Source organism: Salinactinospora qingdaonensis (assembly GCF_039539445.1).
Taxonomy (GTDB): Bacteria; Actinomycetota; Actinomycetes; order Streptosporangiales; family Streptosporangiaceae; genus Salinactinospora; species Salinactinospora qingdaonensis.
Map to the genome: position 1 here is coordinate 1 of NZ_BAABDD010000027.1, position 57,671 is coordinate 57,671.

Annotated in this window: 45 protein-coding genes and 1 pseudogene (1 of these 46 running past the window's edge); 17 read left to right on the plus strand and 29 right to left on the minus strand. The window is 68.1% G+C overall.

From position 1 onward, the window contains the following. Positions 1 to 761: 761 nt before the first annotated feature. Complete coding sequence (locus ABD848_RS20080) at positions 762 to 1,697, plus strand: oxidoreductase (protein ID WP_344974915.1); 936 nt, start codon at positions 762 to 764, stop codon at positions 1,695 to 1,697. 529 nt (positions 1,698 to 2,226) lie between these two features. Here ABD848_RS20080 and ABD848_RS20085 read toward each other — a convergent pair. Continuing rightward, entirely contained in the window at positions 2,227 to 3,444 is a 1,218-nt protein-coding gene (locus ABD848_RS20085; RefSeq protein ID WP_344974917.1) for an ROK family transcriptional regulator, read from the minus strand. A 268-nt stretch (positions 3,445 to 3,712) separates the two neighbouring features. Here ABD848_RS20085 and ABD848_RS20090 point away from each other — a divergent pair, with 268 nt between their 5' ends. The 5 genes from ABD848_RS20090 to ABD848_RS20110 all read left to right on the plus strand — a co-directional run bounded on the left by ABD848_RS20090 (position 3,713) and on the right by ABD848_RS20110 (position 9,220). Then, a complete protein-coding gene (locus ABD848_RS20090; protein WP_344974920.1) occupies positions 3,713 to 4,996 on the plus strand; it encodes an extracellular solute-binding protein in 1,284 nt (427 codons plus the stop codon). 114 nt (positions 4,997 to 5,110) lie between these two features. Next, a complete protein-coding gene (locus tag ABD848_RS20095) occupies positions 5,111 to 6,100 on the plus strand; it encodes a carbohydrate ABC transporter permease (protein ID WP_344974923.1) in 990 nt (329 codons plus the stop codon). Beyond that, positions 6,097 to 7,017: a carbohydrate ABC transporter permease gene (locus tag ABD848_RS20100; RefSeq protein WP_344974926.1), complete on the plus strand. Its 921-nt coding sequence runs from the start codon at positions 6,097 to 6,099 to the stop codon at positions 7,015 to 7,017. The genes ABD848_RS20095 and ABD848_RS20100 overlap by 4 nt, the downstream gene beginning before the upstream one ends. A gap of 133 nt (positions 7,018 to 7,150) precedes the next feature. Continuing rightward, positions 7,151 to 8,602, plus strand: coding sequence for a glycoside hydrolase family 3 protein (locus tag ABD848_RS20105; RefSeq protein ID WP_344974929.1), 1,452 nt, complete (start codon positions 7,151 to 7,153; stop codon positions 8,600 to 8,602). A 165-nt stretch (positions 8,603 to 8,767) separates the two neighbouring features. Then, positions 8,768 to 9,220, plus strand: a complete 453-nt coding sequence (locus tag ABD848_RS20110; RefSeq protein WP_344974932.1) for an RrF2 family transcriptional regulator — start codon at positions 8,768 to 8,770, stop codon at positions 9,218 to 9,220. 140 nt (positions 9,221 to 9,360) lie between these two features. Here the strand turns inward: ABD848_RS20110 and ABD848_RS20115 are convergent, their stop codons facing one another. From ABD848_RS20115 to ABD848_RS20160, 10 genes are all read right to left on the minus strand, one after another. After that, positions 9,361 to 9,828: a Dps family protein gene (locus tag ABD848_RS20115; RefSeq protein WP_344974935.1), complete on the minus strand. Its 468-nt coding sequence runs from the start codon at positions 9,826 to 9,828 to the stop codon at positions 9,361 to 9,363. Positions 9,829 to 10,037: 209 nt separating this feature from the next. Further along, on the minus strand, positions 10,038 to 10,397 hold the full coding sequence (locus tag ABD848_RS20120) for a helix-turn-helix domain-containing protein (protein WP_344974938.1): 360 nt from the start codon (positions 10,395 to 10,397) through the stop codon (positions 10,038 to 10,040). A 157-nt stretch (positions 10,398 to 10,554) separates the two neighbouring features. Beyond that, complete coding sequence (locus ABD848_RS20125; RefSeq protein WP_344974941.1) at positions 10,555 to 11,058, minus strand: CinA family protein; 504 nt, start codon at positions 11,056 to 11,058, stop codon at positions 10,555 to 10,557. Between the two features lie 10 nt (positions 11,059 to 11,068). Continuing rightward, positions 11,069 to 11,680: a CDP-diacylglycerol--glycerol-3-phosphate 3-phosphatidyltransferase gene (gene pgsA, locus ABD848_RS20130; RefSeq protein WP_344974945.1), complete on the minus strand. Its 612-nt coding sequence runs from the start codon at positions 11,678 to 11,680 to the stop codon at positions 11,069 to 11,071. Beyond that, positions 11,677 to 13,131: a 30S ribosomal protein S12 methylthiotransferase RimO gene (gene rimO, locus ABD848_RS20135; RefSeq protein ID WP_344974948.1), complete on the minus strand. Its 1,455-nt coding sequence runs from the start codon at positions 13,129 to 13,131 to the stop codon at positions 11,677 to 11,679. The genes pgsA and rimO overlap by 4 nt, the downstream gene beginning before the upstream one ends. A gap of 117 nt (positions 13,132 to 13,248) precedes the next feature. After that, positions 13,249 to 14,445 carry a helix-turn-helix domain-containing protein gene (locus tag ABD848_RS20140; protein ID WP_344974951.1) on the minus strand — a complete coding sequence of 399 codons (1,197 nt, stop codon included), beginning with the start codon at positions 14,443 to 14,445 and terminating at the stop codon, positions 13,249 to 13,251. Positions 14,446 to 14,669: 224 nt separating this feature from the next. Then, positions 14,670 to 17,201, minus strand: a complete 2,532-nt coding sequence (locus ABD848_RS20145; protein WP_344974954.1) for a DNA translocase FtsK — start codon at positions 17,199 to 17,201, stop codon at positions 14,670 to 14,672. Between the two features lie 138 nt (positions 17,202 to 17,339). Then, positions 17,340 to 19,025, minus strand: coding sequence for a ribonuclease J (locus ABD848_RS20150; RefSeq protein ID WP_344974957.1), 1,686 nt, complete (start codon positions 19,023 to 19,025; stop codon positions 17,340 to 17,342). Beyond that, on the minus strand, positions 19,022 to 20,008 hold the full coding sequence (dapA, locus tag ABD848_RS20155; protein WP_344974959.1) for a 4-hydroxy-tetrahydrodipicolinate synthase: 987 nt from the start codon (positions 20,006 to 20,008) through the stop codon (positions 19,022 to 19,024). Before dapA ends, ABD848_RS20150 begins: the two co-directional genes overlap by 4 nt. A gap of 262 nt (positions 20,009 to 20,270) precedes the next feature. Beyond that, positions 20,271 to 20,645 (minus strand): phage holin family protein, encoded by a 375-nt coding sequence (locus ABD848_RS20160; protein WP_344974962.1) that lies wholly within the window; start codon positions 20,643 to 20,645, stop codon positions 20,271 to 20,273. 209 nt (positions 20,646 to 20,854) lie between these two features. On the opposite strand from ABD848_RS20160, the gene ABD848_RS20165 reads away from it, so the two are divergent. Further along, complete coding sequence (locus tag ABD848_RS20165; RefSeq protein ID WP_344974965.1) at positions 20,855 to 21,397, plus strand: GNAT family N-acetyltransferase; 543 nt, start codon at positions 20,855 to 20,857, stop codon at positions 21,395 to 21,397. A 171-nt stretch (positions 21,398 to 21,568) separates the two neighbouring features. Further along, positions 21,569 to 22,438, plus strand: a complete 870-nt coding sequence (locus ABD848_RS20170) for a 1,4-dihydroxy-2-naphthoate polyprenyltransferase (protein ID WP_344974968.1) — start codon at positions 21,569 to 21,571, stop codon at positions 22,436 to 22,438. A gap of 2,140 nt (positions 22,439 to 24,578) precedes the next feature. Here the strand turns inward: ABD848_RS20170 and dapB are convergent. The 12 genes from dapB to rimP form a co-directional block, all read right to left on the minus strand. After that, positions 24,579 to 25,322, minus strand: a complete 744-nt coding sequence (gene dapB, locus ABD848_RS20175) for a 4-hydroxy-tetrahydrodipicolinate reductase (protein WP_344974971.1) — start codon at positions 25,320 to 25,322, stop codon at positions 24,579 to 24,581. A 280-nt stretch (positions 25,323 to 25,602) separates the two neighbouring features. Further along, entirely contained in the window at positions 25,603 to 26,937 is a 1,335-nt protein-coding gene (locus ABD848_RS20180) for a M16 family metallopeptidase (RefSeq protein ID WP_344974974.1), read from the minus strand. A gap of 133 nt (positions 26,938 to 27,070) precedes the next feature. Continuing rightward, a complete protein-coding gene (locus tag ABD848_RS20185; protein WP_344974977.1) occupies positions 27,071 to 29,365 on the minus strand; it encodes a polyribonucleotide nucleotidyltransferase in 2,295 nt (764 codons plus the stop codon). A 673-nt stretch (positions 29,366 to 30,038) separates the two neighbouring features. Beyond that, complete coding sequence (gene rpsO / locus ABD848_RS20190; protein WP_344974980.1) at positions 30,039 to 30,308, minus strand: 30S ribosomal protein S15; 270 nt, start codon at positions 30,306 to 30,308, stop codon at positions 30,039 to 30,041. A 256-nt stretch (positions 30,309 to 30,564) separates the two neighbouring features. Continuing rightward, positions 30,565 to 31,506 carry a bifunctional riboflavin kinase/FAD synthetase gene (locus ABD848_RS20195; protein ID WP_344974983.1) on the minus strand — a complete coding sequence of 314 codons (942 nt, stop codon included), beginning with the start codon at positions 31,504 to 31,506 and terminating at the stop codon, positions 30,565 to 30,567. Positions 31,507 to 31,661: 155 nt separating this feature from the next. Then, positions 31,662 to 32,579 (minus strand): tRNA pseudouridine(55) synthase TruB, encoded by a 918-nt coding sequence (truB, locus tag ABD848_RS20200; protein WP_344974986.1) that lies wholly within the window; start codon positions 32,577 to 32,579, stop codon positions 31,662 to 31,664. A gap of 240 nt (positions 32,580 to 32,819) precedes the next feature. After that, entirely contained in the window at positions 32,820 to 33,260 is a 441-nt protein-coding gene (rbfA, locus tag ABD848_RS20205) for a 30S ribosome-binding factor RbfA (protein WP_344974989.1), read from the minus strand. Positions 33,261 to 33,265: 5 nt separating this feature from the next. Beyond that, positions 33,266 to 33,562, minus strand: coding sequence for a DUF503 domain-containing protein (locus tag ABD848_RS20210; RefSeq protein WP_344974992.1), 297 nt, complete (start codon positions 33,560 to 33,562; stop codon positions 33,266 to 33,268). A gap of 135 nt (positions 33,563 to 33,697) precedes the next feature. Then, positions 33,698 to 36,877: a translation initiation factor IF-2 gene (gene infB / locus ABD848_RS20215; protein WP_344974995.1), complete on the minus strand. Its 3,180-nt coding sequence runs from the start codon at positions 36,875 to 36,877 to the stop codon at positions 33,698 to 33,700. A 219-nt stretch (positions 36,878 to 37,096) separates the two neighbouring features. Then, entirely contained in the window at positions 37,097 to 37,384 is a 288-nt protein-coding gene (locus ABD848_RS20220) for a YlxR family protein (RefSeq protein ID WP_344974998.1), read from the minus strand. An 11-nt stretch (positions 37,385 to 37,395) separates the two neighbouring features. Then, positions 37,396 to 38,433 carry a transcription termination factor NusA gene (gene nusA, locus ABD848_RS20225; RefSeq protein ID WP_344975050.1) on the minus strand — a complete coding sequence of 346 codons (1,038 nt, stop codon included), beginning with the start codon at positions 38,431 to 38,433 and terminating at the stop codon, positions 37,396 to 37,398. Positions 38,434 to 38,458: 25 nt separating this feature from the next. Beyond that, on the minus strand, positions 38,459 to 38,953 hold the full coding sequence (gene rimP, locus ABD848_RS20230) for a ribosome maturation factor RimP (protein ID WP_344975001.1): 495 nt from the start codon (positions 38,951 to 38,953) through the stop codon (positions 38,459 to 38,461). A 612-nt stretch (positions 38,954 to 39,565) separates the two neighbouring features. On the opposite strand from rimP, the gene ABD848_RS20235 reads away from it, so the two are divergent. Both ABD848_RS20235 and ABD848_RS20240 read left to right on the plus strand, forming a co-directional pair. After that, the gene (locus tag ABD848_RS20235) at positions 39,566 to 40,075 is read left to right on the plus strand and encodes a ferritin-like domain-containing protein (RefSeq protein WP_344975004.1); all 510 of its coding nucleotides are present in this window, start codon (positions 39,566 to 39,568) and stop codon (positions 40,073 to 40,075) included. Beyond that, the gene (locus tag ABD848_RS20240; protein WP_344975007.1) at positions 40,076 to 40,537 is read left to right on the plus strand and encodes a ferritin-like domain-containing protein; all 462 of its coding nucleotides are present in this window, start codon (positions 40,076 to 40,078) and stop codon (positions 40,535 to 40,537) included. A 37-nt stretch (positions 40,538 to 40,574) separates the two neighbouring features. Here the strand turns inward: ABD848_RS20240 and ABD848_RS20245 are convergent, their stop codons facing one another. The 3 genes and pseudogenes from ABD848_RS20245 to ABD848_RS25100 all read right to left on the minus strand — a co-directional run. Continuing rightward, positions 40,575 to 42,347, minus strand: a complete 1,773-nt coding sequence (locus tag ABD848_RS20245) for a proline--tRNA ligase (protein WP_344975010.1) — start codon at positions 42,345 to 42,347, stop codon at positions 40,575 to 40,577. An 18-nt stretch (positions 42,348 to 42,365) separates the two neighbouring features. Next, positions 42,366 to 42,896 carry a zinc ribbon domain-containing protein gene (locus ABD848_RS25095; protein ID WP_425567625.1) on the minus strand — a complete coding sequence of 177 codons (531 nt, stop codon included), beginning with the start codon at positions 42,894 to 42,896 and terminating at the stop codon, positions 42,366 to 42,368. A 142-nt stretch (positions 42,897 to 43,038) separates the two neighbouring features. Beyond that, positions 43,039 to 43,122 (minus strand): annotated as a pseudogene (locus ABD848_RS25100) (helix-turn-helix domain-containing protein); the annotation flags it as partial. A gap of 329 nt (positions 43,123 to 43,451) precedes the next feature. Between ABD848_RS25100 and ABD848_RS20255 the strand changes: the two are divergent. Beyond that, positions 43,452 to 44,300, plus strand: coding sequence for a spermidine synthase (locus tag ABD848_RS20255; protein WP_344975013.1), 849 nt, complete (start codon positions 43,452 to 43,454; stop codon positions 44,298 to 44,300). A 27-nt stretch (positions 44,301 to 44,327) separates the two neighbouring features. Here the strand turns inward: ABD848_RS20255 and ABD848_RS20260 are convergent, their stop codons facing one another. Next, the gene (locus ABD848_RS20260) at positions 44,328 to 45,050 is read right to left on the minus strand and encodes a hypothetical protein (protein WP_344975016.1); all 723 of its coding nucleotides are present in this window, start codon (positions 45,048 to 45,050) and stop codon (positions 44,328 to 44,330) included. A 1,430-nt stretch (positions 45,051 to 46,480) separates the two neighbouring features. Between ABD848_RS20260 and ABD848_RS20265 the strand changes: the two genes are divergently transcribed. From ABD848_RS20265 to ABD848_RS20280, 4 genes are all read left to right on the plus strand, one after another. After that, positions 46,481 to 47,212, plus strand: a complete 732-nt coding sequence (locus ABD848_RS20265; protein WP_344975021.1) for a DNA alkylation repair protein — start codon at positions 46,481 to 46,483, stop codon at positions 47,210 to 47,212. A gap of 275 nt (positions 47,213 to 47,487) precedes the next feature. Beyond that, positions 47,488 to 47,757, plus strand: coding sequence for a DUF6406 domain-containing protein (locus ABD848_RS20270; RefSeq protein WP_344975024.1), 270 nt, complete (start codon positions 47,488 to 47,490; stop codon positions 47,755 to 47,757). 592 nt (positions 47,758 to 48,349) lie between these two features. Continuing rightward, positions 48,350 to 48,652, plus strand: a complete 303-nt coding sequence (locus ABD848_RS20275) for a Dabb family protein (RefSeq protein ID WP_344975027.1) — start codon at positions 48,350 to 48,352, stop codon at positions 48,650 to 48,652. 103 nt (positions 48,653 to 48,755) lie between these two features. After that, a complete protein-coding gene (locus tag ABD848_RS20280) occupies positions 48,756 to 49,799 on the plus strand; it encodes an FkbM family methyltransferase (protein WP_344975030.1) in 1,044 nt (347 codons plus the stop codon). 80 nt (positions 49,800 to 49,879) lie between these two features. On the opposite strand, the gene secA2 is transcribed toward ABD848_RS20280, so the two are convergent. After that, positions 49,880 to 52,177: an accessory Sec system translocase SecA2 gene (gene secA2 / locus ABD848_RS20285; RefSeq protein ID WP_344975033.1), complete on the minus strand. Its 2,298-nt coding sequence runs from the start codon at positions 52,175 to 52,177 to the stop codon at positions 49,880 to 49,882. A 343-nt stretch (positions 52,178 to 52,520) separates the two neighbouring features. Then, positions 52,521 to 53,144, minus strand: coding sequence for a GTP-binding protein (locus ABD848_RS20290; protein WP_425567624.1), 624 nt, complete (start codon positions 53,142 to 53,144; stop codon positions 52,521 to 52,523). Between the two features lie 637 nt (positions 53,145 to 53,781). Between ABD848_RS20290 and hisS the strand changes: the two genes are divergently transcribed. Next, the gene (hisS, locus tag ABD848_RS20295) at positions 53,782 to 55,098 is read left to right on the plus strand and encodes a histidine--tRNA ligase (protein WP_344975038.1); all 1,317 of its coding nucleotides are present in this window, start codon (positions 53,782 to 53,784) and stop codon (positions 55,096 to 55,098) included. A gap of 286 nt (positions 55,099 to 55,384) precedes the next feature. Next, positions 55,385 to 57,671, plus strand: partial view of an ATP-binding protein gene (locus ABD848_RS20300; protein ID WP_344975041.1) — the 5' portion only. It continues 152 nt past the right edge of the window; the window shows 2,287 of its 2,439 coding nt (coding positions 1–2,287); it begins with the start codon at positions 55,385 to 55,387; its stop codon lies beyond the right edge, outside the window.

Here is a 57,671-nt window from a genome sequence, read left to right on the forward strand (position 1 = left end):
GCCACCCCGCCTCCACCCCTAGAAAAACCCACCACCCCCGCCCCTCGCCGCCTTCCGTCGCCGCCCTTCACCCCCGCCAACAGCATCGACTCGGAGCCGCCTCTGCCCACCGCCCGTCCTCGCCGCCCTCCGTTACCGCCGGTAACCCCAGCGGCCGACACCGATACCCGAAACCCCTATCCACCACCTCTCCTCGCCGCCTTCCGTCACCACCCCCACCCCAGCGCACAGCAGCGATGACCGTGCTCCCTGCTCCGAAGCAGCCCTCGCTGCCTCTCGCCCCCACCTATCTGCCCCTTCCCTCTTTCCTTCTGCTTCCTGCTTCCCCTGCTGTTTCCCTGCTGCCTCTCTCCCCTGGCCCTCCTCTCCCCTGGCTCGCCCCGCCCTCACGAAACCCCTATGCCCCCCACGCTCTCCGACCCCGCCGCACTATTTCGCGGAGCCGCCCCGCGGTGCGGAACCGTCTCGCCTCCGCACCGAGCTGTCCTGCCTCCGCACCGAGCCGTTCCGCTTCCACGCCGTCCCTCCACGCACGGAAGCGGCACCCTCTGGCCCGATCCGTCCGCTGACCTGGCCATCAGCGGCGGGAGAGCGCCCTTAACGTCACGCCCCCTGGCTGACCAGTGACTGTTCATCTGGGGTCCATGAAACGGTCACGCGCACCGGGCGTGACCAGGGCTAAGTTGGGCTAGCCGTATGTCCATGACGTATGTGGCAAATGGTGAAAACGGGTTCCGGGTCCGCCCGCTGGAGGTTCTTCCATGGGCTCGCACGCCTGGCGCGGTGAAGGCATCCCCGACCAGAGTGGTCGCGTTGCCGTCGTCACTGGCGCTAACAGCGGAATCGGCTATGTGACGGCTCGCGAACTGGCCCGCTATGGTGCGCACACGATCCTGGCCTGCCGTGACAAGCAGCGCGGCGAGGCTGCGCTGGAGCGGTTGCACGCCGAACTCGGTGAGGCCGGCTGCGGTCGTGCCGAGTTGGTGCCGCTGGATTTGGCCGACCTCGGCTCGGTGCGGGACTTTCCCGTTTCGCTGCCGACGGATCGGGTGGACCTGCTCGTGAACAACGCCGGTGTCATGGGCCTGCCCTACCAGCGCACCGCCGACGGGTTCGAGATGCAGTTCGGCACCAACCATCTGGGCCACTTCGCGTTGACCGGGGTACTGCTGCCATGGCTGAGCAACGCGGCTCAGCCGCGCGTGGTCACGGTGAGCAGCAACCTGCACCAACGGGGCCGCATCGACTTCGATGACCTGCACAGCGCCGGCTCGTACGACAAGTGGCGGGCCTACGCCCAATCGAAGCTGGCGAACCTGCTGTTCGCTGATGAGCTGCAACGCCGCGCTACAGCCGCGGGGCATCCGCTGTTGTCGATGGCGGCACACCCCGGCATGGCGGCGACCAACCTGGCGGCGGGGCTGCCGACGCTGCGGGGCCGACCGCGGCTGGCGGCGCTGCTGCGTTCGGGGATCGGTGTGCTGGGCCAAAGCGAGGAGCAGGGGGCGCTTCCCGTGCTGCGCGCGGCGACCGACCCCACCGTGGCGGGCGGCTCCTACCTCGGCCCTGCCCGGATGGGCGGCACACGCGGGCCTCCGGTACTCGCGCGGCGCGCCCCGGCCGCCTGCGACGAGTACGCCGCCGAGAAGCTGTGGCGCATATCAGCGGACCTGACGGGGGTGCGCTACTTCTGGTGAGGCAGCCGTCACCGGGTGAGGCGGATGGAGCGCCTTCAATGGGGCACTCCCCCAGAGAGACAGTCGTCACCCCTGGTGAGGCCGCTCATCGCCTTGACTCAGAAGTTGCCGTGTCTATCGTCGTGTGTGCGCTCCCCCGGCGGGCCTCCCCTCGCCCCGCCGGTGTCCGAAGGTTGGCCCCTGGACGGCTTGGTGGCTTGCCCACACCCCTCTCGTCGCAGTAGCGGCGGCCCCACGGGCCCCACAGGCTCACGAGCGCGGCCCTGAGCAGGACTTGGGCAGGGTCGCCGTGGTCTCCTCTCCGCACGCGGGGGCACGGAGAGGAGGCCACGGCATCGGAGAAGAGGGAGGCGGGGACAGCGCGGCGGGGTGAGGGGGCGCCGCCCCGGGGCGTGGCTGGGGGCAGGGGCGAGCCCGCGCACGGGCGCTGTAGTGGCTGATCCCAGTGGGGGCAGGGCTGGGGGGAAGTCGGAAGGCCCCTGCGCGGGCACGGTGGCTCATAGAGGGCTGGTGGGGGCGCGGGCGCAGCTTATTCAGTGGTGGAGGTGAAGACCTCCTCTCGGGCCTGTTCGAGGGCGGCGAGGAATGCGCCGCGCAGCACGGGGTTGCCCTCGATCCCGCTGAGGCTGACCTGGGAGACGTTGGGGCCGATCTGGCTGGCCGCCTGGGCTACTCGGCGGGCTAGGTCGGTGCCGCCGCTCTTGGGAACCTCGCCGCCGAGGACGACGAGGTCGGGGTCGAGGACGACGCAGACGGAGGCGACACCGCGGGCGATGCGGCCGGCCAGTTCGCTGAGGAACTCCTCTCCTTTGCTGCCGGCCTCGCGGGCGGCGCGCAGGGTTTCGATCACGTTGGTCTGTGGCAGGCCGTAGGTGCCGGCGAGGGCGAGGATCTCCTGTGCGCCGACGAGGGCTTGGAAGCCGTGGGTCAGGGAGGGGCGGCCGTAGGCGGTGCGTAGTGACTGGTAGCCGCCGGGGAGCCCCACGTCGTGGGGCAGCGGCGCGCCGGGGACGGGCAGGTAGCCGATCTCACCGGCTCCGCCGGTGCGGCCACGGTGGATGCGGCCTCCCAAGACGATGGCCATGCCGACGCCGCCGCCGCTGCCGATCCAGACGAGCACGAAGTCGGAGACGTCGGTGGCCACTCCTTCGGCCTGCTCGGCGAGGGCGGCGAGGTTGACGTCGTTTTCGATGGTGACGGAGCGTTCGAGGTCTCTGCGTAGCGCTTCTAGGACGCCCTCGTGCCAGGAGTGCAGTTCAAAGGAGAATCGGACGTCGCCGGTGCGGGGGTCGACCACGCCGGGGGTGCCGATGACGCAGGCACGCAGCCGTTCCATTGGCACCTCGGCGCTGTGGACGAGCTTCATGACGGCCGCGCGTACCACCGCCACGGGGTCGTCGGAGTCGTTGGGGTCGACCGTGACTTCGGTGACGATTTCGCCGGTGATGTCGGCGATGGCGGCGGTGACCTCAGATGGGCCGACGTCGAGGGCGGCCACGTAGGCGCTGGAGGGCACCACGGCGTACAGGGCCGCGTTGGGGCCGCGACCGCCTCCTTGTGTTCCGACAACGTGGACGAGCTGGCGCTCCTCCAGCCGGGAGAGGAGTTGGGAGGCCGTCACTTTGGACAGTCCTGTGGCCGCTCCGAGCTGGGCACGTGTCATCGGCCCCGAGGAGATCAGCAACTCCAGCGCCGCGCGGTCGTTCAACTGCCGCAGCAGTTGAGGAGTCCCCGGGCGTCGAGACATAACCGTGATACTCCCGTCTCTATCTATTAGGAAAGTTTCTTGTTAGTTTATCGTCCAACCCGCACCGCGTGGTCCCCGGCACCGTGTTCCCGCAGGAACGGTACGGGAAAGCGCCACCGGATCGGGGCACCCGCGAACCTGCGCGCAGGGCTAGCCAAACACATATCCCCGTATCGACAACCACTAAGCCTGCGTGGCACTGGTGTCCGCCCACCCCCTTGGGCCCCGGAACCCCGCACTCGTCGTGATCCCCGAAGGGAGAATCCCGGTGAAAATCGCGAAGTCCGCAACGGCGGCCACAGCGCTGCTGCTCGTCGCCGCGTGCGGCGGCGGAGGCGAATCCCAACAGGACGAGAGCACCCCTGAGGAACTCACCGTCTGGGCCATGGGAGCCGCCCAAGACTCCTTGCAGCAGTACTTCGACGAGGTCGAGGAGAAATACCAGGAGACCTACCCCGAGACCGCCGTTGAGGTGGAGTTCGTCCCGTGGGACTCCCTCCAGGAGTCCATGAACACCGCGATTGCCGGCGGCGATCACCCCGACGTCTTGCAGGTCGGCAACGACCAGGTGTCCAACTGGGCCGTCCAAGGCGCGCTGCTGGACATCACCGAACAGGTCGACGGCTGGAGCGCGGCCGGCGACCTCGACCAAGGGGCGTTGGAGTACGGTCGCTACGACGGCGTGCAGTACGGCGTCCCCTGGCACGCGGGCGTACGCACCCTCTACTACCGCACCGACTGGCTGGAAGAGATCGACGCGCAACCACCCAAGACCTGGGAGGAACTCGTCGATGTCGCCACAGCCATCGAGGAGGAGAAGGGCGTCCCCGGCTTCGCCGCCCCCACCGACTTCACCAACGGTATCGCCAGCTTCATCTGGAGCAACGGCGGCGAGATCGCCGTCAACAACGGCGGGACGTGGGAAGGCAAGCTGGACTCGCCCGAAACCAAGGAAGCCATCGAGTTCTACGCCGGCCTGACCACCGATGAGGAGATCTCCCCGCAGTCCTACGTCGGCGAGAACGAGCTGATCCCGCTGGCCGACATGGCCAACAGTAAGCTCGGCATGTACATCGACGGCGGCTGGGCCCTGGGCTCCATGGAGGAGCAGGCCGAGGACCCTTCGGTGGTCGACGCGATATCCGCCGCGCCGCTGCCCGGCGCCGACGGTACCGCCCCGGCCTTCATCGGCGGTTCCGACCTGGCGATCTTCGCCCAGACCGAGTACCCCGAGCACGCTTGGGAACTGCTCAAGCTCATGGGCGGTAAAGAGTATGGCCAGAAGTGGGCCGACGCGGCCGGCTTCTTTCCCGTCTACCCCGAACTGCTCTCCGACCCCCAATACACCGACGACCCGGTGAAGCAGGCGGCGGCCGAGCAGATGCAAAACACCAAGTTCTTCCCGGCGACCCCGAAATGGAACGAAGCCGACCAGGATCAGAAGATCCTGCCCAAGGCGGTGCTGGAGATCGTCAAGGGTGACGACCCCGACACGGTCCTCCGGGAGGCGAACGAGAACCTGACCGAGATTCTCAACAAGCCGGTGGAGTAGCCACCTCCCACCGAAAACGATCCGCGCCGGTCAGCGTCGGCGGGGCGGTGGTTGCGCCCCCGTCTCGCCCGCTGGCCGGCCGGGCCGCCACCCGATAGAGGAACTTCCAGCCCCATGGCACAAACCGTCGAGGTGGCGCCGGCGGCCGACGAGCCGGCACCGGCACCACCGCGCACCCAATGGCGCTTCCGCCGCAGACTCACCTCCGCGCCCTACCTGCTCATCGCGCCGGCGTTCATCCTGCTCGCCGTCGTCTTGCTATGGCCCATCGTGCAGATGGTGTGGTACTCGTTCACCACCTACACCGTCCGCCACCTGGCCCCCACCGGCCCCACGCCCGAGTGGAACAACTTCGAGCATTACATCCGGCTGCTCTCCGACCCGCAGTTCTGGGGCATCCTGCGCAACACCGTCGTGGTGACGGTCGTCATGGTGGGCGCCACCATGATCGTGGGCACGCTCGTGGGCATTCTGCTGCACAAGCTGCCCAACTGGCTGTCCACCACCGTTGCTGTCGGGATGATGCTGGCCTGGGCGACGCCGGCGATGAGCGCCTCGCTGGTGTTTCGGTGGCTGTTCCTGCCCGAGCGGGGGCTGGTCAACGTGGTCCTGGCGCGCCTGCCCGACTGGCTCGTGGGATCGGGCTGGGAGAACTACAACTGGTTCCTCGAACCACTCCCACTGTTCACGATCTTGATCACCGTCATCGTCTGGCAGTCGTTCCCGTTTGTGTCGGTTTCCGTGCTCGCGGGCCTCAAGAGCATCCCCGCCGAGCTGTACGAGGCCGCACGGGTCGACGGTTCCAGCGGCTGGCGCGCGTTTTGGAACATTACGCTGCCCATGCTGCGCCCCTTGTTCTCGCTGATCCTCGTGTTGCAGATCATTTGGGACCTGCGCGTGTTCACCCAGCTTTACGTCCTGGCGAACAGTTTCCAGAACAAGGACGTCTACCTGCTCTCGTACTACATCTACCAGCAGGGGTTCAACGCCAGCCCGCCCAACTACGGGATGGGCTCGGCGATCGCCGTGGTCATGACGCTGATGATCCTCGCCGTCACCGCCTACTACGTGCGCATCATGATCCGCCAGGGAGAGACCCGATGACCGCCCCCACGACGCCTCCTCCCGCCACGTACCGCACACCGCGGGCGCCACGGTTGGCCAAACGGGCCAGCCGGGTCGGGCTCTACTTGGCCGCTGTCGCGGTGTTCGTCTTCTCGGTCTTTCCCGTGTACTGGATGATCGCGACGGCGTTGAAACCGCTCGGGGAGATCTTCGCCCAGACTCCCACGCTGTTTCCCACCAACCCGACGCTGGAGCACTTCGACCGGGTCATCAACGATGAGCTCATCCCCGGTGTCCCGTTTTGGCGGTTCCTGGCCAACAGCCTCATCGTCACGCTGGGGGCGGTGGCTATGGGCGCGGTGTTGTCGCTGCTCGCCGCCATCGCCGTGGCCCGCTTCAAGTTCCGGATGCGCACCGCGTTCATTCTGCTGCTGTTGGTGATCCAGATGGTGCCGATGGAAGCCGTCATCATCTCGATCTTCATCAACTTCAAAAACATCCAAGACGGTACCGGCGTGCAACTCCTGGGCACGCTTACCGGCCCGCTGATCGTCTACACGGCGGTCTCGCTGCCGATCACCACCATGATGCTGCGGGGCTTCGTCAGCGCCGTCCCCAAAGAGTTGGAAGAGGCCGCCGCCATCGACGGCGCCAGCCAATGGACGATCTTTTGGCGCGTGCTGATGCCGCTGGTGGCCCCCGGTCTGGTGGCGGCCAGCATCTTCGCCTTCATCACCGCCTGGAACGAGTTCATCGTCGCGCTGACCTTCCTGGGACGCAGCACCGAAGCGTACACCCTGCCGTTGACGCTGTCGTACTACTTCGGCCGTTACGGCACGGAGTGGGGCGCGATCATGGGCGCCTCCACGCTGCTGACCGTGCCGGTGATGATCTTCTTCCTGTTCGTCCAGCGCCGCATGGTCTCCGGGCTCACCATGGGCGCGGTCAAGGGCTAACCCCCTGAAAACCGGGCACCGCGCGCCGCTCCCCTCCACTCCCGGCGCGCGGTGCCCGCCTGCCCGCGCAGCCCCCGCATCCCGCGCCACGAGCCCCCTGGGATGCCCGCGATCACTGAACGGAGTCCCCGTGATGCCCACAGACCGCACGCTGGAACGGCTCGCCAACGCCACCTTGCTGGTGCCGTTCGAGGATCTCAGCGCCCCCCGCTGGGCGCTGGACGGGTTGGCCGACGGCTTCGCCGGCGTCTGCCTGTTCGCCAACAACATCGCCGACCGCGAGCAACTGCGCACTCTCACCCGACAATTGGAGTCGGCTGCCGAAGCGCCGCTGATCTCGCTGGACGAAGAGGGCGGGGACGTCACCCGCATCGGCCACCTCACCGGCAGCGACTATCCCGGCAACGCCGCGCTGGGCAGTGTCGACGACCCCGCTCTCACCCGCGCGGTCCACCGTGCCCTCGGCGCCGAACTGCACGGACTGGGGATCACCCTTGACCTCGCCCCGTCGGTCGACGTCAACACCACCGCCGATAACCCGGTGATCGGTACCCGCTCTTTTGGCGCCGACCCCGAACTGGTCTCGCGCCACGCCGGCGCAGCAGTCACCGGTTTGCAAGAGGGCGGGGTCGCGGCCTGCGCCAAGCACTTCCCGGGACACGGCGCCACCTATCAGGACTCCCACGAGGAGACACCAGTCATCGACGCCGACGTGGACCTGCTGCGCCGCCGGGAACTGTCACCTTTTCGCGCTGCGGTGCAAGCCGGCGTGCGCAGCGTGCTCACCGCTCACATCCGGCTGCGCCCGCTGGGCATGGCCGAGCCCGCCACCCTCACCCCGGCGATCGTCACCGACCTGCTGCGCACCGAGTTGGGGTTTGACGGGATGATCATCTCCGACGCTTTAGAGATGCGCGGCGTCAGCGGCGACATCGGCATCCCCGAAGCCGCGGTGCGGGCGCTGCTGGCCGGCTGCGACCTGCTGTGCTTGGGACGGTTCGTCTACCACGACGAGATCGTGGCGGTACGCGAGGCCATCGTGACGGCGGTGCGCTCGGGCCGGCTCGACGGGCAGCGCTTGGAACAGGCGGCGCAGCGCACGGCCCTGGTCCGCTCCTGGACAACGCAACGCCGCACCACGACCGAAGACCCCGCCATCGGGCTGGACGGCGCCCGGCGGGCGGTACAGGTCACCGGAGAGCTGCCGTCGCTGCACTCTCCGCTCGTCGTCGAACTCGACGCTCCCCCCGGTGCGGCCGTGGGCGAGGTCCCGTGGGGGCTGGCACCGTGGTTCCCGGAGACGGTGCGCCTCAGCGCGGAACGGGAGCGCAGTGACAAGGTGCTCGCCGATGCCAGCGGGCGCCCCCTTGTCGTCGTGGTGCGAGACGCCCACCGCTACCCCGCCACGCGCGGGTTCGTGACCGAGCTGTGCCGGGCGCGCCCCGATACCGTGGTGGTCGAACTGGGGTTGCCGGCTTGGCGTCCCGAATGCGGCGTCTACGTCAGCACCCACGGTGCCTCGCGCGCCAGTTGCCAAAGTGCGGCGGAGATCCTCGGTGCGGCCGGTACGGTACCGATAAGCTGACAGTGACGGTACTGGCCCCACGTGATCTCCGCCGCACCAGCAGCGTGCTGGAGTAGGGCGGATTTCCGGTAGGAGAGGTGGTCATGAGGCTAAGACCAACGGTGGCCCCGCGCTGTGGCACCCCGGGGCGCCCGAACGATCCGCGGTTCGCGGCATAATCGCAGCATGCGCCTTTCTGCCCGGGTCGATTACGCTTTGCGCGCCGCGGCCGAACTCGCTGCTGCCAGTGGCGGACCGGTAACGGCCGAACAGCTCGCGCGCGCTCAAGCCATCCCCGGAAAATTTCTGGAGAATATCCTCACCCAACTGCGTCGCGCCGGCCTGATCCGCAGCCAGCGCGGTCCCGTCGGCGGCTACTGGCTGGCCCAACCGGCCGAGGACATCTCGATGGCCGACGTGATTCGGGCGGTGGACGGGCCACTGGCCAACGTCCGGGGCGAGCGTCCAGAGCACGTCGGCTACGAGGGCGCCGCCCGCAGCCTGCAACAGGTATGGATCGCGCTGCGCGCCAGCGAGCGTTCGATCCTGGAGTCGGTGACTCTGGCCGACGTCGCCAGCGGCAAGCTCCCCGAATCGGTGCGTTCCCTGGCTGAGGACCCGGGGGCGTGGGCGAGCTGACCCCACGCCCCGGGGCTGTGGCCATCGCCGGTAACGCCCCAAGCCGCGGCCGGGAGCCGCTGCGGGTTTGCCCACGTCAGGCGGGGCGGGCACCGTCGTGGTGCCCGCCCCGTGTTCCCCGCTGACCGGTGGGAGCGCGGCTAGCGCATGGCCTCGAACATCCAGTGCTGCTGCTCCAGATCCTGGGCAGCCGAGATCAGCTCGTCTTGCGTGACCTGATCGGAGTGCTCGGTAGCCGCGATGCGCTCGCGGAAACGCCCCACCATCGCGCCGATAGTGTCGGTGATCAGCGCGATGACCTTGTCATCTTGTAGGTATCCCGGGTCGGGTTGGGGATTTTTGGTGTCGGCTGCCACCTTCGTGGAGCGGCCGTCGGGAGTGACGCCCACAGCCACCGCTCGCTCCGCGAGGATGTCGGTGTGGCTGCGAGCCGCAGTCACGAGTTCGTCGAGTTGTAGGTGCACAGAACGGAAGTTGCGCCCCACGACGTTCCAGTGGGCCTGCTTGGCCAGCAGCGAAAGGTCAATCAGATCGACCACCGCTCCTTGCAGGGCCTCTGCGGTAACTTTGCGGGCGTCGTCAGAGAGCGGGCTGTGAATCTTGGTCATGGCTGACGTCCTCCTGGCTTGTCCGGTTGCGGGGGACGACTGCCCCAACACCGGAGCGGAAAACGCAGGAGGAGAGATCGCGGCTGAGCAGGAAGGGGCGCCGCCGGCGCTCGACCGGCGGTGCCGACGTAGTTGTGGGGTCAGGGGAAACATGACGTCGGCCGCGGTGACGACGGCCGGCGTCACCGCATACGCGCGCATGCCCGTGGCTATACGCCCACCATGTCGACCACATCGGGAACGCGGTCGGGCACCGCGTCGATGTCGATACGGTCGGCGCTGGGAACGGACTCGCTCGGGACCGACCCGCTGATGAGAGCGGCCTCTTGCAGTTCGGCCAGTGCCAACTGGTCAGCGACCTCCCGGAGCACCTGGGACAGTGGGACTCCCAACGCTCCGCAGATGGACGAGAGAAGTTCGGAGGATGCCTCCTTTTGTCCTCTCTCGACCTCCGACAGATAGCCCAACGAGACCCGCGCGTCGGCCGACACCTCGCGGAGGGTGCGGCCCTGCCGCTGCCGAAGCTGCCGCAGCACCTCACCAAGCAGGTGACGAAGCAGGACCATCATTCGCGCTCCCTCCCACCGGTAGCGACCTTCATGCAAAACACCGTACCTGTCTGAAGCGTGATCGTCGCACCTCATAGCTTCCTGTTCGCTGGAGGGATAACACGATCTTGAACAGGCTTGTTCCCCACCTTGGCGCGATTGAACAGCATGTGGACCACTATTCCGAAGTGGAGCGCGCCACCCTGGCGCTGAGCAGGCGTAGCGCCTGCTCGGTCGTGACGCGCCTGATCTGAGCGCGACTTCCCCCCAGCGGCAACTCAGTGGCCCCTGTGCCCTCAGGCGAAGCGAACCCCAAAAAGACGGTCCCCACCGGCCATCCGTCTTGGGGATCGGGGCCGGCGACGCCCGTGACCGCCAACCCGTAGGTGGCAGCCAAGAGCTCACGGGCCCCCAGCGCCAACTGTATGGCCACGTCAGGGTGGACCGCTCCGTGACGGTGAAGAAGATCATGGTGCACCCCGAGCAGACTCTCTTTGACATCGGTGGCGTAGCAGACCACGCCGCCCCGGTAGGTGACCGAAGCTCCCGGAATGTCGGTGAGCGCAGCCCCGATCAGCCCGCCCGTCAGCGACTCCGCGGTGGCGACAGTAGCCGAACGCTCCCGCAGCAGCCTGTGCAACAGCGTGGCAGCGGCGCGCGCGGCATCGGAGATTTCGGCCATGTCACCCCGTTCACGTTGACTCGGCTGTGGAGGACGACGCGGCGGGTGGGGAACGCCATAGCCGCACGGCCTGGATCACGTAGTCGGCCCCGGTGATCACGGTCACGGCCAGGGCGGCTCCCATGAGGGCATACGCTCCGAAGACCAGCGGCTCAGGCAGCGGGAACAGGTAGGCGGCGATGGCCACCACCTGCAACACCGTTTTGAGTTTGCCGCCGCGACTGGCGGGGATGACGCCGCGCCTGAGCACCGCGAAACGCAAGGCGGTGATCCCCCACTCACGGATGAGGATCACCAGCGTGACCCACCACCACAGCTCACCGAGGATCGACAGCACCACCAGCGCCCCACCGGTGAGCGCCTTGTCGGCGATGGGGTCAGCGATCTTGCCGAAGTCGGTGACGAGGTTACGCCGCCGGGCCAACTCACCGTCGACACGGTCGGTGATGGCGGCGAGGAGGAACACCACGAAGGCGACGAAGCGCCACACCGGGTGATCGAGGAACATGCAGACGATGAAGACCGGCACCATGATGAGCCGGACCGCCGTCAAAATGTTGGCGATGTTCCACAACGGCACGTTGGCGGCGGGAACGGACGCGGGATCGGGGCCGGAGTTCACCGCGCACCCGTTATGTCCGCATCGGCGCTGCACTCGGCCACTAGATCCACGCCTACGGCGTCAACAACCGTGGCCCGGACGATCTCCCCCACGCGCAGCCCTTCGGCGCGCACAAGGGTGGTGCCGTCGGTCTCAGGGGCCTGGTGAGCGGCGCGCCCCTCGTAGCCGTCTTCTGGGGTCTCATCCTCGATGAGGACATCGACCGTGGAACCGACACGCTCTTGTGATCGTTGTGCCATGAGTTCCTCCGCGAGCCGGTTGAGGTGGTCGACCCGTGCGGCGATCTCGTCGGCTGCGAGCTTGCCGTCCAGGCCGGCGGCTTCGGTGCCCTCCTCGTCGGAATAGCCGAAGATGCCGATGGCATCCAATTGTGCTTGTTCGAGAAAAGCCGTGAGTTCGGCGAAGTCGTCCTCGCTCTCGCCGGGGAAGCCCACGATGAAGTTGGAACGCACACCGGCCTCCGGGACGCGCTCGCGCACGGTGTGCACCAGTTCGAGGAATCGCTCCCGGTCGCCGAAACGGCGCATCCGACGCAGCAACGGGCCACTGGCGTGCTGGAACGACAGATCGAAGTAAGGCACGACCCCGGGCGTGGTGGTGAGGACGTCGATCAGGCTGGGACGCATCTCGGCCGGCTGCAAATAGCTGACCCGCACGCGCTCGATGCCGGGAACCCCCGCCAGGCGCGGCAGCAGCTTCTCCAGGCAACGCAGATCGCCCAGGTCCTTGCCGTAGGAGGTGGAGTTCTCGCTGACGAGGAACAGCTCACGCACCCCCTGTTCGGCCAGCCACTGTGCTTCGCGAACCAGGTCGTCGGGGCGACGGGAGATGTGGGCGCCCCGAAATGACGGGATCGCGCAGAAGGAGCAGCGGCGATCACAGCCGGAGGCGATCTTGAGGTTGGCCACTGGCCCGCCGGTGAGGCGCCGCCGCGGAACACGCGGGCCGGAGGCCGGGGCGACCCCCTCCGGCAGCGGCTCGAACGCGGCGTGGCCGGGGACGTGGACATCGTGGGTCTCGGAGCGCTCCACCGGCGAGATGGGCAGCAGGGTACGGCGGTCGCGCGGATCGTGCGGCGCGATCGGCTTGCCGGCGAGCACATCGTCGAGGCGCTGACCGATCTCGGCGTAGTCGTCAAAGCCGATGACCTGCGCTTCAGGCAGCGACTCGGCGAGTTCGGAGCCGTAGCGTTCGGCCATGCAGCCAGCAGCGACCACTTTGGCGCCGTCCTCGCCGGCGGCCAAGAGGGCGTCGATGGAGTCCTGCTTGGCTGCGTCAATGAACCCGCAGGTGTTGACGATGACGACATCGGCACCGGCTCCTTCGCCGGCCGTGTCGGTCTGCACGAGGTCCCACCCCTCGGCAGCTAGGCGGCCGGCGAGTTCTTCGGAATCGACCTCGTTTCGCGCACATCCCAAAGTGACGAGCGAAACAGTACGACGCGATGACATGGCTTCCAAAGTGACGGGTTACTGGATGCGGCGGGACGCCGCCGCTTCCAGGGTAGGCCGTCCGAGACGCGGTTTTCGCCCCCTACCAGGATCGCGTGTGATCTGCGTCGCGTCAGTTCAGGGGACGGTGGCGCCAGATGTGTCGCCGTCGACCGGTGCGGAGGCCTCCCGCAACTGCTGGGGCCGCTCGCTGGCGTGAGGCGGCTGTGGACTGGCGGCCACGATCGGGGCGGTTGTCGCCGCGGGAGTGGCGCCCCTGGGCGCGGCGGCCCGCTCGGGAGCCGCCTCGGCCGCCTTGGCCAGTTCGCCCTGCGGCGCCGCGGCGTCCAACGTGAGCTGGAGGACCTCACCTTCGGCCCCGGGGCTTCCGACGTCGGTGCCGTTGACCGTCATGCGGACGCTGCCGGCGTCGGCTAGGTGCACGCGCAGTCGCTCCGCGGCGGTGTAGTCGTGTGTCATGCCTTGGTCCAGCACACCGGTGAACAGTTTGGCGTTGTCAGCGTCGTGGACGCTGATCCAGGTTCGCCGCAGTGCGCTGACGCGCAGCCGCACGTCCTCAGCGGGGGCGCTGGGGCCGGCAGTGGTCGAGGGCGTGGGCTCGGGCTGCGGGCTGGGCGCGGGCACGGCCACGTTGTCGACATTGTCGACAACGTCGCGCTCGGTGAGGCCGACGAGCGAGTTGGCCGCTTCTGCGGCAGCCACGCGCAGCAGTTCACCACCGCGTGGCCACGCCATGGCAGCGCCCAGGAGCACCACACCGGCCAGCGCCGCGACCACGAGGGGCCACCTGCGCCGCCGTTTGGCCTCGTGCTGGGGAGATTTGGTTGGCTTGGCGCGCTTGGTCCGGTTGACCGGTGGGGGCTGTTGGGTGCTCTCGGCGGTGTCAGAGCGCTGAGACTGTTCGGGAGGTTGCGGCTGCTCGGGACGGTTGGCGCGCTGGGACCGGCCGGCGCCGCGCGACTGTCCGGGCGCCGATCGCGCCGAACGGTTGGAGCGGGCCGTCGTTTGGGAGCGCGTGCGGTTGGCACGGTCGCGTTTGGAGCGCACCGGCAACTCGGACAACGGGTGCGGCGGGGCGGCTTGGGCATGCTCGGCGTCGAAGCGCTCGATGAGGGGAAGCGGGTCGATGTCGAGAGTCGCGCAGAGGCAACGGATGTGCCCGCGAGCGTAGAAGTCACCGCGGCACTGGTCGAAGTCGTCGCACTCGATGGCGCGGATGACGTGCTCGCGGATACGGGTGCGCTGGCTGAGTTCGGCGACCGTCCACCCGGCCCGTTCGCGACTGTCGGCAATCGTCTCACCGATTGTCGTCATGCCGGTCCCCTTCCCTGACGGCGTGACCATGCGTATGAGCTACACGTGGTGACTGGGTGGGCCCCGGGGCGGTGATCTCTCATCGGGCGGGTCCTCGCTCGCGCCCGGAGGCGCTCGCTCCCGGCGCCATCCACCGTCCACTGTGCACGGGTCGCGGTCGTGACCTGGGGAAGCCACGCCATTACCGTAGGTCAAAAAACAGTCATGAATTGTGCCGGCCGGGCTCACTCGCCCCGCAGCCGGTTCAGCACCTCAGGCAGCTCGTCGGGCTGGACGAGGACGTCACGCGCCTTTGAGCCTTCACTGGGGCCGACGATGTCGCGGCTTTCCATAAGGTCCATAAGCCGTCCAGCCTTGGCAAAGCCCACCCGCAGCTTGCGCTGAAGCATGGAGGTGGAGCCGAACTGGGTGGTGACGATCAGCTCGGTGGCCTGCAACAACAGGTCGAGGTCCTCGCCGATGTCCTCGTCGATCTCCTTCTTTTTGGCCTCGGCGGTGCCCACGTCGTCGCGGTAATGCGGCTCGGCCTGCTTCTTGCAGTGCTCGACGATCTCCCGGATCTCCTTCTCGGTGACCCAGGCGTTTTGCAGCCGCAGCGGCTTGCCCGCGCCCATGGGCAGGAACAGCGCATCGCCCTTACCGACGAGTTTCTCGGCGCCGGGCTGGTCGAGGATGACCCGACTGTCAGAGAGGCTGGAGGTGGCAAACGCCAGCCGCGAGGGCACGTTGGCCTTGATGAGCCCGGTGACGACGTCGACGCTGGGGCGCTGCGTGGCCAGCACCAGGTGGATTCCGGCGGCGCGGGCGAGCTGGGTGATCCGCACAATGGCGTCCTCGACGTCGCGGGGGGCGACCATCATCAGATCGGCCAACTCGTCGACGATGACGAGCAGGTAGGGGTAGGGCTCGTACTCGCGCTCGCTGCCGGGCGGGGCGGTGAGCTCCCCGGCACGCACAGCGGCGTTGAAGTCGTCGATGTGGCGATAACCCGAAGCCGCCAGATCGTCATAGCGGCGATCCATCTCCCCTACTACCCACTGTAGGGCCTCGGCGGCTTTCTTCGGGCTGGTGATGATGGGCGTGATCAGGTGGGGGATGCCCTCGTACATAGTCAACTCGACCCGTTTGGGGTCGACGAGGATGAGTCGGACCTCATCGGGCAGGGCCCGCATCATGATCGAGGTGATGAGCCCATTGATGCACGTCGACTTACCGGCTCCCGTCGCGCCGGCCACGAGCACGTGGGGCATCTTGGCGAGGTTGGCGACGACCTCGGCGCCCTCGACGTCCTTGCCCAAGCCGACGAGCATGGGGTGATCGTCGGCGGTGGCGGGGGCGGAGCGCATGACATCGCCCAGACTGACGATGTCCTTGTCGCTGTTGGGGATCTCCACGCCGATCGCGGACTTGCCGGGAATCGGCGAGAGGATACGCACATCGGCGCTTTTGACGGCGAGTGAGATGTTCTTGGTCAGCGCAGTGACCTTCTCAACTTTGACCGCCGGCCCCAACTCGATCTCGTAGCGGGTGACCGTGGGGCCGCGCACGAAGTCGGTGACCTCGGCGTCAATGTTGAACTGCTCCAGCACGCCGGACAGCGCCTCGACCACGAGGTCGTTAGCGCGGGTGCGCTTCTGGGGCGGGGTGCCGGGCTTGAGCAGGCGCGGCGGCGGCAACTCGTAGTCGCCTTCGACGGCGCGCGTGGGGATCGAGAGCTGCTCCACGCTGGTAGGTGCGGGTGTGGGGTCGGGCACGGCGGTGGAGCGCGCCGTGTCGACCACCGGATCGTCGTAGGGCCGCTCGTTGGCGCCGGCCACCCCCGCGGCGCCGGTCTCGGCTTTGGCCGCCGCGGGCTCGGCCGCGGCGCCCTCGCCGGCCGCCGCGGTCTTCGGGGCGCCCTTGGGACGCGAGGAGCGCTTGGGCTTGGACTCCTTAGCGGCGCCGCCGCTCGGCAGGATGTCGGCCCCGGAGTCGGGGCCGGAGTCGCGCTCCATCAACCCGCTGAAGAGGTCCCTGAGGCGCTGCGGGATGCGGTGGATGGGGGTAGCCGTCACCACGAGTAGGCCGAACAGCATGAGCATGAACAGCAGCACGCCGGTGACCCACGGGGTGATGAGCGTAGTCAGCGGCCCCGAGGCGACGAAGCCGACAAGGCCGCCGGCGCGGCGCATGGCCGTAGCTCCGTCGGCGGGCCACGGCACACCGTGCGCGATGTGGATGAGGCCGAGCAGCCCCACCAGCAGCGCCGCGGCGCCGATGAGGAGCCGGCCGATGTCGAGGTCCCCCTCGCCGGGCGTGCGCATGAGCCGCCAGGCGAACGGCAGGAACAGCAGCGGAAACACCGGGGAGAACGCGCCGAAGCCGCCCATCACGACAGCGCGGGTGACCTCAGGTAGCGGCCCTTCGGTTTCCCACCACACCGCGGCGGCGATGAGCAGCCCAAGAGCCAGCAGCACCAAGCCCAGACCGTCGCGGCGCAGGTCGGGGTCGAGATCGCGCGCGCTGCGGCCGACCGCGCGCACTATTCCGCCCACGGTGTGTACCAGCAGCTTCCACAGCAACAGCAGGCATCGCCCTATCCAGATGAACAGCAGCGCGATCGGCCCCTCGCCGGGGCCGGCCGCGCCGCGCTTCTGGGGCGCGCGCGACGCGCCCCCGGAACGCCGGGTGCTCGTGGCGGTCTTCTTGCCGGAACCGCCGCCGCGGGAGGCTGCGCTGCTGGAGCGCCGAGGGGACTTGGGCGCACGGGTGGCCATGGGCGAAAAGCTTACTAAGGGCACCGAGGTGTGGGCTGGGCTTCGCCCGGGCGTGTCGGCGCAGCGGCCACTGAGGTGCGGGCGGTCGCTATGCCCGGCCGGGGGCTGTGCGACCGCCGAAACGGCGTGCGGCCCGGATCAGACCTCCAACACCACCGGGACGATCATCGGGCGGCGCCGGTAGGTCTCGTTGACCCACTTGCCCACGCAGCGCCGCACGAGTTGGCGCAACTGGGTAGGGTCGTTGATGCCGTCGACGGCGGCGCGTTCCAGCGCGTCCTCGATCTTGGGGATGACTTCGTCGTAGGCGTCGATGCCGATCCCCGAGCCCCGCGTGTGCAGCTCCGGCTCGCCCATGGGTTTGCCCGTCGTGGAATCGACGGCCACGATGACGGAGATGAACCCCTCCTCGCCGAGGATGCGGCGATCCTTGAGCGCCGACTCGGTGACATCACCGACAGAGGTGCCATCGACGTAGACATAGCCGGCCGGGACCGCGCCGACGATGCGGGCCTGTCCCTGGTAGAGGTCGACGACCACACCGTCCTCAGCGATGCACACGCGGTTCTCCGGCACCCCGGTGAGCGTGGCGAGCTGGGCGTGGGCGCGCAGATGGCGCCATTCGCCGTGCACCGGCAGCACGTTGCGCGGTCGCACCATGTTGAGCACGTAGAGCAGCTCACCCGCCGGGGCGTGGCCGGAAACGTGCACCAAGGCGTTGCCCTTGTGCACCACCTTGGCTCCCCAACGGGTCAGCCCGTTGATGACACGGTTGACGGAGTGCTCGTTTCCCGGGATCAGCGAGGAGGCCAACACCACCGTGTCGCCGGGCTCGATGCGGATCTGATGGTCGCGGTTGGCCATCCGCGACAGCGCCGACATCGGCTCGCCCTGCGAGCCGGTGGAGATGAGCACAGCGTCTTCGGGGGCGAGGTCGTCGAGTTCCTTGACGTCGACCAGCAGCCCACCGGGGACATTGAGATAGCCCAGGTCACGGGCGATATTCATATTGCGCACCATCGAGCGGCCGACGAAGGCGACCTTGCGGCCATGCTGCTGCGCGGCGTCGAGGACCTGCTGCACCCGGTGGATGTGAGACGCGAAGCAGGCGACGATGACGCGCTGGTCAGCCTGGTCAAAGACCTTGTCGATAACGCTGGAGATGTCGCGCTCGCTGGTGACGAAGCCGGGGACCTCAGCGTTGGTGGAATCCGACAGCAGCAGGTCGACGCCCTCGTCTCCCAGCCGCGCGAACCCGCCCAAGTCGGTGAGCCTGCCGTCCAACGGCAACTGGTCCATCTTGAAGTCGCCGGTGTGCAGCAGCGTGCCCGCAGGCGTGCGCACCCCCACGGCCAACGCATCCGGGATGGAGTGGTTGACCGGGAAAAACTCGCAGTCGAAGTCGCCGAAGCTGTGCCGCTCCCCCTCGCTGACCTGCACCAGCTCCGGTTTGATGCGGTGCTCGCCAAGCTTGGCCGCCAACAGCGCCAGTGTCAGTCGCGAGCCGACCAGCGGGATGTCGGGACGCTCGCGCAGCAGGAACGGCACCGCCCCGATGTGGTCCTCGTGGCCGTGGGTGAGCACAAGGGCTTCCACCGCGTCGAGGCGGTCGCGGATGTAGTCGAAGTCGGGCAGGATCAGGTCGACGCCGGGCTGTTCCTCTTCGGGAAACAGCACTCCGCAGTCGATCAGCAGCAGCCGACCGTTGTACTCGAACACGGTCATGTTGCGGCCGATCTCGCCGAGACCTCCCAGCGGGACCACCCGCAGCGCGCCCTCGCCCAGCGGCGGTGGCGGCCCCAACTCCGGGTGCGGGTGGCTCATGCCGATCCCTCCGTGAGCCGCTCCACCCCTACCACGCTGGCGGGAACCGCCTGGTGCGGAGCGAGCCCGATGGGGCCCTTGACTCCCGCCGCGGCCAAGTCTTCCCGCAGCAGGGCCTGAAGTTCGTTGGAGGCGTCGGCCAGCGGAGTGCGCACGGAGCCGCCGGGCAGCCCGAACATGTTGAGCACGGCCTTGGTCGTGATGACTCCCTGGGTCCGGAAGATACCGGTGTAGACCGGAGTGAGGCGACGGTGTATGGCCAACGCCCGCGCGACGTCGCCGGAGTGGTGGGCGTCGAGCAGGTCGTGGAGATCAGCGCCGACGATGTGGCCGACCACGCTGACGAAGCCCACCGCGCCCACAGACAGCAGCGGCAGGTTCAGCATGTCGGTGCCACAGTAGTAGGCGAGGTCGGTGCGCTCCATCACCCAGGAGCTGGCGCCCAGGTCCTCCTTGGCGTCCTTGTTCGCCACGATGCGCGGGTGCTCGGCGAGCCGCACGAGGGTCTCGGAGGCGATAGGGGTCCCCGTGCGATGCGGGATGTCGTAGAGCAGCACCGGAAGGTCGGTGGCGTCGGCGATCGTGGTGAAGTGCCGCAGCAGCCCTTCCTGTGGCGGCTTGTTGTAGTAGGGCGTCACCGTGAGCAGGCCGTGGGCGCCGGCGCGCTCGGCCGCCTGAGCGAGCCTGACACTGTGGCGGGTGTCGTTGGTGCCGACACCGGCGATGATAGTCGCGCGGTCACCGACGGCGTCGAGTACAGCGCGCAGCAGTTGGTCTTTCTCCGCGTCGCTGGTCGTGGGCGACTCGCCGGTGGTGCCGCTGATGACAAGACCGTCGTTGCGCTGCTCGTCGACCAGATACGTGGCGAGGCGGGCCGCTCCGTCATAGTCGACGTCGCCGTTGTCGTGCATGGGTGTGACCATCGCGGTCAACATCTGCCCGAATGGCGCCTCGGGTGCCTTCGGTGGAGTGCTGCCTACCATAAGGGAAACGCTACCCCTTTTCTCGCGGGTGTCATCCGGTGTGCACGCCGGAAAGAGACCTGTTACTTCAAAAAGCGATATTTCGACCACACTGCGCTATAGCGGTACTCGTTCCACCTCACGCGCCGGTGCGGTGCGTCGACGCCGGACCTTACCGAAGCGAGCGCGACACTCGTGGGACGCGCGCGGTCGGCCACTGTCCGCCAACCACACGCGCCCCGACTCCTGACGATCCCGCAAACTCGCGGACACGGCTATCGGCTCAGTCGTCACCACCCACGAAGAGGTTAAGCAGCCACGAGACGACTGCGATGATGATGGCCCCCCAGAAGGCGGGCCAGAACCCCTCGATGGTGAAGGGGAGCTCGAACAAACCGGCCAACCACCCCGTGAGCAACAGCAGCAGTGCGTTGACCACCAGCGCGAACAGTCCCAAGGTCACCGCGTAGAAGGCACAGCCCACGGTCTTGACGATCGGCTTGATGACAGCGTTGACGACACCGAAGATCGCCCCGACCAACACATATACCAGGATCTGGTTGGGCAGGGTCTCGGCTCCGACGTCGATGCCGTCGATGAGGAAGACGGCCGCCCATAGGGCGACGGCGTTGACGATAATCCGGATAATGAGACTCACGGTTTGATGGTGCCACGGGGCCGCTTCTCGGGAGAACACCTGGCGCTGTGACTGAGGGGAAACTCAGGGAATCGCCGGAGGCTAGCCGGCGCGCCCCCGCCGGGGGCGGTCCGGTTTTCGCCAGCGGTGCCGAGGCTGCGACGATGCAGGAGCCGCACTGTCGCCGCGCGCCGGCCGCCATCGATACCGCTGACGTGAAGGGTTTGCCCATGTCGACACAACGATTCGTCCGTTCCGCCCGCGAGGAGGACGTGGACACGATCGTGGGCATCCAGGTGGCGGCCTGGCGCGACACCTACGGCTCGGTGCTTCCCGAAGAGGTGCTGGCCGAGTTGACCGGCGAGGAGGCCGGCCAACAGTTCCGACACCAGTGGAGCGAGGCGATCCGGCGCCCCCCGACATCGCGGCACCGGGTGCTGGTGGCCACCGACGAGCGTCTCGTCGTGGGTTTCGCCGCGATCGGGCCCGCCGGCGACGACGACCTATGGCCGGCCACCGACGCCGAAATCTACGCGCTGCACGTCCACCCCGAGCACGTCCGGCGCGGCCACGGCGCTCGCCTGCTCAACGCCACCGTGGACCACTTGGTTGACGACGGGTTCCACACGGTGAGCACGTGGACCGTGGCCGCCCCCAACGCGCTGCGCTCCTTCGTCGAGTCCAGCGGCTGGCAGCCCGACGGCGCCCGCCGAGAGATCGACATGGGCGCGACGGTCTCCATGATCCGACTACGCGCCGCGATCGGCGAGTGATCCGTGGCCGGCCGGGGAGACCCACACGTGGCCGGCGGCCCACGGCCCGCGAACGTGTCGGGTCTGGCTGGCGATATGGTGAAAACGTCGTAGCGTACCCGCTCAGGAGACCCTATCGGTGCCCCACCGGTGCCTGAGCGCCCAGCGGAGCGGAAAGAGGGGCTTTCAGGCGTGGCCACGATCAACGAGTGGGTCGCGGGCGCCCGCCCTAGAACGTTGCCGAACTCGATCGTCCCTGTGGCCGTGGGCACCGGGGTCGCCCTGTCCGTGGACGCTCTGGTGTGGTGGAAAGCCGCGCTGGCCGCAGTGGTGGCACTGGGCCTACAGCTAGGCGTGAACTACGCCAACGACTACAGCGACGGAATCCGCGGAACCGACACTGAACGAGTCGGCCCCACCCGACTGACCGCCGCCCGGCTCACGGCCCCCAGAGCGGTTCTCACCGCCGCCTGGGCCTGCTTCAGCGTCGCGGCCCTCGTCGGGCTGATCCTGGTCGCCACCTCCACATGGTGGCTGCTGCTGGTGGGCGCCGCGGCGATCGCCGCCGCATGGTTCTACACGGGAGGATCGCGCCCCTACGGCTATCGGGGCCTGGGCGAAGTCTCGGTGTTCGTGTTCTTCGGGGTCGTCGCCGTGGTGGGGACCGTGCTGGTCCAGGTCGGCAGCGTGCCATGGCAGGGGTGGGCCGCGGCCGTTCCGGTGGGGCTGCTGTCGTGCTCGGTGCTGGTCATCAACAACCTGCGCGACATCGACACCGACGCGGCCACCGGCAAACGCACGCTGGCTGTGCTGCTGGGCGAGCGGGCCACGCGGCGCCTCTATCTGGCCTGCATAGCCGGAGCCCACCTCGTCGCGCTGGTCACCGCCGCCGCAACCCCGTGGGCGGCGCTGACGCTTCTGGCGGCTCCCCTGGCACTGCGTCCCTGCACGCGTGTGGCACGCGGCCAGCGCGAAGGCGACCTCATCCTCGGCCTCGCTGAGACCGGCCGCTTCCAACTCGCCTTCGGCGCTCTCTACACCGTAGGCCTGGCCCTGGGCTGACCCGGTGAGCCGCCCTGGGGTGGGCCGGTGCCCTAGCGTGAGGACTGAGCCGGTACGCCGGCCATAGGCTAATTCCGGCGCCCTGGCACGAGGGCTGATCCGGTGCACTCCAGCAACAGGGGGCGGGCACTCGTCTATCTGCCTCCATCCCACCCTGCGGGCAGCCCTGGGCAGCGCACGAATGTCGATGCTGTTGACCAGGGAGGACACCGCCGGAAAGTACCGAGGACGGGGCAAGGTAGCCCTGTGATCGGTGCTGTGCGTCGGGGCTACCGGCGGTAACGCAGAGCGGCGAGGACGGGTGGGGGTGGTTTGGATATCGGTGCCGGCCGTTGGGGCTACCGGCGGTAACGGGAAGCGGCAAGGGGCCGATGGGGACCGAACAGGTACCGAGCCGGTACCGCTGACTGGGGACGAGGTAGCGACGCAGGGCGGCGAGGACGGGCAGTGGACGGGGGTGGACGAGAGGGGCGGGGCGTGAGCACGACGAGGGGCGCCTATTCGGCAGTTCTGGCGGTCCAGTCGCGCCGCGGGGTACTCCTCGCGGCGATCATGGCAACACTGAACGCAACCACTGGCCATGATGATGCCCGGTTTAGTGCACTATGCCAGTTTCCCAACCAGCGAGAATGTTAATTCTCAAACAAGTGTCTCGCCTGTTGGACGTTTGCATCATCACCGCGGAGCACTATAGGAGCTTTGTCGCTTTTTCGGGGGCAGTCGCGGCGCGTTTGCACGCTCAGTGTTGCGCCACCCCCAACACTGAACGCACCCCCCACATTCGCCGTCTCACCCAGTGAGACGTAGGTGCCTCGGCCCTCCCCAGCCGAGAACCGCCGCACGCGACACACCCCTGTCCACCGGAACCGACCCAGCGCCCCCCTTGCCCACCCGGCCCTCGCTGCCTCCCGTCGCCCATCCTCACCCCGAACGAGCGGCACCGCCACCTGCCCACCCCACCCACCAGCCGCCGTCGCTGCCTTTCGTCACCGCCTCCGCCCCCGCACACCCGCACCGCTTTGGTGCCCACCCCACCACCCGACCACCCTTGCTGCCTTATGTCACCAACAGCCCCCCGGTCCACAGCACCGCTGTGCCAGGCTCCGCCGGCGCGAGACCGGATGCAGGGGCGCGAGGTGAAACGGGGGCGAGGAGACCAGGGGGTGTTTCTCGTCGCTCGTGCCTCGATCGCTTCGCGATCTCGGCAGCCCGGGGGTGGGCTGTGCCTGGGGTGGGTGCGTCACCTTGCCGCCACGCGCCCACCTTGGGTGGGGAAGTGGGCGGTGCCGTCAGCCTCGTGGGTGCGTCACCTTGCCGCCACGCGCCCACCTTGGGTGGGGAAGTGGGCGGTGCCGTCAGCCTCGTGGGTGCGTCACCTTGCCGCCACGCCCACAGAGGTCGCCACCTGCTACAGCCTCCCGAAGCCCACGACGCTGCCTCACCCGCTAGCCAACTACATCTCCCCACCCACAGCCACCGCCCCCTGCATCGCTTACTCCCGCCTCAGCCTCGCACCCCCTCAGGCTGCCGAGATCGCGAAGCGATCGAGGCACGAACGAACAACGCCGCCCTCCCAACCCCACCAACCACCGCACACACCCACCACCGCACAAGCGGAACCATCCCCGCCTACGCGGGGCTCACGACACCACCGACATCCTCCGCAGCTCACTCGACGGTCCATCCCCGCGTACGCGGAGCTCACATCACCGAGGAAGACGGCGTCCAGGTGGCCAGCGGTCCATCCCCGCGTACGCGGGGCTCACAGACGCGAAAACCTGGACCTGGTCCAGAAGATCGGTCCATCCCCGCATGCGCGGGGCTCACACGCCCAGCACGCTGAGGACCAGTGGGCCGACCGGTCCATCCCCGCATGCGCGGGGCTTACGGAAATGACCTGGAGATTCTTGGGGCGTTATCTTTTTGTTACTTTTGGGGAGAGCCTTTCTCGCTGTTGCTTCGGCTGGAATCCCTTGAACCTTCTCTCCCCTATGCTGCCGAGGTTGGTCGGTGGTGAGGTACGCGAAACCCTCCCTATGGGTCAGGAAAGCACCCTATTAAGGGCCGAAAACACCACCTGCGCACGGCGAGGCCCCTCACTGCTTGAAGAGGTCCTTCCCCCACTGAAAGGGAGAGGGGCTCATTCCAGGTCGAGTAGGGGTTCCAGGCCGAGGGTGAGCTGGTCGGGTAGGCCGGCGACGCGGCGTACGCCGAGTAGCACGCCCGGCATGAACGATTCGCGGCTCATCGAGTCATGCCGGATCTTCAGCGTCTCACCGTGGGTGCCGAAGATGACCTCCTGGTGGGCGATGAGCCCGGCGATGCGCAGCGCGTGCACGTGGACGCCGTCGACGTCGGCGCCGCGGGCTCCCTCGATTTCGGAGGTGGTGGCGTCGGGCATGGCGGTGCTGCCCGCCTGCCGGCGAGCCTGGGAGATGATGCCGGCGGTGCGGTGGGCGGTGCCGCTGGGCGCGTCGGCCTTGTTGGGGTGGTGTAGCTCCACGATCTCCGCGGAGTCGAAGTAGGGGGCGGCCTTGGCCGCGAAGTGCATCATCAGCACGGCCGCGATACCGAAGTTCGGGGCGATGAGCACCCGCACCTCGGGGTGCTTGGCCAGCAGCTCCCGCAGCTCGGCCAGTTTGGGTTCGTCGAAGCCGGTCGTGCCGACGACGGCGTGGATGCCGTTGGCCACGAGCCACCGCAGGTTGTCCATCACCGCGTCGGGGTGGGTGAAGTCAACGACGACTTCGGCCCCCCGCACCGCCTCGCGCTCGTCCCCGGCGTCGATGCCGGCCACCAGTTCGGTGTCCTCGGCCGCGTTGACCGCTTTGACGACTTCTGCTCCCATGCGCCCGTCGGCGCCAAACACTCCTACCTTGATCACGGGTTCACGCTATCGTGCCCGTGGCCCGGCCGGTCCGCCGCGCCAGGCCGCTCCCCTCCCGTGGCACGCATCCTCCGGGCGTGCGCCACGGGAGGGGCCGTCGGTGGTGATCGGGGCGTGGCCCCCGCGGCGGCAGGCGCTCTCCGGGGCTTGCGCGCCCCTACCGGCACGCTATGGCTGGGACCGCGTGCCCGTTGGCGGGTGCCTGCCCCAAACTCCCGCTTCGCCTAGCGCGTGGAGCTGGCGCCCTGGCCCATCCTCCCGTTGGCGGGCGCGTCTCTCAAAACTCCCGATCCTCGTCGTAGGGGCCGATGACGGCGAGGGTCGTGGGTTTGGCGAGGAGGTCGGCGGCGACGGCGCTGACGTCGTCGAGGGTGACCGCGTCGACCCGTGCCAGCGTCTCGTTGAGCGAGTACTGGTGGTCGTAGGCGAGTTCGTGGATCGCCAATCGGCTCATCCGCGACTGGCTGCCCTCAGCGTCGAGAACGAACGAGCCGCGGATCTGGCCCTTGGCGCGGGCCAGTTCCTCCTCGGTGATCCCGGAATCGGCGATCCTGGCCAGTTCGTCACGGCACACCGCGAGCACGTCGTCGATCTTGTCGGGCAAGCAGTCGGCCGCCACGCCGAACGCTCCCGTGTCAGCGTAGCTGTCGGCGTAGCTGAACACCGAGTAGGCCAGGCCGCGCCGCTCGCGTACCTCTTGGAACAGCCGCGATGACATGCCTCCGCCCAGGGCGGAGCTGAGGACGTTGAGTGGGTAGCGGCGGGGGTCGTTCCTGGCGACCCCTTCGCCGCCCAAGATGATGTGGGCCTGTTCGGTGTCCCGCGACACCAGGGAGGTGCCGGGGCGGGTGCTCACGCCGGGTCCGCCCAGCCGCGGCGGGACTGGGCGCATGTCACCGTAGTGCCGCAGCAGCGGCGCGAACGCGTTGTGGACTAGTTCCACGACGGTGTCGTGGTCGAGGTTGCCGGCCGCGCTGACGACAAGCTCACCGGGAACGTAGCGGTCACGGTAGTGCTCTTGAATCCGATCCCGGGAAAGGCCGGTGATCGTCTCGTTGGTGCCCAGCACCGGCCGTCCCAGCGGCGAACTCCCGAACAGGGCGGCGGCGAAGACGTCGTCGACGAGTTCGCTGGGCTCGTCCTCGTACATGGCGATCTCTTCCAGGATCACGCCACGCTCGTTTTCCACTTCGACCGGGTCGAGGACGGAGCCGGCCACCATGTCGCTGACGACGTCGATCGCCAGGGGGAGGTCGCTGTCGAGGACCTTGGCGTAGTAGGCCGTGTACTCCTTGGTGGTGTAGGCGTTGTGGTTGGCTCCCACCGCGTCCAACAGTCGGGAGATCTCCATGGCGTCGCGCCGCTGAGTGCCCTTGAACAGCAGATGTTCCAGAAAGTGCGTGGAGCCGGCGTGGTGATCGTCCTCGTCGCGCGAGCCCACGCCCACCCAGATCCCGAAGGCGGCCGACCGCAGCCCCGGCATGGCTTCGGTGACGACCCGCAGGCCGCCGGGCAGGACGGTGCGGCGTACCGGGCCGGAGCCCTCGGTGGCCGCAAGCAGCGTGAGAGTGGTGTCGGGCGCTTGCTCGGCGGCGGTGGGCGCTGGGGTCATGGTGGTGCTCCTGCGACGGCGGTACGGAAACGAAACGTCAGGCGTCAGGACGGGCGGGACCGAGAGTTACGTTGGGGCGGCCGTACCCCGGCGGGTACGGCCGCCCCTGGTTTACGAGGCGACGCGCCGGCTGCTAGGTGTTCTCACCACCGCGTGCGCTGCGGGTGCGGCGACGCCGCCGCTCTCCCTCACCGGAGGCGCCCTCCTCGGTGGCCGCCTCGGCGCTCTGCTCGGCGGAAACGTCCTTCTCCTCGCTCTCGGTGTCGATGACGTCGACGGGAACGAGGGAGAGCTTGCCACGGTCGTCGATCTCGCGGATCTCGACCTGGATCTTCTCCCCGATGCTGACCACGTCGTCGAGGTTTTCGATGCGCTGGCCGCCGTGGAGCTTACGGATCTGCGAGATGTGCAGCAGACCGTCCTTGCCCGGCAGCAGCGACACGAACGCGCCGAAGGCCGTGGTCTTGACGACGGTGCCCAGGTAGCGGTCACCGACCTCGGGCATGGTCGGGTTGGCGATGCTGTTGATCGTGTCGCGCGCCGCCTCGGCCGAGGGGCCGTCGGTGGCGCCGATGTAGATCGTGCCGTCGTCCTCGATGGTGATCTCGGCGCCGGTGTCGTCCTGGATCGAGTTGATCATCTTGCCCTTGGGGCCGATGACCTCGCCGATCTTTTCGACAGGCACCTTGACGGTGAGGATGCGCGGCGCGTGCGGGCTCATCTCGGACGGACGCTCGATGGCTTCGGCCATGACGTCGAGGATGGCCAGCCGCGCGCCCCGAGCCTGCTGGAGTGCGGCCGTCAGCACGGAGGCCGGGATACCGTCGAGTTTGGTGTCAAGCTGGAGCGCGGTGATCACCTCGCGGGTACCGGCGACCTTGAAGTCCATGTCGCCGTAAGCGTCCTCAGCGCCGAGGATGTCGGTGAGCGTGACGTACTCGTCGCCTTCACGGATGAGGCCCATCGCGATACCGGCCACCATGTCCTTGAGGGGCACGCCCGCCGACATCAGCGACATCGTCGAGGCGCACACCGAGCCCATCGAGGTGGAGCCGTTGGAGCCGATCGCCTCCGAGACCTGCCTGATGGCGTACGGGAATTCCTCGCGGGACGGCAGAACCGGCAGGATCGCCCGCTCGGCCAGCGCACCGTGGCCGATCTCGCGCCGCTTGGGCGAACCGACACGGCCCGTCTCACCCGTGGAGTAGGGCGGCATGTTGTAGTTATGCATGTAGCGCTTGGTCCGCTCAGGGTTGAGCGTGTCGACGATCTGCTCCATGCGCAGCATGTTCAGGGTGGTGACCCCGAGGATCTGCGTCTCGCCGCGCTCGAACAGCGCCGAACCGTGCACGCGCGGCAGCAGGTCGGCTTGGGCGGCGAGCTGGCGGATGTCCTTGACCCCGCGGCCGTCGATGCGGATCTTCTCGCTGGTGATGCGCTCGCGTACGAGCTGCTTGGTCAGCGCTTTGAAGGCGGCGCCGACCTCCTTTTCGCGGCCCTCGAAGTCTTCAAGCAGCTTCTCGGCGGCCACCGACTTGACGCGCTCCAGCTCTGCTTCGCGGTCTTGCTTGCTGGCGATGGTGAGCGCCTGCGCCAGCTCGCCGCGGACCTCCCGCTCGATGGCGGCGTAAACGTCGTCCTCGTAGTCGAGGAAGATCGGGAACTCGTCGGTCTCCTTGGCGGCCTGCTCGGCAAGGGTCTCCTGAGCCTTGCAGAGGGTCTTGATGAAGGGCTTGGCCGCTTCCAGCCCTTCAGCGACGATCTGCTCGTTGGGGCCGGTGGCACCGTTGGCGATCAGGTCGAAGGTGGTGGGCGTGGCCTCAGCCTCGACCATCATGATGGCGACGTCGCCGTCGTCGAGCGTTCGCCCGGCCACGACCATGTCGAACGTAGCGTCGGCGAGTTCGGTGTGGGTGGGAAACGCGACCCACTGCCCCTCGATGAGGGCCACCCGGACGCCCCCGATGGGGCCGGAGAACGGCAACCCGGCGAGCTGAGTCGACATGGAGGCCGCGTTGATGGCGACGACGTCGTAGAGGTGCTCGGGGTGCAGCGTCATGATCGTCTCGACGATCTGGATCTCGTTGCGCAGGCCGTGCTGGAACGACGGGCGCAGCGGACGATCGATGAGGCGGCAGGTGAGGATGGCGTCCTCGGAAGGGCGCCCCTCACGGCGGAAGAACGAGCCCGGAATCCGGCCCGCGGCGTACATGCGCTCCTCGACGTCGACCGTCAACGGGAAGAAGTCGAGGTTGTCCTTGGGACGGCGAGACGCCGTGGTTGCCGAGAGCACCATGGTCTCGTTGTCGAGGTAGGCCACGGCCGAGCCTGCGGCCTGTCGGGCCAACCGGCCCGTTTCGAACCTAAGGGTCCGGGAGCCGAAGCGGCCGTTGTCGATGACAGCCTCGGCGGAATACGCGCCCTCCATGGGCGACCTCCTACACGGTATGGGTCGTGGTCCCGCGTCCGTGCCCCAGACAAGTCGTCGAGAGTCTTCTCGACCGTCGACGAGCCGAGCGCTGTGCTCAGCGCGCGATGGTCGGTAGAGCCGGCCATCGATCGAAGCTCGCGGCCTACCCGGAAGGCATGCCGCGAACCACTACCGAGGACCGGCCTCGACGTACGCCATAAGGTAGGCAGGCGCGGGAACGATACTGATACTGGCCCGGTTGGGCCAGGTGTTTACGATTGTGGCTCGCTGATTCAGTTGTCTATCGGTTCACGTGGCCGATACCCACTGGCTGTGATGCCTATTCTTGGCGCCCTTTCTCGACCTCAACGGGCGGAAAGGCCCGGCCGGTCCGCCAGCGCGGACCCACCGGTGAGCCCGCGACCCCGCCGGCCACTACCCCCGGCCCGCGTGGTCGCCCTAGCGTGCGACCGTTCCACCCCCAACGTGAACGGATGCGACAGGCGTACGGCCGCGGCCCGGGAAGCAGCCCGCACCGCAGTCGCCTTCGACGCGCGGATCGGTGCGGCCTCACACCACCTCACGCCAAACTGTTAGCACCACAGTACTAAGAAAGGGAGCGGCCGTGGCCACTCCCCTGATCAGTGCCTTCGGCGTCGCCCGTACTGTCGATACCGGGAGCGAGACGCCGTCAGCGCCGCAGCCCGAGACGCTCGATGAGACTGCGGTAGCGCGAAATATCCTTCTTCGCAACGTATTGCAGCAGCCGACGGCGCCGACCGACCATGAGGAGCAGACCACGCCGGCTGTGGTGGTCGTGCTTGTGCGTCTTCAGGTGCTCGGTCAGCTCGATGATCTGGTGGGTCAGCAGCGCGACCTGAACCTCGGGAGAGCCGGTGTCGCCCTCTTTAGTGGCGTACTCGGCGATGATCTCGTTCTTCTTTGCGGTGTCGAGGGACACGGCACTCCTTCTTGCTTACGTGATGCGCGATCTCTTGCACATTGCCCCACGCCGTGGTTGCGCGGGGCCGGTGACCATGCGCACCCACAGTCACCGGAAGTCATGGACGATACTCATGCGGCGCGGGCTCCACCGGGGCCACGGCGCGTGATGGCATGAGCGATGCGCCGGCGATCTCTACCAGCGTTGTCCTAGCTTACTAGCCCAGCACGACCGCGCGGGCCATGGTAGGGCCGGCGAGGTGGGAGCGGTCCCCTCACTCCAACAACAGCTCGCGGCTGCGCTCGACATCGCGCGCCATAGCGGCGATGAGCTCGTCGATGCTGTCGAAGCGCAGCATCGGCCGGATGTGATGGATGAAGTCCACCGCCGCGAGCTTGCCGTACAGGTCGAGGTCGTCGCGGTCGAGAGCGTAGGCCTCTACCGTGCGGCCGGCTCCCTCGAAGGTGGGGTTACTGCCGACCGAGATCGCGGCGGGCCACTGCGTCTCCCCTGCCGCTTCCTGCGGCGAAGCAGCGGTGAGCAGCAGACGGCCGGCGTAGACGCCGTCAGCGGGAACCGTGCTCTCCGGCGGGAAATCAAGGTTGGCGGTGGGGTAGCCCAACAGCTCCCGGCCGCGCGCCGCGCCGTGCACCACAGTCCCCGACAGCCGGTGGGGGCGCCCCAGCGCGGCAGCGGCCCCCTCGACGTCGCCGGCGGCCAGCCGATCGCGGATGCGCTGCGCGGTGATCACCTCAGTGTCGGCCACCGGCGCGACGGTCTCCACAGTGACGTCATGCTTGTCGCCGAACTCGCGCAACGTCGCGACGTCGCCGTCGCCACCGAAGCGGACATGCTCACCGGCCACGAGCACCGTCGCCCCCAGCCGATCGACAAGCACGTCACGGACGAGGTCGGCCGGTGCGAGGGGTGTGGCGGTGCTGGGCAACACGCATACCGCGTCGACGCCGACCGCGGCGAGTAGTTCGTCTCGACGCTCGGCAGGAGTCAACGTCGATGCCGGCTGCTGCGACGTCTCAGCAGGAGCGGCGGGGGCGAGGATCGCCACGACCAGCGGGCAGTCAAGGTCGCGGGCACGCTGCCGCGCGCGTTCAAGGACCGCCTGGTGACCACGGTGCACCCCGTCGAACACCCCGAAGGTGACCACCGATCGTCCCCACCCCTGGGGGATCTCTTCCGGGCCGAGCCAGCGACGCACCTTGTCCAACTCCCCTCACGCCGATCGGCTTATTCCCCCATCAGGCTGCCACGTTCCCGGAACCGTCCCCGACATCGCGTCCGGCTTGCCGTAACCGCGACACCCCACGGAGGCACCCATGCCACCACAGACACCGGTGAGCGGGGGCAGTGCTCTTACCCCGTGGCAAAGACCACGATGGGCTTGCTGTAGGCGCGGGGGCCGGTGTGTTCCTCGGCGAGGGCGATGACGGTGCCGTCCGGGGCGAACAGCCCGATGGGGCCGGCACCAAGACCGGCGGCGGAGATGCGGTTGCCGTGGGAGACTTTGCGTGCCTCATCGGGGGTGAGCGTTCGCGTGGGAAACGCTGCGGCCACCGCCTCCGACAGCGACAGCGCGGTGAAGTCGGCGGCGAGCTGGTCGAGGGTGCGGGCAGCGGCGATATCGTAGGGCCCCACGCGGGTGCGGCGCAGCGCCGTGAGGTGGCCGCCCACGCCCAGCGCCGCGCCAAGGTCACGGGCGAGAGCCCGAACGTAGGTGCCGCTGGAGCAGGTGATGGTGGCGTCGACGTCGACGAGGGGAACATCGGCGGCGGCGACCCGCCGAATGTCGGTGACCCGAAACTCCGACACGGTGACCGAGCGGGCCTTGAGCTCGACCTGCTCGCCGGAGCGCGCTTTCTTATAGGCTCGCTCACCGTTCACCTTGACGGCGCTGACCTGCGGCGGGACCTGTTCGATGGTGCCGGTGAGCGCGGCGACACCCGCCTGGATCGCCGCGTCGGTGACTCCGGCAGCGCCGCTGCGCTCCACCACGTCCCCTTGAGCATCCTCAGTGACGGTGCGCTCCCCGAGGCGGATCGTGGTCTCGTAGACCTTCTCGGTGAGGGTGAGGTGGCCCAGCAGCCGCGTGGCCTTACCCACGCCCAGCACCAACACCCCGGTGGCCATCGGGTCGAGAGTGCCGGCATGGCCGACCCGGCGGGTTCCGGCGATGCGCCGCATCCGCCCCACCACGTCGTGTGAAGTCCAGTCGGCGGGCTTGTCGACGATGATGACACTGCCGGCGCTGCCGCCGTCACCGTTGCTACTCATATGGGGATGGATGTTTCCTCGTCACTCGGGAAGGTGAGGAGCCACGGGCGCGAGCCGACCAGGGCTGCGGCCCGCGGCTGAGTTCTGTTTTTGAACGGCTGAGGTGTGGGCCGTTGGGAATGTTCTTCGTTCGCTCGCGCCTCGATCGCTTCGCGGTCTCGGCAGCCGGCGGGGCGACGGCGGAGGCATCCCCCCACTTTCCCCCACCGCCCGCTCGCGCCGCTTCCACACAACTGAAACCTAGGCGTCCTCGTCGTCGTACTCGCGGGGAACCTTGTAGGGGTCGGCCTCACCGGCGGGTTCGGCGGCGGCAGCGGCCCTGGCCACATCGGCGTCAGCGGCGCGGGCCTTGGCCAGCAGTTCCTCGATGTGCTTGGCGTTCTCCTGTAGTTCGTCAGCGACGAACGTAAGGCTGGGCGTGTGACGCAGCCCGGTTTGGCGGCCCACTTCAGTGCGGATCACGCCCTTGGCGCTCTCCAGCGCCGCCGCGCTGCCGGCCTTCTCCTCCGCTGAGCCGAAGACCGTGTAGTAGACCGTGGCGTCGCGCAGATCGTTGGTGATCCGGGCGTCGGTGACGGTGATGAAACCCAGCCGAGGATCTTTGATGCGGCGCTCCAGCATCTCGGCGACGATCCGCTGGATGCGGTCGGCCAACCTGCGCGCGCGTGCGGCGTCAACCATGGTCGTTATTCTTCCTCTTGATTGAACAGCCGCTGGCGCGCGGAAAGCAGTTCGACCTCGGGGCGCCCGGCGACCAGGCGCTCACAGGAGTCAAGCAGCTCCACGCAGTGGGCGGCCGTAGTGGACACAACGGCGATACCGATCTCGGAGCGCCGGTACAAGTCCTGGGCGCCGGTTTCTGCGGCAGAAACCGAGTACTTGCGTTGCAGTTCGGCGACGATGGGTCGCACCACGGAACGCTTCTGCTTCAACGAACGAACGTCGCCCAGCAGGATATCCAGGGTCAAGGCCCCGATGAACACGGACTCACCTCGTGAATTGTCCTGACGTGGTGACCGGCCCGTGCCGGGGCGCTGCACCCCGGCACGGTACACCCACGGGTGCGGGCCCCGGCCAAGGCCGGGGCCCGGAAACCGCGCATAGGTGCGGTGGATCGGTTAGTCGCGCGGCTTCTCGCGCATCTCGAAGGTTTCGATGACATCGTCGATGCGCAGATCGTTGTAGCCGACGCCGATACCACACTCGTAGCCGTCGCGTACCTCGACGACGTCGTCCTTGAAGCGGCGCAGCGACTCGACCGTGAGGTTGTCGGAGATGACCACGCCGTCGCGGATGAGCCGCGCCTTAGCGTTTCGGCGCATGACACCGTCACGGACGATGACACCGGCGATGTTGCCGATCTTGGGCACCTTGAAGACCTCGCGGATCTCGGCGGAGCCGAGCTGGACCTCCTCGTAGATGGGCTTGAGCATGCCCTTGAGGGCGGCCTCGACGTCGTCGATGGCCTGGTAGATGACCGAGTAGTAGCGGATATCCACGCCCATGCGGTCGGCAAGCTCGCTGTTCTTGCCTTCCGGACGGACATTGAACCCGACGATGATCGCCCCCGCGGAGGCCGCAAGGTTGATGTCGTTCTGCGTGATCGCGCCGACGCCGCGGCCGATGACGCGGATGCTGACCTCGTCGCCGCCGGCCTCGATCTTGAGCAGCGACTCTTCCAAGGCCTCAACCGAACCGGACATGTCACCCTTGATGAGCAGGAGCAGCTCGTCGCGCTCCCCTTCTTCGAGGGTCTTCTGCCAGTTCTCCAGCGTGACGCGACGGGTGGCCCGCGCCTGCTGGGCGAACCGCTCGCGCGCCTCTCGCTGCTGGGCGATCTGGCGGGCCACCCGGTCGTCCTTGACGACCAGGAAGCTGTCGCCGGCGCTGGGCACGTTGGTGAGCCCGAGCACCTGGACCGGCCGCGAGGGCTCGGCCTCCTGCACGTTCTTGCCGTTCTCATCGAGCATGGCCCGAACGCGCCCGAAGGCGTCGCCGCAGACGATCGAATCGCCCACGCGCAGGGTGCCGCGCTGCACCAGAACGGTGGCCATGGAGCCACGGCCGCGGTCGAGGTAAGCCTCGATCGCGATGCCCTGGGCCTCCTGCGTGGGGTTGGCCCGCAGGTCAAGGGCGGCGTCGGAGGTCAACACCACAGCCTCAAGCAGAGCGTCGATGTTGATCGCCTGGCGCGCGGAGATCTCCACAACCTGCGTATCGCCGCCGTACTCCTCGGCGACCAACCCGTACTCGGTGAGCTGAGCCCGCACCTTGTTCGGATCGGCGCCTTCGACGTCGATCTTGTTGAGCGCGACCACGATGGGCACGTCGGCGGCCTTGGCGTGATCGATGGCCTCCGCTGTCTGGGGCTTCACCCCGTCGTCGGCGGCGACTACCAGCACGGCGATGTCGGTGGCCTGCGCACCGCGGGCACGCATGGCGGTGAACGCTTCGTGACCCGGGGTGTCGATGAAGGTGATCTTGCGATCCTCTTCGTCGACCTCGGTGGAGACCTGGTAGGCACCGATGTGCTGGGTGATGCCGCCGGCCTCGCCGCTGACCACGTTGGTGTTGCGGATGGTGTCGAGCAGGCGGGTCTTACCGTGATCGACGTGACCCATGACGGTGACCACCGGCGGACGCGCCTGGAGGTCCTCATCGCCGCCTTGGTCCTCGCCGAACTCGATGGAGAACGACTCCAGCAGCTCCCGGTCCTCGTCTTCGGGACTAACGACCTCGACCTTGTACTGCAACTCATCGCCGAGCAGCATCAGCGTCTCGTCGGGCAGCGACTGGGTCGCCGTGACCATCTCGCCCAGGTGCATCATCACCTGGATCAGCGCAGCCGGGTTGACCTCGATCTTGTCGCCGAAATCGGCCAGCGAGGCGCCGCGGGACAGTCGAATGGTCTGACCGTTGCCGCGCGAGATCTTGACGCCACCAAACGAGGGCGCCTGCATCTCGTTGAACTCTTGGCGACGCTGCTTCTTGGACTTGCGCGCACGCCCCGGACGACCGCCGGGACGACCGAACGCACCGGCTGTACCGCCACGGCCGCGGCCTCCGCCACCGGGGCGGCCACCGAAACCGCCACCACCGGGACGCGGTCCGGCGCCGGTACCGGTGCCACCGCCGCCACCGCCCCCGCTGCGGGGACCCGTGCTGACGGCTCCACCACTACGGTTGCCGCCGCGGCCACCACCGCCGCCACGGCCACCGCCACCGCCGCCACCGCGGCCTCCGCCGCCGGGCTGGGGCGGACGCGAAGATGGCATGTTCATCGGGCTCGGTCGCGGCCCACCGGGACGGGGGCCGACGTTGGCCGGCGTGGGGCGCGAGCCCTTGCCCTCGCCACCACTGGAGGTGCCGCTGCTGGCGGGAGCGTTACCCGAACGCGGCGGTTGCGGACGCGGGGACTGCCCCCGAGGCGGCTGCGGGCGAGGCGAGCCACCGCCGGCGGAACCGGGACGGGACCCACCGCGGTCGCCGCGCTGGTTGGACGTACCGCCCTGGCCGCCCTGCTGGCCCTGGCCGCCTTGTCCTGACTGGCCACCACCTTGGCCGCCCTGCTGGCCCTGGCCCGACTGGCCGCCTTGCTGCCCCGAACGCGGGCCCGGCTTCGGGGCGGGCTTGGAGCCCATGCCGGTAGCCGTGGAAGCGAAGGGGTTGTTCCCCGGACGCGGGCCGGGGCGCGGCGCGGAGCGCGAGCCCTTGCCCTCGCCGCCGCGACCGGAGCGGTCGCCACGGTCCCCGCGGTCACCGCGCTCGCCACGGTCACCGCGCTCGCTGCGGTCGCCGCGCTGGCCCGGCGGGCCCGGCTTGGGAGCGGGCTTGCTCCCCGAGGAACGCGGACCCGGCTTGGGGGCGTTACCACTGGGTGCCGTGGGGCGAGCTCCCGGCTTGGGGCCGGGTTTGGGAGCCGGCCGGGGGCCGGGCTTGGGAGCCGGCCGCGAACCAGCGGCAGAATCGCTGGCGCCGTTCTCCTCGACGTGTTCAGTGGGAGCCGACTGTGCTTGCTGGGTCGGCTGGGACTGCTGTTGCGAAGCTGCCTTGGACTCGCCCTGGGGACGCGGCTTCGACTCCGCCTGACGGGACTTGCTCTGGCCGTCCTGTTGCTGTTCCGTGGCCGGGGCCGCGGAACCATTGTTGAAAGCTTCTTTCAGCCGACGAACGACAGGCGCTTCGATCGTCGACGACGCCGAACGTACGAATTCACCCATTTCATTGAGCTTGGCCAAAACGGCCTTGCTCTCGACTCCGAACTCCTTCGCGAGCTCGTATACCCGGACCTTCGCCACTGCTCTCCTCTACTTCGGTCCGGGACATGGGTTTGCGCCGGACCGTCGCTAGCTTGACGTACTCATCGCTGCGTACTCATCGAGCGCTCATCGCAATCTCGACCCGCTTCCGACTCGTCGTTACACAACAATGGACCAACTACATCGGACATGCCGACATGGCTGAACCGCCGACCGTCCGGTTCTTATAACCAGCGCGCCAGCGTAACCATTCCAACCCTATCTGGATTCCTGACCGTCTCGAACGGACGGGGCCGCAGCGAAATACGCGGCAACGGGCGAGGTGTCAAGCCCGTCGGCCACGCGGAAAGCCTTGGCCCAGACTCGCCGCCGCTGGGCCGACTCCCAGCAACGGAGGTCGAAATGGAGGTAAGCGCCGCGCCCGGGAGCACTTTGGGAGTGGTCGGGCGTGATGCCACCGTCGTCCCTCACCAGTCGCAACAGGTCAGATTGGGCTGCTCGGGACCGGCACCCCACACACGTACGGATGGGGATCACCTGATTCACCGTCTCCCAGTCTAACGCGCTTGCGCGTCCGCGGGCCCGGTGGCTTGGCCGTCGTCGTCGGGGGCGACATCACCGATCTTGGTCGGCTCGCCGTCGGTTTCGGCATCGGAGCGGATGTCGATACGCCAGCCGGTAAGACGCGCCGCCAGCCGGGCGTTTTGACCTTCCTTGCCGATGGCTAGGGACTGCTGGTAATCGGGCACGGTGACCCGGGCGATCCGAGCGGCCATGTCCAAGACCTCGACCTCGTTGACCCGCGCCGGCGAGAGCGCGTTACCGACGAACACAGCCGGATCGTCGGAGTAGTCGACGATGTCGATCTTCTCGCCGTGCAGTTCGGCCATGACGTTGCGCACCCGACTGCCGAGCGGGCCGATGCAGGCACCCTTGGCGTTGACGCCGCTCTTGTTGGACTTGACCGCCATCTTGGTGCGGTGGCCGGCCTCGCGCGCGATGGCCGCGATCTCGACGGTGCCATCGGCGATCTCGGGCACTTCGAGTTGGAAGAGCTTACGAACGAGGTTGGGGTGGGTGCGCGAGATCGTGACCGAAGGGCCACGGTGCCCTTTGCGTACCTGCACGACATAGGCGCGCAGCCGCTCGCCGTGGCCGTAGGTCTCACCGGGGACCTGCTCTTGCGGTGGCAGCACGGCCTCGACCCGCCCGAGGTCGACCAGCACGTTGCGTGGGTCCTTGCCCTGCTGGATGATGCCCGAGACGATCTCGTACTCGCGCCCGGCGAACTCGCCGAGGGTGAGTTCATCCTCAGCGTCGCGCAATCGTTGCAGGATCACCTGTTTAGCTGTCGAAGTGGCGATACGTCCGAAGCCGGTGGGGGTCGCGTCGTACTCCCGGATCGGGTGGCCGTCGTCGTCGAACTCGGTCGCCCACACGGTGACGTGCCCGCTGGAGCGGTCCAGCTCAACCCGCGCGGAGGAGGCTGTCGCCTCCTGGCGATGGTAGGCGATCAGCAGCGCGTCCTCGATCGCCTTCACGACGAGGTCCACCGAAATGTCCTTCTCGCGCTCCAGACTGCGCAGGACACTCATATCGATATCCACGGGGCTCCCCCTCTTAATCCGCCGCGTCGACGCCGGTGTCGATGTCGGTGTCGCGGCGAAATTCCACCTGGACCTTGGCACGCCCCAGGTCAGAATAGCCGTATACCCGGCTTTGGCCGTCGACGTCGAAAGTGACGCCGGAATCGTCGGCGTGCGTCACGCGCCCCCGCACCTCGCCACCTTCGGCGAGTGTGGCGTGCACTAGCCGACCACGCGCGCGCCGCCAGTGCCTGGGCTGCCTGAGCGGCCGGTCAACGCCCGGCGAGGTGACCTCCAGTACGTAGGGCGCGTCGCCCATGACGTCAGAGGCATCGAGTGCAGTGGAGATCGTCTGGCTCAGCTCACCCACGGCGTCGAGATCGACGCCGGCGTCGGAGTCGACCACCACGCGCAGCAGCCGACGCTTGCCAGCCGGGGTGACCTCCACGGACTCCAAGTCCATTCCGGCATCGGATACGACCGGCTCCAGCAGCCTCGCGAGACGATCGTGGCGAGCCTGCGCACCCATCGGTGGTCCTCCTCCGCGACGTCCGCCCGTACGCCCCGGGAGGGGCGACAAGCTCTGCACATAGGTCATCCGCGCGCCGGGACACGACGCGGTTTCCATCAAGAGTATCCACAGTCGGCGGATACCCATGCCGTATCGCGTCTGGATGTGCACGGAAACTTTAGTTTTGGCTTCCTCCCCGAGGGTCAAGTCGGGGATTGCAACCACCGAGGCGGCCGATTGGTAGGCCCCCTCGTGGCCTCCTCGGTGGTGGCTGCCGGCGCAGACCACCCCCGTCGTGAGGTCTCTCGACCTCTCCCGCGGGGCCGGGCTATGAGCCGCGTTGACCCCGATCGGGAACCGCGTGTCCGCGACGCTGCGGACGTGTTGTGCGGCGAGCGCACTCCCGGCACACTGGCCCGGCGACGCGCGAGAAACCCGCCCGTCGTGAAAAGATAGGCCAGAAGGCACCAGGGTGGAATCATCCGCACCGTCGAGCCTGACATGAATATTACTGCGATTCCACTCATATCCGGCGAATGGCTGTAAATCCGAGGACTTGGGCCTGGTAGCCCTCGCCAGGGGGCGTGGCTCCTCCCCCACACGACCCGAGCGCACAGCAAGGAGGCACGGTTGCGTCACGATTACCGCGTGAGCCGACGCGCGGCCATCGTCGGCGCGCTCGCCGGCCTCACGTCAGTTGGACTGAGCGGCTGTCAAAACACCCAGTGGTACCCCAGCGAGATCACCCCTGACGAGTACATCCTGCGCTCGGTGATCGCTGACAAGCAACGCGCCATCGCGAGCTACCGAGCGACACTTTCGGCAGATCAGGGCCCCACAGAAACGCTGCGCACCCTCCTTTCCAACCACGAGCGGCACCTGAGGGCGCTTCGGCAGCGACTCCCCGCCGACGCCGCCTCACCTGAAACCAGCGCCTCGGCCGCCACACCCTCCGCCGCGGCCGATCCCACCCCTGAAGGGCCGCTTTCAGTCGCGGCGCTGCGGGTGCTGGAAGAGACCGCCGCCGGCGCGCGCCCCACCCAAGTCACCGAGATCGCCGACCGCAGCCTCGCCCAACTCGTCGCCGGCGTCGGAGCCTGCGAGGCCGGACACGCCCACCTGCTCACCGCGGAGGCATGATTGAGCGCCACGCCCACCCCCGACAGCACCGCGACAGCCGAGTCCGACGACGTGGCGACGCTCCAAGCCGCGCTGCGGGCTGAGCACGCGGCGATCTACGGCTACGGCTACATCGGGGCGCACCTGAGCGAAGACGCGCGGGAACGTTCCCGCGCCTACCTCGACGCCCACCGGGACAGCCGCGACCGCCTGCGCGACGAACTGGTGGCGCTGGGAGCCCAGCCCGCCGCCACCCAAAGCGCCTACCAACTGCCTGACAGCGACGACGAGGCCGGACTGAGCCAATACGCCGCCCTGCTTGAGCAGACCACCGGGCAGGCCTATCTGGAGTTGGCGGCAGCCACGGCCCCGCCCCTGCGCGACCTGGCGGCGCGAGCGCTGCAAACGGCGACGGTGCGAGCATTGAGTTGGGGCGCCGAGAACGTCGCCTTTCCCGGTTTCCCCGACGGCGAGCCCGCCTGAAGGCCGCGGGCGCCAAAACACTGGCCGCGGCGGCGGCTCAGGAGCTCTCGGCACCCACCGCTGCCACGACCCGCTCCACCACCGACTCGACAGCGACCTCCTCGCGTTGCCCGCTGGAGCGGTCGCGCAGCTCCACCACCCCGTTGGCCAAGCCCTTACCGACGATGACGGCGGTGGGCACGCCCAACAGTTCGGCGTCGGTGAACTTCACGCCCGGCGAGACGCCGGAGCGGTCGTCGACGAGAACCCGAACCCCGGTGGCGGACAGCTCCGTGGCGAGCCGGAGGGCGACCTCGATCTGGTCGCCCTTACCGGTGCCCACGATATGGACATCGGCCGGGGCGATCTCGCGTGGCCAGACGATGCCCTTATCGTCGTGGGACTGTTCCACGATGGAGGCCACCACGCGCGAGACGCCGATGCCGTAGGAGCCCATGGTGATGCGTTTGGGCTTGCCGTCGGGCCCGAGTGCGTCGAGTTCAAAAGCGTCGGTGTACTTGCGGCCGAGTTGGAAGACGTGGCCGATCTCGATGCCGCGGGCGGTGTAGAGGGTGCCGTCGTCCTCAGGCGAGGGGTCGCCGTCGCGGACCTCGGCGGCCTGGATCGTGCCGTCGGGGGTGAAGTCGCGTCCGCACACTAGGCCGATCACGTGGTGGTCGGCCTTGTCGGCCCCGGTGATCCAGCGCGTGCCCGCGACCACGCGCGGATCGACGAGGTAACGCAACCCGTTGTCGAGAAGGGCCCGCGGCCCGACGTAGCCCTTGACCAAGAACGGGTTGGCCTCGAAGTCGGACTCCTCCAACAACTCGACCTGCGCCGGCTCCAGCGCGGCCTCCAGGCGCTTCATATCGACCTCACGGTCGCCGGGCACGCCAACCCCCATGATCTCCCAGTCCTTCTCGCCGGGCCGGCAGATCTTGATCAGCACGTTCTTGAGGGTGTCGGCGGCGGTGCAGGCGCGCCCCGGGCCAACGGCGTCGGGCACGTGCTCATTGACGTGGTCGACGAGGGAATCGATGGTCGGGGTGTCGGGCGTGTGGTGGACGCGCGCCTCAGGCAGCCCCTCGATTGACTGGGCGGGCGGCGCAGGCACCGTGACGGCCTCGACGTTGGCCGCGTAATCCGACCCGGTGCTGCGAACGAAGGTGTCCTCACCGGTGACGGCCTCGGCGAGGAACTCCTCGGAGGCCGAGCCGCCCATGGCTCCGGAGGTGGCCTTGACGATCGCGTAACGCAGCCCCAGCCGGTCGAAGATCCGAATGTAGGCGGCGCGGTGCAGTTCGTAGGAGTGGCGCAGCCCCTCCTCGTCGATGTCGAAGGAGTAGGAGTCCTTCATGTGGAACTCCCGACCCCGCAGGATGGCGGCCCGGGGACGCGCCTCGTCCCGGAACTTCTCCTGGATCTGGTACAGCATCACCGGGAAGTCCTTGTACGAGGAGTACTCCCCCTTGACCAGCAGGGTGAACAACTCCTCGTGCGTGGGGCCGAGAAGGTAGTCGGCGCCCTTGCGGTCGACGAGGCGGAAGAGCGTGTCACCGTACTCGGTCCAGCGGCCGGTGGCCTCGTAGTACTCGCGAGGCAACAGCGTGGGCAGCAGCACCTCCTGCGACCCGATGCGGGCCATCTCCTCACGCACGACGTTGGCGACGTTGTCCAAGACAAGCTTGCCCAACGGCAACCACGAGTAGACCCCAGGCGCGGCACGGCGGATGTAGCCACCGCGAACAAGCAGCTTGTGGCTGGGCACCTCGGCATCTGTCGGGTCCTCACGCAGGGTGCGTAGGAACAGGGTCGACATCCGCAGCAGCACGGCCACTCCTCGAAAAGATCACGTCGAAAACGTCCACGCTGGGCGTCGTAGCCGCCGAGCCCACTGCCCGGGCGGGGAGGCCTCAGAGAGCTTCCACATTAGCGGCGCGGCGGAACTGGTGCAGCCCGTGCCGGTCGCTGCGTCCCGGATCGTGACCGCGAAGCATCGACATCCTCCTGGGCCTGAGCGGTCTGGGAGTCCCGCCTGCTCCCACGCGGGCTGTGTGGGGCGCTTCGGGTGGGTTCCTGCTTCGTCGCGCTGTGCCCGAGCGTGGTCGGGTCTTACCTGCGCTGCACAGGCTGACACCGCCAGTCCGGCGGCCTTGGCGATGGTGACCGCCGCGTTCACGTCCCGGTCGAGGATGGCCCCGCATGCCTCACATGTCCACACACGGACGTGCGGGGCTTGGGGCCGTCCTTGAGGCGCACACGGAACACACCTGCGAGGTCGCGAAGCGGCCGATCTTGACGAAGGGGCGCCGTACTGGGCGGCCTCGTATTCCAGCATGCTCACGAACGCCGCCCCGACGTCGTACACACCCTTGGCCATCACCTCGCCGAGCCCGGCCCGCTGCGGGGTCTTCTTGGCGGCCGTGGGGCGCTTGGACAGCTCCGCCGAGGCGACGAACGCCACCCCGGGCCGCGCGGTCCTCCTCACGGACACACGCCGCGTCGTTGACGACGCCCCGCGCGCACCCGAACGCCCTCGCCAGAGCCGTACGCTGACCGTCGCTCGGGGATAGGCGGAAAGCTGTACCGAAGCTGCATGCGATCAGGGGACAACCGGGCCATCAGGCGCGGCCGGTTCTGGTGGCCGTCCTACTTCGCGGGCTCATGCGGCGGTGCCCCGCTTTGGACGGTCCAGGACTACGTCTCACAGCAGAGGCAGCCAGACCGAGCGCGGCCAGCCGTGAGTACAGGTCGACAATGCCGACCCATGCCCACAACTGAGGCCACAGCAGGCGAGAGATACGATTCACTCCCGCCCTGAAGGCCAGGGCCCTCTCGCAAGATCAACGGTAGGAAAGGACAGCAGGCGCGTACCGCGTCCGCACCGGGCGGGGGCGGGTGGCGCTGCGGAATCGGCCGGGAATGAGGAGAGCGCATGGGCCACCGCGGGGCGAACGGGCGGAGAGAACACCTCTCCCTGCCCAAGGCGGAACTACTGCGAGACGCCGACCGCGCCGAGTCGTGGCTGCTCATGGTCGGGGACACGCCACAGTCGCACGTGGACCTGTCCGATCCGACCTACCTTGACTTCGAGTACGTGCGGCGCCTGGGGCACGTGGCCGATCTGGCCACGACTCCCGGAGCTCCGATCGAGGCGTTCCACCTGGGGGCCGGAGCGCTGACGCTGGCGCGCTACATCGCGGCGACCCGACCGGGGTCGCGCCAGCGCGCCGTCGACATCGACCCCGAGATCATCGAGTTGGTCCGCCGCGAGCTGCCGTGGGGGCGCCGCGCCGACCTGCGGGTGGGGGCGGGAGACGCTCGGGCGTGGCTGGAGGCGCGCCGTAGTGACTGCGCGGATCTGGTGGTGTGTGACGTCTTCAGCGGAGCGCGCACGCCAGGACACCTAACGTCGGTGGAGTTCGTCGGTGAGGTCGAGCGCGTGCTGCGCGCGGGAGGTGTCTACGCCGTCAACGTCGGTGATGGCCACGGGTTGGCCCACACCCGCGCCCAGGTGGCGACGGTGCGCGAGGTGTTTCCCCACACCGCGCTGCTCGCCGCGCCGGCCGTGCTGCGGGGCCGCAGGTTCGGCAACCTGGTCGTGGTCGCCTCGCAGCGGGAGTTGGCGGTGGACGAACTCGCCCACCGTGCCCACCGCGACCCGGACATGGCGCGGCTGTTGACGGCGGAGGACTTGGATCGGTTCGTCGCCGGTGCGGCTGCGGTGCGTGACGCGACGGCCCGCGACTCTCCCCAGCCGCCTGCCGACACGTTCGGCCGCTAGCACCCTGGGGGCACCCTGGGGGCCGGTTCAGTCGGGCAATTCGTAGTCGAGAAGGTAGGAAAACTCCGGTGACTGGCGGACCTGGACGCCGCCGTCGGCGGAAGGGCGCATGGGCATCCCGCTGACGCTGCCGCCACGCCACCACAGGAGTTGGTCGGTTAGGGGGACACCGTCGATGATGCGGTCGCAAAAGATCAGGTGCATGGCGGGGATGACCGGCGCGGAGCGCTTGCTGCGCAGCACGGCGCAGATCAGGGTGTTGGGTTCGGGCGCCATGGCCACGGCGCCATAGGGCATGGGTTCGGCGATGAGGTCCGACAGCCGCATCACGTGGGCGCTGGCCGGCCAGGTGAGGCCGGTGACGACGTAGCTGGCCGTGTCGGGGGCGCCCGGGTAGGTGTCGATGCGGTACTGGTCGTAGGCCATGTTGTGCAAGGCGCTGAACCACAAGTCGCGCTTGTTCATGGCCCACGCCTGGGCATGGCGCTGCTCCAGCAGGGCCGATTGGAACGAGCCCGGGTCGAGCCGGTAGGCGAGCACCGCTGTCAGGGTGGGGTTGATCGAGTATGCGAGCTTGTCACCACCGAGCCCGGTGGCGTCGCCGCCGAAGAGGACGAGCCGCAGATGGGGGGCGACCGCCTCGAAGGGGGTGGCGAGGAGGCGCTCGTGAATGTCGCCGTGGGAGGGCGGGGCGTGGCCGTAGGGGAGGTTGCCGTAGTGGGGGTCCGGGCCGGGGTAGGGGGCGTTCAATCGTGACTCCTGGACGGACTGCGGGGCGAGGCGACTGTGGTGTGGCCGGGCGCGGGCGCGCCAGTAGTGGCATGGGGCAACGGTATCCCGTTGTGGCAGGGAGCAGGGCGGTCCCGGGGGCGAGGGGCGGCCTGTCCGGCACGATCGCCACGAACTGTGACCGCTCGGCGATTCTCGCGGCCCAATATCGCCACGCGGCGACTCTCGTCGTGCTCTTCCCACACCGCCATCCCTCCATGGAGCACGTGAGGGCGGGATCGCGCCGGGCATGGGGGAGGCACTTGGGGCGGCAGTAGCGCACGTGACGGTAGGGGCGAACGGCTGGGCACGGACGACTTTAAACGGGGCTGCGCCCGGATTGCCGGTACCGGCCATGCTGATTGGCGCCGCTGGATGTCGGGAATCTCAGGCACGTTGCTCGGGAGTGAAGTGCCGTGGCCGCCATGGCGCGGGACAATGGCAGTACTCGTTTTGGCTAAGGTTCTCGATTCAAGGAGGGGACATGTCCCAATCCACTCCGACCGCCCCCGTTCCCGGCTGCAACTGCGGGTCTGGCTGCACCTGTGGCTGCCAAAGCGGCGGCCCGTGCCAGTGCAGCGGTAGCTGCAACTAAGCATCCCGGTCGCGCGCAGATGTGAAAACCGCGGCCTAGCGCTGGTGGACGACGACGTGCCCCCTCGTTTGTCCGCCGCGAGCGCGGGTCGGCCCCGCCCCCGGCCGGCCCGCGCCTTTAGCGGAGCTGCAAGGGAAAGTCTGCCCAGTGTGTCAGGCGGTTGAGGTCTTCTCCCGCCCGCTGGAGGCCGTCTGGGCTTTCCCGACTGTTGTAGACACCGTGGGCAGGTGAGGCGTGGTCAGCCTCGGCCACGCCAGAACCCTGGCGTGATGTCGCCCCAGATCACGGAAGCGTTCGCCGATGAGCTGTCTCGGGCGGCGTGTGCCTGAGGCGGCACCGCGGCAGGCATACCGGCAAAAATCAGGCGGCATCGCGAGCGATTACCTGAAGTACTTCCAACAGAGCCTTACGTAAGATCAATATGTGGTTCACCATGCAGCCACACTGTCGAAGTATGCCGGTAAGAATGGGTTAACCTCACATATGGCTAGGCCGCTTGTCTCAGGGAGTCGCGCTCGCGCGGCGAGCCGCGCATGGCTAGACCAGAGGACGACCTCGCGGACGAACGCGGATAGGGGTAGTGCACCGGCGCCATCGGCGGATCGTGTCGCGCCGGTTCGGCAGGTAACGACCGTGGCCGCAAGGCCCCGGTGCGGTGCGCACCGGGTGCCATGGTGGCTGTTTCGGTGGTCGGCGTCTGCTCCCGACGAGGCGAGGTGGCGGTTTGTCTTGGCTGGGAGGGACCGAGCCGGAGGAATCGCTCTAGCCGACCGCGCTATGTCACCACACGATCCGGACGAACCGGAATAATAGGGTTATGCCAGCCCATCTCGGAGTGATCGCCGCCGTACGCGATCGCCTGCGCACGCTCGCCGACCCGGCCGCAGCGGCCCCGATGCGCCGGTACATGAAGTCGGAATTGCCCTTCCACGGCGTGCGAGCCGATACCCGCCGCCGGGCTTTCCGGGAGATCTTTGCCGCCTTTCCCATGGATGACCCCATCACGTGGGAGGACACGGTGCGCACGATGTGGCGGGTGGCCACCCACCGTGAGGAACGTTACGCCGCGGTGGACCTCACGGGCCATCCCCTCTACCGAAAGTTCCAGACCCCTCCGGTCACCGCACTGTACGAGGACCTCATCGTGGCCGGCGGGTGGTGGGACTACGTCGACGAGCTGGCGATCCGCCGGGTAGGGCCGCTGCTGCGTTCCCACCCTGGGCGGGTACGGCCGATCGTGATCTCTTGGGCGCTGACCGGTGACGTATGGCTGCGGCGCAGCGCAATCATCTGCCAGGTTGGGGCGAAAGGCGAGACCGATCCGGGCTTGCTGTTCGCCAGCATCGAACCGAATCTGAGCCACAAGGGCTATTTCATCCGTAAGGCTATCGGCTGGTCGCTGCGCGAGTACGCTAAAACCGACCCCGACGCCGTTCGTACGTTCGTCACCAAGCACTCCGAGGTGCTCTCCGCCCTCTCCCGCAGGGAGGCGTTGCGCCACTTGGAACGCTATGAAGACCCCCTTTCGGGGGAGGAATCTATCTCGTGAATGTTTTCGCCATGAATGGCCGTTCACCCGACGTTCGTGCGGGTGTTTCTCGGTGCGTGTGACCTCGATGCGGTAAGCCAACCCCCACAGCAGTTCCGCGACATCGTGCTATACGAGCGCAATTCACGTATTTTGACAGGGTTGCCAGTATGCAATTGCGCGCATGGAGGGTAAAGTTCGGAAACCCGCACAGGACATCGATGATTCGATGCTGCGGTCCAGGCGCGTCGTCACCATGACCGCGGCTCGCTCGCTTGACAGGAGAAGAGTCCAACGTGACCCATGAAGTCGGCGACCAGGAGAAAATCACCTATGGCCGAAATGACCGGTTCCAAGGAGGTCCGGTGGGAGGCGGCCGGTTCTGGCTCGACGACCAGGGGAGACCAGTGGCCAAGATCGGTGGCCCCAGTGAGTGGCGCCCGCAGACCATGATCGATGTGCACGTGGGTGACACGTTCACTGTCGGTGGCCAGACCTGGAAAGTCACCGAGATCGTCAACGCCGACTCCCCAGACGCCTATCTTCTCACCACCCGGCTGAGCTGAACCAACCGGCCGCGGGCGCCGTCAGGGCGACACCACGCCCCCAGGAGACCACCCGTCGACCCGTTTTTTCCGCCTGTCGCGTCGCGACACCAGACGCGACGCGACAGCGGTCCTCAGCCGGGAACAGGGGGTGCCCCGAGGGACTCAGCACCTCCGCGTGCTCGCGCTTCCCGACTCTGCGAACCGTAGCCCCGAAAACGGCAAACATCCGATATAAGACAGAAGGCTTATATTACCTCAGCCTATTTCAATACATTCTGAGGCGACACAAGAATCCAGCAGAACAGTGACGTTGTGTCACGCCACAAGCACGCTCAGAATTGAAATATTTCAGTTACAAATGAAGGGCTGATTTCGGGAGGGCTCCCCCGCTACGTTCTGGAGAACCGCGAAAGCGCTCCCATGACCGCTTCGGCTGGGCCCCCTGGAGGGCGACCATGCGGAAAGCTTCGCGGGGCGGGCTGGCCGCATTCCCCATCCCCCGGTGGCCCCGTCGCTATTTCCTGGCCACGAGGCCGGACCCAGGGGCTGTCCCCCGCTCTTGGGACCGGCCTCCGCGCCAGTGGCGTTGCCAGTAAGCTAGATTCTCCCTATGGGCATTCGACATATCGCACTGTTTCGCTGGGCAACGGGAACCACCTCGGAGCAGGTCGAAGCGGTCGAGGCGGCACTCTCCCGGCTGCCTGAGCTGATTCCCCAGCTCAAAAACTACTCTTTCGGCGCCGACGTGGGCATCGGGGGCGACACCTACGATTTCGCAGTTGTCGCCGACGTCGCCAGCGAGGCGGACTACCTCAGCTACCGCGACCACCCCGAGCACCAAGCCGCGCTGGCGGTGATCCGCCCCCTGCTGGCTGACCGCGCGTCGGTGCAGTTCAACATCGCCGGTCCCTAGCCGCGCCCCACGCGACTATTCTGCCGCCGAGATTCGTGACCTGCGCTTTTGCGCACGCTAGCCTGATCGCAGCAAGGGGTGCGGCAGGCAGCGGGGGGCGAGCATGGGTCAGGGGGCGACACGGCCCGGCACCAACCCGAGCGGCGAGGTACGGGCACCACGGCCGGGGACGGCGGTGGGGGCCACCTCACCAGTGGACTACCGCAGCACCGCCAAGGGCCGGCGCCAAAGCTGGTACGGCGCGAAGAAGCACGTCAAACGCTTTCTGGGCTGGCGACTCCCCAACCTCGCGATGCGCGGTGCCGTCCACGTGGCCGCCCCAGAACTCCTCGGCACCGGCCGCCTGCCCGCGCCGGCGGCCGTACGTGAGGTGACCGGACACGTGGCCGGCACCACCTTCGTGATGCTCGACCCGGCACGCTGCATCATCGCCAAGGAACTCTACTGGGGCAACGGGCACCGGCCCGGCCCCGCCGACGACTTCGCCGTACGCCTGTTCGCCGCCGCGGCGCGCCGGGCCGACACTGTGCTCGATATCGGCGCCTACACCGGCCTGTTCACTCTGGTGGCCACCTCGGTCAACCCTGAGCTGCGCGCCCACTCCTTCGAGATCGTCCCCGAGGTCTACCACGCACTGTTCGACAACTGCGTGCGTAACCGCGTGGTGCACCGCACAACGCTGCACCACACCGGCGTGGGCGATCCCGAGCAGGCGATCACCATGCCGGTACGCTCCGGAGACTCGGCGCTACCGTGCTACTACTCCGGAGACATGGCCTTCACCGGTGGCGTCCCCATCAGCGTGCTCGCCTTGGACAGCTTCACCGACCAGATCCCCGCCAACAGCCCCGTCGTGATGAAGATCGATGTGGAAGGCACCGAAGCGACGGTGTTGGAACACGGCCAGCGGTTCATCGCGCGACACCGACCCGACATCCTCTGCGAGGTGCTTCCCGGCGCTGACGGCGCCCGGCTGGCACGGCTGTTGCAGCCCTACGGCTACCAGTTCCACGTGGTGGGCGACGGCGCGCTCGCCGCGTCCGGCACCATCATCGGCCAGCACCGGTTCCGCGATTGGTTCTTCACTGTGCGCTCTCCCGAAGAGGTGCAAGAGATGGGCATCTCGGTCATCGAGACAGCGCACTGAGCGGCACGGGCCAGGGATAGGCCGGTGGCTGCCGCGCCGACACGGCGACTGGTCGACACGGCAGCCGGGAGAGGTGGGGGTCAGCTCTTGGCGCTGAGCCGCTTGAGGTGTCCGACAAGGTTTTCGATGTCGGCGCTGAAGGGGTGGTCGTGGACCATGTAGGTCCACGTCGACGAAGGGCGTTTCACCCCGACTGCGGCGATGTCGATCTTGCCGTCGACAACGGTCAGCTCGGCGAAGGTCTCGGCCGATCGGGCACGGGCCTCGTCGAGGAAGCCTTTGAAGGCCGGGACCGCATCGCGGTTGAACTCGTCGAGCGGGTCACGCCGTCCCAGGAAGCGCAGGTGGATACCCTCGCGCAGATCGGCGAGGAAAGCGTAGTGGTCGGTCCAACCGCGATCGAGATGGTACAGCGTGATGAGGCGGGCCGCGCGGGCGACCTCTTCAGCGCCGACCTCCTCGACGAGTTCGCGGTGCCGCCCGGGACAGTCGACGGCGAGCTGACGATCGCCAAGATCGCGGCTCAAGACGGCCTCACGCTGGTCGAGCACCACCCCGCGCTGCACGTCGATGAGCTGGTTGTAACGCCACGTGTTGCGGTGCAGCTCCAGCAACTGCCCCTCGGCGACACGCTGGGCGTGGTTGACGATCTCGCGCCAGCTAGGGTCGGTGATTTCGCCTTCGGCGGTGACGTCGTAGCCGCCGGCGTCCGGGGCGTTGGCGGTGATCAGTTCGTCCTCGGCGCTGACGAAGAAGATCGAGCTGCCCGGGTCGCCCTGGCGGCCGGCGCGACCGCGCAACTGGTCGTCGAGTCGGCTGCTGGGGTAGCGGCTGAAGCCCATGACGTAGAGCCCGCCGGTTTCCACGACCCGGTCGCGGTCGGACATGTCGCTGCCGCCGAGTCGGATGTCGGTGCCGCGCCCGGCCATCTGGGTGGAGACGGTGATGGCACCGTAGGTCCCCGCTTCGGCGATGACCGCGGCCTCCTTGGCGTCGTTCTTGGCGTTGAGCACGACGCACTCGATGCCTTCGGTGTTGAACCGCTTAGCCAACCGCTCGGACTCGGCGACGTCTTGGGTGCCGATGAGGATGGGGCGACCAGTGGCGTGCACCTCGGCGACCTTGGCGACGAGGGCGTCCTCCTTCTCCTCAGGAGTAGCGTAGAGCCGGTCGGGCTCGTCGACGCGCACACACTCCTTGTTGGGCGGGATGACCGCGACTTCCATCTCGTAGAACTCGCGCAGTTGCTCGGCCACGGCCATGGCGGTACCGGTCATGCCGCAGCGCGTGGGATAGCGCAGGACAAGGGCCTGGACGGTGATGGTGTCGAGGATTTCGCCGGTCTCGCTGGCGGCGACCTTCTCCTTGGCCTCGACCGCGGCCTGCAACCCGTCGGGCCAGCGCTGTAGGAGGGCAATCCGGCCGCGGGACTCGTTGATCAGCCGCACCTTGCCGTCGCGTACCACGTAGTGGACGTCGCGCTGGAGCAGGGCGCGGGCGTGCAATGCGAGGTTGACGCGCGGCAGCAGGCTGGCGTCCTCAGCGGAGTAGAGGTCGATGCCGCCCAGCGCACGCTCGACAGCGTCGATCCCCACATCGGTGAGCTGAACATTGCGGCCGTCATCGTCGATCTGGTAGTCGATCTTGGGCCGCAACGCCCCGACCAACTCGGCCATGGCCTCATCGGTTTGCGTGTTCTCGGCGGCACCGGCCAGCACGAGGGGGACGCGCGCCTCGTCGACGAGCACCGAGTCGGCCTCGTCGATGATCGCGATGGAGGGTGGGGGTACTACGCGGTCGGCGAGGTCAGTGACGAGACGATCGCGCAGAATGTCGAAGCCGAGCTCGCTGACCGAGGCGTAGGTGATATCGGCGCTGTAGGCGAGACGGCGCTGCTTGGTCGTGGACTCCTGACCGACCGAGCCGACGGTGACGCCGAGCATCTCGTAGAGGGGGCGCATCCAGTCAGCGTCGCGGTGGGCGAGATAGTCGTTGACGCTGAGGATGTGCACCTGGCCCCCGCGCAGCGCGAACCCGGCCGCGGCGAGCGCCCCCGCGAGGGTCTTGCCCTCACCGGTGGCCATCTCTGCGACATGGCCGTCGAGCAGTGCCATGACACCGAGCAACTGCGTGTCATAAGGGCGCTCGCCCAGCGTGCGGCGGGCGGCCTCCCGGCCCACCGCGCACAGCTCGATGAGGTCTTCACGCTCATAGGGCAGCTCGGCGTTACCGACCTCAGCGGCTCGCTGGCTGAGCTCGGTGTCGCTGAGCTCACGCAGTTCCGGCTCTTTGGCCTCGATGGAGGTCAGTCGCTTGCTGTAGGGTCGCAGGTCCACCGAGCCGGGCTTGCCGAGGACCCGGCGGACGCTTTCCGCCATTCTTCCGAACACCACAGCAAGGGTAACGTCGATCACCCCTCGCTGGGTTCCCGCTACGGCGGACCCGATGGTGAGAACCAGCCACGCCCCGCCTGGGATCGTTCCCAAGGGTGCCCGTGTGACGAGGAGCGACGCCCCTGATCCGCGTTTGATGATCGGGCGGAATCCGTCGCAAATTTCATCGCCGGCGCCCGGCGGGGCTCGCGTGGCTGGGAGAGTGCTCGGCGTAGGCGGGGGAGCGGGAGGGGACATTTCGGTGGCGAGGATCACATGAAAGCGACACGGGCGCGAGGAGATGCGGGTACTCACGGCGCGCGGGCGGTGGGTGTGCCTTAACGGGCCGTTAGGAGGCGAGTTGGCTTTGCCCGCGCATCTCGACGGCCATGGCGTTGCGGACGAGCGCGATCAGCACGCGCAGTACCGAGTCCCGGTCGCGGGCATCGCACCACACGATAGGCACCCCCGCTTGGAGATCGAGCGCGTCGCGCAACTGCTCAAGGGTGTAGGTAGCGCCCTCACCGTCGTCGCCGAAGGAGTTGACCGCCACGAGAAACGGCAACTGGTACTGGGTCTCGAAGTAGTCGATGGCGTGGAAACAATCCTCCAGACGGCGCGGGTCGACGAGGACGACCGCGCCGAGGGCGCCACGGACCAGGTCGTCCCACATGAACGAGAAGCGCTGCTGGCCTGGAGTGCCGAACAGATAGAGGGTCAGGTCGGTTTCCAGTGAGATGCGGCCGAAGTCCATGGCCACAGTCGTACTGGTCTTGTCGGGAGTGGCGGAGAGATTGTCGACGTTGGCGCCCTCAGCAGTGATGCCCGCTTCGGTGCGTACCGGCGGGATCTCCGAGATCGCGCCCACAAACGTCGTCTTGCCGACGCCGAAACCACCGGCGACGATGATTTTGGTGGAAAGCTGTAGGGAGTCATTCACTGGTCGTAGTCCTTGCGACAGAGGCTCACACATGGCAGCTCGCACCTGAGACGGTGCGCCACCAGAAAGGGACGATGCGTCATCCTCGATGACCACACAGTGAACCTAGCATCGCTTCGACGAAGGTGGGGCCGATGCTGAACCTCGGCGCGCGTGGCATTTTTGGGGCGCGGCAGGGACAGAGCGGGACAAGACGAGAGTGGTCCGAAATGGGGGGCGGGCGGGGCGGGTGCGCAGGCTCGCGCCGGTGAGGCCCCGGGGCTTTGCCGTGGACGAGTGTTGTACTCGCGTGGTCACGCTACACGTCAAGACATGGTGAACGGCCCATTCCGGCCGAGGCGAGCACTGTGCGCATGGCGCCGAGCGGTCTACGGTGAGAGCGTGGGCGCTTCACATGGTGCCGCGACCGCGATCCTGGCACACGCACCGCGCGGCTACTTCCGTGGAGTCGTCTTCGCCGAACCACAGAGCGTCGGGTCGTTATCCGACGTGGCAAGCGCCACACCGGTGCGCCTCGAAACGACCCTCCGTGGAGTTCGACGGCCCCGCCGACCCGCTTTCCGTCCAAGCGGGCCGGCGGTGGCGCCCGCAGGTCTGGAGCCGACCACTGCCCTACCATTGGCACAGATTCCGTTTTCGGTGCGATGGCTAAAAGGAGCCGGCCCAGTTCATGTCCGAGCAGCGCGTCCTACGTCCTACCCCCATTAGCGGCTTCCCGGAATGGTCGCCCCAGGTCCGATCGGTGGAGCAGCGTTGGCTGGACCATATCCGCGCCGGATTCGAACGTTACGGGTTCGCATCAATCGAGACGCCCGCCGTGGAATCGTTGGACGTTCTCTTGGCCAAGGGCGAGACCTCCCAGGAGGTCTACACTCTGCACCGGTTGCAGGAGGAGGCCGGCGACAGTAGTGACGCCCGCCTGGGCCTGCACTTCGACCTCACCGTGCCGTTCGCGCGCTACGTCGCCCAGCACTTCAACGAGCTGGTGTTTCCGTTCAAGCGCTACCAGATCCAGCGAGTCTGGCGCGGGGAACGCCCTCAGGAGGGGCGGTTCCGGGAGTTCACCCAGTGCGATATCGACGTGATCAACGCCGACCAGGTGCCGCTGCACTTCGACGCCGAACTGCCGCGCATCGTCCACGAGGTCCTGGCCGGGCTGGACTTGCCGGCGTGGACGCTCAACATCAACAACCGCAAGGTGCTCCAGGGCTGCTACGAGGGGATCGGCATTGAAGACCCCCTCGCAGTCATCCGCGCCGTCGACAAGCTCCACAAGATCGGCGCTGCGGGCGTGCGCGAGATCCTGACTACGCAGGTGGGGCTCAGCGAGGAGCAGGTCGGGCTGTGCCTGGAGTTGGCCGGCATCCGCGGAGAAGACGCCTCGGTGATCGATGCGGTCACCAAGTTGGGCGTGCGCTCAGAGCTGCTCTCGGAGGGGTTGGAGGAGCTGGGCTATGTCCTCGACTCCCTGGCTGACCTGCCCAAGGGCAGCGTCGTGGCCGATCTGTCGATCGCGCGCGGCCTGGACTACTACACCGGCACGGTCTACGAGGCCACATTCGACGACGACCCGGCTTACGGCAGCATCTGCGCCGGTGGCCGCTACGAGGACCTGGCCGGGCAGTTCATCCGCCGTAGCCTGCCGGGGGTGGGGATCTCGATCGGGCTGACCCGGATCTTCGCCAAGCTGGCCGCCGAAGAGCGGCTGCCCGAGGGCCGGATCTGCCCCACCGACGTGCTGGTAGCGCTGCCCAGCGCCGAACGCCGCGACGAGGCGCTGCGGGTGGGCGCGCAGTTGCGTGAGCGCGGGTTCAACACCGAGGTCTACCACCAGGGCGCCAAAATCGGTAAGCAACTGCAATACGCCTCCCGCAAAGGCATCCCCTTCGTGTGGTTTCCGCCGTTCGAGGAGGGCAAGCCCCACGAAGTCAAGGATCTGACCACTGGTGAGCAAACCGAGGCCGACCCGGCGGTGTGGTCGCGGTAACTCGGTTGGGCAGCCGGGGCGGCGAGCTGTCCAGCCCACCCGGGGAGCCGGTTTTGCGCCTGCCGCGTCCGGGCCGGGCCACCTACGATGGAGGGGCGTTCGCGATGGGGACGATAGGCCTGTTGCCGAACGCGCGTCAGCCGACCCCCTGCCTCCCGGTGTCGGCGCGCGACCGCTACTCGCGCCGCTCCAGGAGAGGAGAGGTCGAGCCGAGGACAGCCGTCCCTGTGTGGCCCCGCCGGTGCGGCTCTACAGCGGCTGATCCGGTTGATCAGCGAACGAGGATATGACGAACCCCCTCTTCGACCTTCCCCTGTCCACCGGCCGCTTCGTCGGCCGCGACCGCGATGTCGCCGAACTGCGCAGCCTCCTTCACGAGAGCCGGGTGATCACGCTCACCGGCACCGGCGGAATCGGTAAGACCCGGCTGGCCGTGCGTGTGGCGGAGCAGGCCGCGCCCCGTTTCCCCGACGGGGTCCGGTTCGTCGACCTGAGTACGGCGTTCTCCGCAGAGCAGGCGATCGACGCGATCGCGCGCGTGCTGAGAGTCGCCGAGGAGCAAGAGGGTGATCGGCGCGGTGCGGTGATCACGGCGCTGCGGGGACAGCGGCTGCTGCTCCTGCTCGATACCTGCGAGCATGTGATCACCCCGATCGCCGAGCTGTGTCGGCTGCTGCTGCGCTGCTGCCCGAACTTGAGCGTGCTGGCCACGAGCCGCGAGCCACTGCGTATTCCGGGTGAGACGGTGTGGCGGGTGCCGCCGCTGTCGCTTCCCGCGCGTCCCATCGGCCAGCCGGGGGCGCTGTCGCCGTCCCCTGGGCCCACCGTCGAGGAGGCGATGGGCTACGAGTCGGTGCAACTGTTTGAGAGGCGCGCCCGCGCGGCGCGGCCGAGCTTCGCGGTTACTCCCGACAACGTGGCGCAGATCATCGAGATCTGCCACGTCTTGGACGGGTTGCCGTTGGCGATCGAACTGGCGGCGGCGCGCACCCGCATCCTGTCGGTGGAGCAGATCCTGCGCCGGCTCGACAACCGGTTCCGGCTGCTGGTGACCAGCGAGCGCGACCTCCCGCCCCGCCAACGCACGATGCGCGCCGCCGTCGAGTGGAGCCACGACGCGCTAACCGTGCCAGAGCAGGTGCTGCTGCGGCGGCTGTCGGTGTTCTCAACGTGGCACGCGGAGATGGCCGAGGAGATCTGCGGATTCGCCGGCTTGGCGGCCGAGGACATCCTCGACCTCCAGGGGGCGCTGTTGGACAAGTCGCTGATCGTGCTCGACACCGAGGCGGAGGGGATAGCCCGCTACCGGCTGTTGGAAACGGTGGCGGCCTACGCGGCCGAGCAACTGGCCGCAACCGGAGATGAGGGCGACACGCTGCGGCGACGCTTTCTGACCTACATGGCCGACCGGGCGGGAACGGCCACCGCTGTCGAGGCCAAGGACTGGAACGAGCGGCTGCGCACGCTGCGCAACACCGACCACGATCTCGGCAACATACGGTCGCTGATCGCGTGGGCGTTGCGAAGCGGCCATCTCCGCGACGGGCTGCGGATCTGCGTGGCCCTGCGCGACTACTGGATCATCCGGGGGTTGTTCGCTGAGGGCAGCTCCCACCTGCGGGATTTGCTGGCCGCGATCGACGCCTCCCCCGGCGAGGTCGCTGAGCAAGAACTCAACCGCGCCCGTGTCGTCTACGGCGAGCTGTGCCTGGACGTCGACGGGCCCGACACCGCTCGGCCACCGGTGCAGGCTGCCCTAGCAGCGTCGCGCGGCGCCGGTGACAGCCACGCCGAAGGCTGGGCGCTGCTGGCGTTGTCGATGATCGACATGCGCAGGGGCGACACGGCGTCGGGCCGGCGCCGCGCCGAGCGCGCCATCGAGTTGGGGCGAACGCGCGGCGACCGGCCTATGGAGATGACGGCCCTGGGCAGCATGGGACTGCTGGCGAATCAGGAGCGCGACGACGAACGCAGTGACAGGCTGCTGTGCGCGGCGCTGCGCATCGCCGAGGAGATCGGCGACGCCTGGCACGGCGCCCGGTGCCACAACGTGCTGGGGATGGTGGCCACGCGCCGCGGCGAGCCCGAGGCGGCGCGAGCTCACCTCGACACGGCACTGGGGGTCTTTGTCTCGACCGGCTCCACGCTCGACATTGCTCGCTGTGCCGCGGCGGCGGGCCGACTGGCTATGGCAACCAGTGACGTCGCCGCGGCACGGCGCCACCTGTCCGAATGCCTGCGGCTAAGCCTCGCCTCGGGACGCCCGCTGGCTACCGTGCGCGCCCTGGCGAACCTGAGTCGACTGGCTGTGGCTGAAGGGCAGCCGGCCCGGGCGGCACTGATCGACGGGGCCGTGGCGGCGCTGCGGAGCCAATCGGGTGGGGCCTTGGCCGGCGAGCAGCCGACGGTGTCGGCTCCGGTGGGGCTCGACGCCGAGACACACCGCGCGTGGGTGCGGGGGGCGCGGCTGCCGCTGGAGCGTGTGGTTCAGGAAGTACTGTCCTTCCCGGAGTCCGCCCCAGCGCATCCGCCGCTGACTCCTCGGGAGAACGAGATCGCCACCCTCGTCGGTT

Excerpts from the sequence above, each read along its gene's own strand:
- ABD848_RS20150 (WP_344974957.1), bottom strand. The coding sequence starts at position 19,025 with ATGAGCCACCCGCACCCGGAGTTGGGGCCGCCACCGCCGCTGGGCGAG.
- ABD848_RS20280 (WP_344975030.1), top strand. The coding sequence starts at position 48,756 with ATGGGTCAGGGGGCGACACGGCCCGGCACCAACCCGAGCGGCGAGGTA.
- ABD848_RS20100 (WP_344974926.1), top strand. The coding sequence starts at position 6,097 with ATGACCGCCCCCACGACGCCTCCTCCCGCCACGTACCGCACACCGCGG.
- ABD848_RS20140 (WP_344974951.1), bottom strand. The coding sequence starts at position 14,445 with ATGACGACAATCGGTGAGACGATTGCCGACAGTCGCGAACGGGCCGGG.
- ABD848_RS20125 (WP_344974941.1), bottom strand. The coding sequence starts at position 11,058 with ATGGCCGAAATCTCCGATGCCGCGCGCGCCGCTGCCACGCTGTTGCAC.
- ABD848_RS20185 (WP_344974977.1), bottom strand. The coding sequence starts at position 29,365 with ATGGAGGGCGCGTATTCCGCCGAGGCTGTCATCGACAACGGCCGCTTC.
- hisS (WP_344975038.1), top strand. The coding sequence starts at position 53,782 with ATGTCCGAGCAGCGCGTCCTACGTCCTACCCCCATTAGCGGCTTCCCG.
- ABD848_RS20120 (WP_344974938.1), bottom strand. The coding sequence starts at position 10,397 with ATGATGGTCCTGCTTCGTCACCTGCTTGGTGAGGTGCTGCGGCAGCTT.
- rimO (WP_344974948.1), bottom strand. The coding sequence starts at position 13,131 with ATGTCATCGCGTCGTACTGTTTCGCTCGTCACTTTGGGATGTGCGCGA.
- dapA (WP_344974959.1), bottom strand. The coding sequence starts at position 20,008 with ATGGTAGGCAGCACTCCACCGAAGGCACCCGAGGCGCCATTCGGGCAG.
- secA2 (WP_344975033.1), bottom strand. The coding sequence starts at position 52,177 with ATGGCGGAAAGCGTCCGCCGGGTCCTCGGCAAGCCCGGCTCGGTGGAC.
- truB (WP_344974986.1), bottom strand. The coding sequence starts at position 32,579 with ATGAGTAGCAACGGTGACGGCGGCAGCGCCGGCAGTGTCATCATCGTC.
- ABD848_RS20145 (WP_344974954.1), bottom strand. The coding sequence starts at position 17,201 with ATGGCCACCCGTGCGCCCAAGTCCCCTCGGCGCTCCAGCAGCGCAGCC.
- ABD848_RS20180 (WP_344974974.1), bottom strand. The coding sequence starts at position 26,937 with ATGACCCCAGCGCCCACCGCCGCCGAGCAAGCGCCCGACACCACTCTC.
- ABD848_RS20165 (WP_344974965.1), top strand. The coding sequence starts at position 20,855 with ATGTCGACACAACGATTCGTCCGTTCCGCCCGCGAGGAGGACGTGGAC.
- ABD848_RS20095 (WP_344974923.1), top strand. The coding sequence starts at position 5,111 with ATGGCACAAACCGTCGAGGTGGCGCCGGCGGCCGACGAGCCGGCACCG.
- ABD848_RS20265 (WP_344975021.1), top strand. The coding sequence starts at position 46,481 with ATGCCAGCCCATCTCGGAGTGATCGCCGCCGTACGCGATCGCCTGCGC.
- nusA (WP_344975050.1), bottom strand. The coding sequence starts at position 38,433 with ATGAGTGTCCTGCGCAGTCTGGAGCGCGAGAAGGACATTTCGGTGGAC.
- ABD848_RS20115 (WP_344974935.1), bottom strand. The coding sequence starts at position 9,828 with ATGACCAAGATTCACAGCCCGCTCTCTGACGACGCCCGCAAAGTTACC.
- rbfA (WP_344974989.1), bottom strand. The coding sequence starts at position 33,260 with ATGGTTGACGCCGCACGCGCGCGCAGGTTGGCCGACCGCATCCAGCGG.
- ABD848_RS20085 (WP_344974917.1), bottom strand. The coding sequence starts at position 3,444 with ATGTCTCGACGCCCGGGGACTCCTCAACTGCTGCGGCAGTTGAACGAC.
- ABD848_RS20105 (WP_344974929.1), top strand. The coding sequence starts at position 7,151 with ATGCCCACAGACCGCACGCTGGAACGGCTCGCCAACGCCACCTTGCTG.
- rimP (WP_344975001.1), bottom strand. The coding sequence starts at position 38,953 with ATGGGTGCGCAGGCTCGCCACGATCGTCTCGCGAGGCTGCTGGAGCCG.
- ABD848_RS20110 (WP_344974932.1), top strand. The coding sequence starts at position 8,768 with ATGCGCCTTTCTGCCCGGGTCGATTACGCTTTGCGCGCCGCGGCCGAA.
- ABD848_RS20080 (WP_344974915.1), top strand. The coding sequence starts at position 762 with ATGGGCTCGCACGCCTGGCGCGGTGAAGGCATCCCCGACCAGAGTGGT.
- ABD848_RS20290 (WP_425567624.1), bottom strand. The coding sequence starts at position 53,144 with ATGTGTGAGCCTCTGTCGCAAGGACTACGACCAGTGAATGACTCCCTA.
- ABD848_RS20255 (WP_344975013.1), top strand. The coding sequence starts at position 43,452 with ATGGGCCACCGCGGGGCGAACGGGCGGAGAGAACACCTCTCCCTGCCC.
- ABD848_RS20275 (WP_344975027.1), top strand. The coding sequence starts at position 48,350 with ATGGGCATTCGACATATCGCACTGTTTCGCTGGGCAACGGGAACCACC.
- ABD848_RS25095 (WP_425567625.1), bottom strand. The coding sequence starts at position 42,896 with ATGGCCAAGGGTGTGTACGACGTCGGGGCGGCGTTCGTGAGCATGCTG.